The organism is Gordonia sp. NPDC127522, assembly GCF_042672305.1.
Lineage (GTDB): Bacteria > Actinomycetota > Actinomycetes > Mycobacteriales > Mycobacteriaceae > Gordonia > Gordonia hongkongensis.
Genome location: NZ_JBHXVK010000003.1, coordinates 459,392 through 517,062 on the forward strand (window position 1 = coordinate 459,392; position 57,671 = coordinate 517,062).

The 57,671-nt window shown below is 67.7% G+C and carries 50 protein-coding genes (2 of these 50 running past the window's edge); 27 read left to right on the top strand and 23 right to left on the bottom strand.

Features of this window, described 5'->3' with window-relative positions; translation table 11 throughout:
* The 3 genes from tpiA to ppc all read left to right on the top strand — a co-directional run.
* Nucleotides 1-792 carry the 3' portion of a triose-phosphate isomerase gene (gene tpiA / locus ACFVHY_RS09670; RefSeq protein ID WP_390271289.1) on the top strand. 33 nt of this gene lie to the left of the window's left edge, so only the last 792 of its 825 coding nucleotides appear in the window; the start codon falls outside the window, past its left edge; the stop codon is at nt 790-792.
* A 106-nt stretch (nt 793-898) separates the two neighbouring features.
* Nucleotides 899-1,135: a preprotein translocase subunit SecG gene (secG, locus tag ACFVHY_RS09675; protein WP_010841002.1), complete on the top strand. Its 237-nt coding sequence runs from the start codon at nt 899-901 to the stop codon at nt 1,133-1,135.
* 54 nt (nt 1,136-1,189) lie between these two features.
* Nucleotides 1,190-4,021, top strand: a complete 2,832-nt coding sequence (gene ppc / locus ACFVHY_RS09680; protein WP_390271291.1) for a phosphoenolpyruvate carboxylase — start codon at nt 1,190-1,192, stop codon at nt 4,019-4,021.
* 7 nt (nt 4,022-4,028) lie between these two features.
* Here ppc and pgl read toward each other — a convergent pair whose 3' ends face one another.
* Genes pgl through tkt form a run of 5 tightly spaced genes read right to left on the bottom strand, consistent with a single transcriptional unit; the run spans nt 4,029 to nt 10,532 of the window.
* Nucleotides 4,029-4,766 carry a 6-phosphogluconolactonase gene (gene pgl, locus ACFVHY_RS09685; RefSeq protein ID WP_390271294.1) on the bottom strand — a complete coding sequence of 246 codons (738 nt, stop codon included), beginning with the start codon at nt 4,764-4,766 and terminating at the stop codon, nt 4,029-4,031.
* Nucleotides 4,763-5,695, bottom strand: a complete 933-nt coding sequence (locus tag ACFVHY_RS09690; RefSeq protein WP_390271297.1) for a glucose-6-phosphate dehydrogenase assembly protein OpcA — start codon at nt 5,693-5,695, stop codon at nt 4,763-4,765. Before ACFVHY_RS09690 ends, pgl begins: the two co-directional genes overlap by 4 nt.
* A gap of 49 nt (nt 5,696-5,744) precedes the next feature.
* Entirely contained in the window at nt 5,745-7,298 is a 1,554-nt protein-coding gene (zwf, locus tag ACFVHY_RS09695; RefSeq protein WP_390271300.1) for a glucose-6-phosphate dehydrogenase, read from the bottom strand.
* A 6-nt stretch (nt 7,299-7,304) separates the two neighbouring features.
* A complete protein-coding gene (gene tal / locus ACFVHY_RS09700; protein WP_226513239.1) occupies nt 7,305-8,426 on the bottom strand; it encodes a transaldolase in 1,122 nt (373 codons plus the stop codon).
* Nucleotides 8,427-8,453: 27 nt separating this feature from the next.
* Nucleotides 8,454-10,532 (bottom strand): transketolase, encoded by a 2,079-nt coding sequence (gene tkt, locus ACFVHY_RS09705; protein ID WP_390271514.1) that lies wholly within the window; start codon nt 10,530-10,532, stop codon nt 8,454-8,456.
* 371 nt (nt 10,533-10,903) lie between these two features.
* Between tkt and ACFVHY_RS09710 the strand changes: the two genes are divergently transcribed.
* Nucleotides 10,904-11,899, top strand: coding sequence for a heme o synthase (locus tag ACFVHY_RS09710; RefSeq protein ID WP_065632157.1), 996 nt, complete (start codon nt 10,904-10,906; stop codon nt 11,897-11,899).
* Nucleotides 11,900-11,906: 7 nt separating this feature from the next.
* Here ACFVHY_RS09710 and ACFVHY_RS09715 read toward each other — a convergent pair whose 3' ends face one another.
* The gene (locus ACFVHY_RS09715; RefSeq protein ID WP_390271305.1) at nt 11,907-12,881 is read right to left on the bottom strand and encodes a quinone oxidoreductase family protein; all 975 of its coding nucleotides are present in this window, start codon (nt 12,879-12,881) and stop codon (nt 11,907-11,909) included.
* A gap of 32 nt (nt 12,882-12,913) precedes the next feature.
* On the opposite strand from ACFVHY_RS09715, the gene ACFVHY_RS09720 reads away from it, so the two are divergent.
* A complete protein-coding gene (locus ACFVHY_RS09720) occupies nt 12,914-13,300 on the top strand; it encodes a hypothetical protein (RefSeq protein WP_065632159.1) in 387 nt (128 codons plus the stop codon).
* Between the two features lie 13 nt (nt 13,301-13,313).
* Here the strand turns inward: ACFVHY_RS09720 and ACFVHY_RS09725 are convergent, their stop codons facing one another.
* The 4 genes from ACFVHY_RS09725 to mptB all read right to left on the bottom strand — a co-directional run bounded on the left by ACFVHY_RS09725 (nt 13,314) and on the right by mptB (nt 18,105).
* On the bottom strand, nt 13,314-14,372 hold the full coding sequence (locus ACFVHY_RS09725) for a heme A synthase (RefSeq protein WP_390271309.1): 1,059 nt from the start codon (nt 14,370-14,372) through the stop codon (nt 13,314-13,316).
* Complete coding sequence (locus tag ACFVHY_RS09730) at nt 14,369-15,199, bottom strand: ABC transporter permease (protein WP_058250375.1); 831 nt, start codon at nt 15,197-15,199, stop codon at nt 14,369-14,371. The genes ACFVHY_RS09725 and ACFVHY_RS09730 overlap by 4 nt, the downstream gene beginning before the upstream one ends.
* Nucleotides 15,196-16,176 (bottom strand): ABC transporter ATP-binding protein, encoded by a 981-nt coding sequence (locus ACFVHY_RS09735; RefSeq protein ID WP_388030687.1) that lies wholly within the window; start codon nt 16,174-16,176, stop codon nt 15,196-15,198. Before ACFVHY_RS09735 ends, ACFVHY_RS09730 begins: the two co-directional genes overlap by 4 nt.
* A gap of 108 nt (nt 16,177-16,284) precedes the next feature.
* Nucleotides 16,285-18,105, bottom strand: a complete 1,821-nt coding sequence (mptB, locus tag ACFVHY_RS09740; protein WP_165630850.1) for a polyprenol phosphomannose-dependent alpha 1,6 mannosyltransferase MptB — start codon at nt 18,103-18,105, stop codon at nt 16,285-16,287.
* A 133-nt stretch (nt 18,106-18,238) separates the two neighbouring features.
* Between mptB and ACFVHY_RS09745 the strand changes: the two genes are divergently transcribed.
* From ACFVHY_RS09745 to ACFVHY_RS09780, 8 genes are all read left to right on the top strand, one after another.
* Entirely contained in the window at nt 18,239-19,081 is an 843-nt protein-coding gene (locus ACFVHY_RS09745) for a helix-turn-helix transcriptional regulator (protein WP_390271516.1), read from the top strand.
* Nucleotides 19,078-20,526: a Fe-S cluster assembly protein SufB gene (gene sufB / locus ACFVHY_RS09750; protein WP_058250379.1), complete on the top strand. Its 1,449-nt coding sequence runs from the start codon at nt 19,078-19,080 to the stop codon at nt 20,524-20,526. Before ACFVHY_RS09745 ends, sufB begins: the two co-directional genes overlap by 4 nt.
* Nucleotides 20,526-21,713: a Fe-S cluster assembly protein SufD gene (gene sufD, locus ACFVHY_RS09755; protein WP_390271314.1), complete on the top strand. Its 1,188-nt coding sequence runs from the start codon at nt 20,526-20,528 to the stop codon at nt 21,711-21,713. The genes sufB and sufD overlap by 1 nt, the downstream gene beginning before the upstream one ends.
* Before the next feature lie 56 nt (nt 21,714-21,769).
* On the top strand, nt 21,770-22,543 hold the full coding sequence (gene sufC / locus ACFVHY_RS09760; RefSeq protein ID WP_058250381.1) for a Fe-S cluster assembly ATPase SufC: 774 nt from the start codon (nt 21,770-21,772) through the stop codon (nt 22,541-22,543).
* Between the two features lie 45 nt (nt 22,544-22,588).
* Nucleotides 22,589-23,866: a cysteine desulfurase gene (locus ACFVHY_RS09765; RefSeq protein ID WP_390271317.1), complete on the top strand. Its 1,278-nt coding sequence runs from the start codon at nt 22,589-22,591 to the stop codon at nt 23,864-23,866.
* Between the two features lie 3 nt (nt 23,867-23,869).
* The gene (sufU, locus tag ACFVHY_RS09770; protein ID WP_058250382.1) at nt 23,870-24,337 is read left to right on the top strand and encodes a Fe-S cluster assembly sulfur transfer protein SufU; all 468 of its coding nucleotides are present in this window, start codon (nt 23,870-23,872) and stop codon (nt 24,335-24,337) included.
* Nucleotides 24,334-24,738 carry a metal-sulfur cluster assembly factor gene (locus ACFVHY_RS09775; RefSeq protein ID WP_082652858.1) on the top strand — a complete coding sequence of 135 codons (405 nt, stop codon included), beginning with the start codon at nt 24,334-24,336 and terminating at the stop codon, nt 24,736-24,738. The genes sufU and ACFVHY_RS09775 overlap by 4 nt, the downstream gene beginning before the upstream one ends.
* Before the next feature lie 101 nt (nt 24,739-24,839).
* Nucleotides 24,840-25,232 carry a DUF1992 domain-containing protein gene (locus ACFVHY_RS09780; RefSeq protein WP_390271321.1) on the top strand — a complete coding sequence of 131 codons (393 nt, stop codon included), beginning with the start codon at nt 24,840-24,842 and terminating at the stop codon, nt 25,230-25,232.
* Nucleotides 25,233-25,383: 151 nt separating this feature from the next.
* Here ACFVHY_RS09780 and ACFVHY_RS09785 read toward each other — a convergent pair whose 3' ends face one another.
* From ACFVHY_RS09785 to ACFVHY_RS09800, 4 genes are all read right to left on the bottom strand, one after another.
* Nucleotides 25,384-27,633, bottom strand: a complete 2,250-nt coding sequence (locus ACFVHY_RS09785; protein ID WP_390271324.1) for a hypothetical protein — start codon at nt 27,631-27,633, stop codon at nt 25,384-25,386.
* Entirely contained in the window at nt 27,620-28,213 is a 594-nt protein-coding gene (locus ACFVHY_RS09790; protein ID WP_390271327.1) for a hypothetical protein, read from the bottom strand. Before ACFVHY_RS09790 ends, ACFVHY_RS09785 begins: the two co-directional genes overlap by 14 nt.
* A gap of 387 nt (nt 28,214-28,600) precedes the next feature.
* Nucleotides 28,601-29,710, bottom strand: coding sequence for a lycopene cyclase family protein (locus tag ACFVHY_RS09795; protein WP_390271330.1), 1,110 nt, complete (start codon nt 29,708-29,710; stop codon nt 28,601-28,603).
* 58 nt (nt 29,711-29,768) lie between these two features.
* On the bottom strand, nt 29,769-30,581 hold the full coding sequence (locus tag ACFVHY_RS09800; protein WP_390271332.1) for an SDR family oxidoreductase: 813 nt from the start codon (nt 30,579-30,581) through the stop codon (nt 29,769-29,771).
* 100 nt (nt 30,582-30,681) lie between these two features.
* On the opposite strand from ACFVHY_RS09800, the gene ACFVHY_RS09805 reads away from it, so the two are divergent.
* On the top strand, nt 30,682-32,310 hold the full coding sequence (locus ACFVHY_RS09805) for an ABC-F family ATP-binding cassette domain-containing protein (protein WP_065632168.1): 1,629 nt from the start codon (nt 30,682-30,684) through the stop codon (nt 32,308-32,310).
* Here the strand turns inward: ACFVHY_RS09805 and ACFVHY_RS09810 are convergent.
* The 6 genes from ACFVHY_RS09810 to ACFVHY_RS09835 all read right to left on the bottom strand — a co-directional run bounded on the left by ACFVHY_RS09810 (nt 32,294) and on the right by ACFVHY_RS09835 (nt 40,184).
* Nucleotides 32,294-33,355, bottom strand: a complete 1,062-nt coding sequence (locus ACFVHY_RS09810; RefSeq protein ID WP_390271336.1) for a pyridoxal phosphate-dependent aminotransferase — start codon at nt 33,353-33,355, stop codon at nt 32,294-32,296. The genes ACFVHY_RS09805 and ACFVHY_RS09810 overlap by 17 nt on opposite strands.
* Nucleotides 33,352-34,380: a 3-oxoacyl-ACP synthase III family protein gene (locus ACFVHY_RS09815; protein WP_390271338.1), complete on the bottom strand. Its 1,029-nt coding sequence runs from the start codon at nt 34,378-34,380 to the stop codon at nt 33,352-33,354. The genes ACFVHY_RS09810 and ACFVHY_RS09815 overlap by 4 nt, the downstream gene beginning before the upstream one ends.
* The gene (locus ACFVHY_RS09820; RefSeq protein ID WP_390271340.1) at nt 34,377-35,042 is read right to left on the bottom strand and encodes an SRPBCC family protein; all 666 of its coding nucleotides are present in this window, start codon (nt 35,040-35,042) and stop codon (nt 34,377-34,379) included. Before ACFVHY_RS09820 ends, ACFVHY_RS09815 begins: the two co-directional genes overlap by 4 nt.
* Nucleotides 35,039-36,724, bottom strand: a complete 1,686-nt coding sequence (locus ACFVHY_RS09825; RefSeq protein WP_390271343.1) for a thiamine pyrophosphate-binding protein — start codon at nt 36,722-36,724, stop codon at nt 35,039-35,041. Before ACFVHY_RS09825 ends, ACFVHY_RS09820 begins: the two co-directional genes overlap by 4 nt.
* Nucleotides 36,725-36,942: 218 nt before the next feature.
* Nucleotides 36,943-38,505, bottom strand: a complete 1,563-nt coding sequence (locus tag ACFVHY_RS09830) for an AMP-binding protein (protein WP_390271345.1) — start codon at nt 38,503-38,505, stop codon at nt 36,943-36,945.
* Nucleotides 38,506-38,618: 113 nt separating this feature from the next.
* On the bottom strand, nt 38,619-40,184 hold the full coding sequence (locus ACFVHY_RS09835) for a GMC oxidoreductase (RefSeq protein ID WP_390271518.1): 1,566 nt from the start codon (nt 40,182-40,184) through the stop codon (nt 38,619-38,621).
* Nucleotides 40,185-40,379: 195 nt separating this feature from the next.
* Here ACFVHY_RS09835 and ACFVHY_RS09840 point away from each other — a divergent pair, with 195 nt between their 5' ends.
* Nucleotides 40,380-41,243, top strand: coding sequence for a hypothetical protein (locus ACFVHY_RS09840; protein WP_390271347.1), 864 nt, complete (start codon nt 40,380-40,382; stop codon nt 41,241-41,243).
* 2 nt (nt 41,244-41,245) lie between these two features.
* Here the strand turns inward: ACFVHY_RS09840 and ACFVHY_RS09845 are convergent, their stop codons facing one another.
* Nucleotides 41,246-41,812 carry a TetR/AcrR family transcriptional regulator gene (locus ACFVHY_RS09845; RefSeq protein ID WP_058250388.1) on the bottom strand — a complete coding sequence of 189 codons (567 nt, stop codon included), beginning with the start codon at nt 41,810-41,812 and terminating at the stop codon, nt 41,246-41,248.
* Nucleotides 41,813-41,827: 15 nt separating this feature from the next.
* The gene (locus ACFVHY_RS09850; RefSeq protein ID WP_058250389.1) at nt 41,828-44,629 is read right to left on the bottom strand and encodes an aconitate hydratase; all 2,802 of its coding nucleotides are present in this window, start codon (nt 44,627-44,629) and stop codon (nt 41,828-41,830) included.
* Between the two features lie 382 nt (nt 44,630-45,011).
* On the opposite strand from ACFVHY_RS09850, the gene ACFVHY_RS09855 reads away from it, so the two are divergent.
* The 9 genes from ACFVHY_RS09855 to ACFVHY_RS09895 all read left to right on the top strand — a co-directional run bounded on the left by ACFVHY_RS09855 (nt 45,012) and on the right by ACFVHY_RS09895 (nt 54,643).
* Nucleotides 45,012-45,623: a DUF6676 family protein gene (locus ACFVHY_RS09855; protein ID WP_390271350.1), complete on the top strand. Its 612-nt coding sequence runs from the start codon at nt 45,012-45,014 to the stop codon at nt 45,621-45,623.
* A gap of 372 nt (nt 45,624-45,995) precedes the next feature.
* Nucleotides 45,996-47,507: an NlpC/P60 family protein gene (locus ACFVHY_RS09860; protein WP_390271353.1), complete on the top strand. Its 1,512-nt coding sequence runs from the start codon at nt 45,996-45,998 to the stop codon at nt 47,505-47,507.
* Nucleotides 47,508-47,691: 184 nt separating this feature from the next.
* Nucleotides 47,692-48,891 (top strand): AAA family ATPase, encoded by a 1,200-nt coding sequence (locus ACFVHY_RS09865; protein ID WP_390271356.1) that lies wholly within the window; start codon nt 47,692-47,694, stop codon nt 48,889-48,891.
* Entirely contained in the window at nt 48,881-49,819 is a 939-nt protein-coding gene (locus ACFVHY_RS09870) for a DUF58 domain-containing protein (protein ID WP_338857577.1), read from the top strand. Before ACFVHY_RS09865 ends, ACFVHY_RS09870 begins: the two co-directional genes overlap by 11 nt.
* 4 nt (nt 49,820-49,823) lie before the next feature.
* Nucleotides 49,824-50,792: a VWA domain-containing protein gene (locus tag ACFVHY_RS09875; protein WP_137810557.1), complete on the top strand. Its 969-nt coding sequence runs from the start codon at nt 49,824-49,826 to the stop codon at nt 50,790-50,792.
* An 87-nt stretch (nt 50,793-50,879) separates the two neighbouring features.
* Nucleotides 50,880-51,614, top strand: coding sequence for a 3-oxoacyl-ACP reductase FabG1 (gene fabG1, locus ACFVHY_RS09880; protein ID WP_065632177.1), 735 nt, complete (start codon nt 50,880-50,882; stop codon nt 51,612-51,614).
* An 88-nt stretch (nt 51,615-51,702) separates the two neighbouring features.
* Nucleotides 51,703-52,542: an NADH-dependent enoyl-ACP reductase InhA gene (gene inhA, locus ACFVHY_RS09885; protein WP_137810558.1), complete on the top strand. Its 840-nt coding sequence runs from the start codon at nt 51,703-51,705 to the stop codon at nt 52,540-52,542.
* Nucleotides 52,539-53,708: a ferrochelatase gene (locus ACFVHY_RS09890; protein WP_390271359.1), complete on the top strand. Its 1,170-nt coding sequence runs from the start codon at nt 52,539-52,541 to the stop codon at nt 53,706-53,708. Before inhA ends, ACFVHY_RS09890 begins: the two co-directional genes overlap by 4 nt.
* Nucleotides 53,709-54,106: 398 nt before the next feature.
* Nucleotides 54,107-54,643 carry a hypothetical protein gene (locus tag ACFVHY_RS09895; RefSeq protein WP_390271361.1) on the top strand — a complete coding sequence of 179 codons (537 nt, stop codon included), beginning with the start codon at nt 54,107-54,109 and terminating at the stop codon, nt 54,641-54,643.
* Between the two features lie 25 nt (nt 54,644-54,668).
* Here ACFVHY_RS09895 and ACFVHY_RS09900 read toward each other — a convergent pair whose 3' ends face one another.
* On the bottom strand, nt 54,669-55,523 hold the full coding sequence (locus ACFVHY_RS09900; RefSeq protein ID WP_390271363.1) for a serine/threonine protein kinase: 855 nt from the start codon (nt 55,521-55,523) through the stop codon (nt 54,669-54,671).
* Nucleotides 55,524-55,672: 149 nt separating this feature from the next.
* On the opposite strand from ACFVHY_RS09900, the gene ACFVHY_RS09905 reads away from it, so the two are divergent.
* The 3 genes from ACFVHY_RS09905 to ACFVHY_RS09915 form a co-directional block, all read left to right on the top strand.
* The gene (locus ACFVHY_RS09905) at nt 55,673-56,500 is read left to right on the top strand and encodes a DUF3097 domain-containing protein (protein WP_390271365.1); all 828 of its coding nucleotides are present in this window, start codon (nt 55,673-55,675) and stop codon (nt 56,498-56,500) included.
* A gap of 82 nt (nt 56,501-56,582) precedes the next feature.
* On the top strand, nt 56,583-57,011 hold the full coding sequence (locus tag ACFVHY_RS09910; RefSeq protein ID WP_058250399.1) for an NfeD family protein: 429 nt from the start codon (nt 56,583-56,585) through the stop codon (nt 57,009-57,011).
* Nucleotides 57,012-57,057: 46 nt separating this feature from the next.
* On the top strand, nt 57,058-57,671 hold the 5' portion of the coding sequence (locus tag ACFVHY_RS09915; RefSeq protein WP_269553678.1) for an SPFH domain-containing protein. Its footprint extends 619 nt past the window's final position; only the first 614 of its 1,233 coding nucleotides appear in the window; the start codon lies at nt 57,058-57,060; its stop codon lies beyond the right edge, outside the window.

Here is a 57,671-nt window from a genome sequence, read left to right on the forward strand (position 1 = left end):
GCTCCCGGCGCCCGCAAACCGCTCATCGCGGGCAACTGGAAGATGAACCTGAACCACCTCGAGGCCATCGCGCTGGTTCAGAAGATCGCCTTCGCCCTGCCGGCGAAGTACTTCGACAAGGTCGATGTGACGGTCATTCCGCCGTTCACCGACATCCGCAGCGTGCAGACGGTCGTCGACGGCGACAAGCTCCTGCTCACCTACGGTGCGCAAGACCTGTCGGCGCACGACTCGGGCGCCTACACCGGCGAGATCAGCGGTGCGTTCCTCGCCAAACTCGGCTGCACCTTCGTGGTGGTCGGGCACTCCGAGCGTCGCACCCTGCACAACGAGACCGATGAGGTCGTACTGGCCAAGACGAAGGCGGCGCTCAAGCACGAGCTCACCCCGATCGTGTGCATCGGTGAGGGGCTCGACGTCCGTGAGGCCGGAGAGCACGTGGCGTACAACATCGCGCAGCTCAAGGGCTCCCTCGCCGGCCTGACGGCCGCCGAGATCGCCGAGACCGTGATCGCCTACGAGCCCGTGTGGGCCATCGGTACCGGTCGGGTGGCCGGCGCCGACGACGCACAGGAGGTCTGCAAGGCCATCCGCGAGACCCTGGCGGAGATCGCCGACGCCGAGACCGCGGCATCGGTGCGAATCCTCTACGGCGGATCGGTCAACGCCAAGAACGTCGGCGACATCGTCGGACGTCCCGACGTCGACGGCGCCCTGGTCGGCGGCGCATCGCTGAAGTCCGACGAGTTCGCGACGCTGTCGGCGATCGCCGCGGGTGGCCCCTTGCCCTGACGGGTCACACCCACGCGTACACTGTGGCAGGTTGGCCTCTTTTCGGGGGTTGACCTGCCACAGCTGTATGTAGGGGCTTTACGGAAGGGCGTTGCGACTCGTGACTGTGCAAGGTGCACTCGACATCGGATTGATCGTGACCAGCGTGTTGCTGATCGTGCTCATCCTGCTGCACCGCGGCAAGGGTGGCGGTCTGTCGTCGCTGTTCGGCGGCGGTGTCCAGTCCAGCCTCTCGGGCTCGAGCGTCGTCGAACGCAACCTGGACCGGTTGACGATCTTCGTCGGACTCATCTGGGTGATCTTCATCGTCGGCGTGGGCGTCGACATCAAACTGTCCGGCTAGCCACCGTTCGCGCCTCGGGATGCCGCGCCCGGATGTTGCCGGGATACTTGACGCATGAGTGAAACCGTTCCCGCGCGGGGAGTCCCGGACTGGCGCCCATCGATCTCCATCGTCGACCACATCGTCGTCGACGACGAGGGCCGAGCACTCACCGAACCCCTACGGGAGGACATCCGCCTTCTCGGCGGGATCCTGGGTGACGTCGTCCGTGAGCACTCCGGCAGCGACGTCTTCGATCTGGTCGAAGCCGCTCGCGTGGCCGCGTTCCGCGTGCGCCGCAACGAGATCGACCGCACCGAGCTCGCCGACATGTTCGTCGATCTGGACATCTCCACCGCGGTCCCGGTCATCCGCGCGTTCAGCCACTTCGCCCTGCTGGCGAACCTGGCCGAGGACATCCACCGTGAGCGGCGCCGCGCCATCCACGTCCGGGCCGGAGACCCGCCCCAGGACAGCAGCCTCGCCGCCACCTACCGCAAGCTCGCCGAGGCGGGACTCGGCGACGACGAGGTCGGCCGGGCGCTGGCCGATGCCGCCGTGGTGCCGGTCATCACCGCTCACCCCACCGAGACCCGCCGACGCACCGTCTTCGAGGCCCAGAACCGCATCACCGAGCTGATGCGGTTCCGCGGCCGGACCGAGCTGATGCCGGACGAGGACGCGGCGGTCACCGAGTCGATCCGGCGGCAGATCCTGACCCTCTGGCAGACCGCCCTCATCCGGCTCGAACGTCTCACCATCCAGGACGAGATCCGTTCCGGGCTCCGCTATTACGACGCCTCGTTCTTCGAGGTCGTGCCCGCCATCAACACCGCGGTGCGCGCCGCGCTGCGCTCGACGTACCCCGACGCCGGACTCGCCGACGAGCCGATGATCCGGATGGGGTCGTGGATCGGCGGCGACCGCGACGGCAATCCGTTCGTGAACTCCGAGGTGGTGGCCCTGGCCACCACGCTCGCCGCGCAGACCGCCGTCGGACATCACCTGGCCGAACTCGAGAGTCTCGCACAGGAACTCAGCATGTCGGCCCGGCTCATCGACGCCAGCGACACCCTGTTCGACCTCGCCGGGGCCGACGCCGACGACCCGGGGGCCGACGAACCCTTCCGGCTCGCCCTGCGCTCCATCCGGTCCCGTCTGGTGGCGACCGCCCGGGAGATGTTCGACGACGACTTCCTCACCTCGAGCGACCTCTTCCTCATCGACGGGAAACAGCCGTACGGCGACGCCGCCGAACTCCTCGCCGACCTCGATGTGATCGACGGCGCGCTGCGCGCGAACAACGACGACACGATCGCCGACGACCGGTTGCTCGCCCTGCGAGAAGCCGTGCGCACCTTCGGCTTCCACCTGTCCGGACTGGACATGCGGCAGAACTCCGACATGCATGAGGAAGTGGTCGCCGAGCTGCTCGCGTGGGCGGGAGTGCATCCGGACTATGCGTCGCTCGACGAGTCCGAGCGCGTCGAGATCCTCTCCGCGGAACTGCGTGCGCGTCGACCGCTGACCAGTCCCGACGCCGAGCTGAGCGAGCTGGCCACCAAGGAACTCGGGATCGTCCGGGCGGCTGCCAAGGCGGTCGCGACCTTCGGCCCCGCGGCCGTGCCCAACTACGTGATCAGCATGTGCACCTCGGTGAGCGACATGCTCGAGGCGCTGATCCTGCTCAAGGAGGCCGGCCTCTACGACGCGAATGACGGTTCCCCGCGGTGTAGCGTCCGCGTGGTTCCGCTGTTCGAGACGATCGAGGACCTCCAGCAGGGCGCAGCAACTCTCCGCGCCGTCCTCGACGTCCCGTTCTATCGGGCGATGGTGGACTCCCAGAACGGGATTCAGGAGATCATGCTCGGCTACTCGGACTCCAACAAGGACGGCGGCTACATGGCCGCGAACTGGGCGCTCTACCGTGCCGAGCTCGATCTGGTCGACGTCGCGTCGCGGTCGGGCATCAGATTGCGCCTGTTCCATGGGCGCGGCGGGACCGTCGGGCGCGGCGGCGGTCCCAGTTACGACGCCATCCTGGCCCAGCCGCCCGGTGCCGTCCAGGGCTCGCTGCGCATCACCGAGCAGGGCGAGATCATCGCCGCGAAGTACGCCGAACCGGTCACTGCGCGGCGCAACCTGGAGACGCTGCTCGCCGCGACCATCGAGTCCTCACTCCTGGACACCGAAGGCCTCGGCGACGAATCCGACTCGGCCTACGAGATCATGGACGACATCGCGGCGAAGGCGCGAGCCGCGTACAGCCGGCTGGTCCACGAGACACCGGGATTCGTCGAGTACTTCACCACCTCGACGCCCCTGTCGGAGATCGGTGCCCTCAACATCGGCAGCCGCCCGGCGTCGCGCAAGCAGACCGAGAAGATCTCCGATCTCCGCGCGATCCCGTGGGTGCTCTCGTGGACGCAGTCGCGCGTGATGCTGCCCGGCTGGTATGGCACGGGCTCGGCGTTCGAGGAATGGGTCGGGGACGATCCGCAGCGGCTGGAGACGTTGCGGCGGTACTACGCCAAATGGCCGTTCTTCCGCACCGTGATGTCGAACATGGCTCAGGTGCTGGCGAAGTCGGACATGGGCCTGGCCCACCGGTACGCACAGCTCGTGCCCGACGAGGAGCTGCGCGAGCGGGTCTTCGGCATGATCGTCGACGAACACGAGCGGACGATCGCGATGTGCGCGAAGATCACCGGCACCGACGACCTGCTCCACGACAACGCCGCCCTGAAGCGTTCGGTCTACAACCGCTTCCCGTATCTCGAGCCGCTCAACCTGCTGCAGGTCGAACTGCTCCGGCGCTTCCGCGCGGGGGAGGACACCCCGATCGTTCGACGCGGGATCCAGCTGACCATGAACGGCCTGGCCACCGCGCTGCGGAACTCGGGCTAGCGGACGGTCACCGGATGTCGGCGGCGGCCGCGTCGTCGAGAAACCAGATGGTCTCCTCGGTGCCGTGCGCCCCGGCGGCGGGCCAGTCGGCCGGGTCCGCGCCACCGTGTGCGGCGCCGACTGCCTCGGCCTTGTCGGCGCCGGCGACCAGGAACCACACCTGCCGGGAACGGTTGACGACGGGCAGGGTCAGGGTGATCCGGCGCGGCGGCGGCTTCGGCGAATCCTCGACGGCGACCACCGACTTCGTGGTCTCCGCGGTGGCCGCAGTGTGCGGGAACAACGAGTTGATGTGTCCCTCACCGCCCATGCCGAGCAGATGGAGATCGAATTCCGGCGCCACGCCGTCGCTCGACCGGCCGGCGAGGATCGCGGCGTAATCCGCGGCGGCGGCCTCGATGTCGTCGCCGAGCGGTCCGTCCGACGGTGCCATCGGGAACACCCGCGACGGGTCGACGGGCACCTTGTCGAGCAGCGCCTCGCGCGCCTGACCCGAATTGCGCTCCGGATCGTCGGCGGGGACGAAACGGTCGTCGCCCCAGTAGATGTCGACCTTGGACCAGTCGATGGTGCCGCTGTTGGCGGCGAGCGCCGACAGGAGGCCGATCCCGTTGCTGCCGCCGGTCAGCACCACACTCGCGACGCCGCGTTCGGCTTGGGCTCGGGTCACGAGGTCCACGAACCGGGTCGCGGCGGTCTCGACGAGTTCCTGCTTGGAGTCGAAGACGAGGGTCTCGGTGGTCATCGGGCGGCAACTCCTTCGGTGTCATCTGTGAACTCGACCTCGGGCACACCCTTGAGTGCTTCGATGTACACCTCGTCGGTGTCGAGTCGTCGTAGCTCCTCCGCGATACACGCGGGAAGTTCACGCCGGCCCATGGCGACGCGTCCATCGGGTTTGCCGGGCATCGTCAGCACGGCGTTGTTCTCCTCGTCGACGGCGAGGATGGTCGGACCCTCGTCGCGGTGAAGACGGATCTCGAAACTGCCGCGGCGGCGTCGCGTCGGGACGTTCAAGGTGGACCGAAGCCAACCGGCGATCAGGTCCACCGAGGGTGAGTTCTGCGACCCGGTGACCACGACCTCGGTGATCGGGGTGTGCGGCGGTCGGTCGACCGCGGACGCGAGGATCGCGCGCCAGTGGGTGATGTGGGTCCAGGCGAGGTCGGTGTCGCCGGGGGAGTAGGTCTCGAGGCGCTGCGCCAGCACCGTGAGCGAGTCGCCCGCCTTGCTCGCGTCGACGATGCGCCGGTGCCCGAGTTTGCCGAGCGGATCGTCGGCGGGTCGTCGTGGCCCCTTGCCCGGCCACCAGGTGACGACCGGGGTGTCGGGGAGGAGGAAGGGGGTCACCACGCTGTCCGGATGGTCGGCGAGTTCGCCCTGCAGCGACAGCACGACCACCTCGGAGGCGCCGGCATCGCCGCCCACGCGGATCTGCGCATCGAGTCGTGAGTCGCCTTCGCGCACACCGCGATACACGACGATGACGCGGCTGGGGTGCTCGCGGCTCGCGCCGACCGCCGCCTCGATGGCCCCCTCCATCGGCTCACCGAGTTCGACGCACACGACCAGGGTGAGCACGCGACCCAGACTCAGCGCGCCGCCCGCGGCGCGCACCTCGATGATCTTCTTGGCGACCTTTCCGGTCGACGTGTCGGGCAGTTCGACGATCATCGGGGGGCCTCCTGAACGGATCGGTCGGTGCGGGCGTACGGACGTCTCGTCACGGCCGGCGCCACGCGCGACCGGTGCGGACCATCATCTCCTCGGCCGAACGCGGCCCCCACGTCCCGGACTCGTAGGTGTCGGGCGACCCCGACTCGGCCCAGTGGTCGAGCACCGGATCGAGGATGCGCCAGGACAGTTCGACTTCCTCGTTGACGGGGAACAGCGAGGGTTCACCCAGCAGGACGTCGAGGATCAGACGCTCGTACGCCTCCGGCGAGGCCTCGGTGAAGGCGGTGCCGTAGCTGAAGTCCATGTTGACGTCCCGGACCTCCATGCTCGACCCGGGGACCTTCGACCCGAATCGCAGGGTGATGCCCTCGTCCGGCTGGACCCTGATCACCAAGGCGTTCTGGCTCAGTTCCTCGGTCATGGTCTGGTCGAACGGCAGGTGCGGAGCGCGCTTGAAGACCAGTGCGATCTCGGTGACGCGACGGCCCAGGCGCTTTCCGGTGCGCAGATAGAACGGGACCCCTGCCCAGCGGCGGGAGTCGACCTCGAGGGCGATGGCGGCGAAGGTCTCGGTTTTCGAGTCCTTCGCGAAACCCTCCTCCTCCTTGAGGCCCGGCACCTTCTCGCTGCCCTGCCAACCCGGTCCGTACTGACCACGGGCAGTGTTCTCGTCGATCGGCAGGACGTTGCGCGTCGCGGCGAGGACCTTGATCTTCTCGGCCTGTAACTGCTTGGGCTCGAAGGAGATCGGCTCTTCCATCGCGACCAGGGCCATGAGCTGCAGCAGGTGGTTCTGGATGACGTCGCGTGCCGCGCCGATCCCGTCGTAGTAGCCCGCCCGGCCGCCGAGTCCGATGTCCTCGGCCATGGTGATCTGGACGTGGTCGACGTAATGCGAACTCCACAGCGGATCGAACAACTGATTGGCGAACCGCAGGGCCAGGATGTTCTGGACGGTCTCCTTGCCCAGATAGTGGTCGATGCGGAACACCGACGACTCGGGGAAGACGTTGTTGACGATCGCGTTGAGTTCGCGTGCGGACTCGAGATCGTGACCGAACGGCTTCTCGATCACCACCCGTCGCCAGCTGTCGCCCGTCGGCGTGGCGAGACCGCTGCGCTCGAGCTGCTCGCAGACCGTCGGGAAGGCCCCCGGCGGAATCGACAGGTAGAACGCGTGATTGCCGTCGGTCCCGCGTTCGACATCGAGCGACTTGAGCGTGTCGCGCAGCCTGTCGAAGGCGGCGTCGTCGTCGAATGCGCCCTGCACGAACCGGAATCCCTCGGCGAGGCGTTCCCACACCTCTTCGCGGAATCCGGTCCGTGCGTGTTCACGGACGGCGTCGTGGACGATGGCGCCGAAGTCCTCGTCGGTCCAGTCGCGCCGCGCGAAGCCGACGAGGGCGAACGACGGTGGCAGGAGGCCGCGGTTGGCGAGGTCGTAGACCGCCGGCATCAACTTCTTGCGGGCGAGGTCGCCGGTGACCCCGAAGATGACCAGGCTGCACGGTCCCGCGATGCGCGGCAGCCGTTTGTCCTGCGGGTCACGGAGCGGATTGGTCCACGAACCGGTCCCGGTTGACTCCTCGCCTCCCGCCACCTGGGGTCAGCCCTTGTTCGCCGCGGACAGTTGCTCGGCGGTCGCGCTGAGCAGGTCGTTCCATGCGTCCTCGAACTTGCTGACGCCCTCGTTCTCCAGGACCAGGAAGACGTCGGTCAGGTCGACGCCCACCGCGACGAGCTTGTCGAAGATCTCCTGCGACTCGGCGGCGAGACCGATGATGGACTCGGTGTTCACCCAGCCGTGGTCGGCGAAGGCGTCCATCGTCTTGCCCGGCATCGTGTTGACCGTGTTGGGCGCGACCAGCTCGCTCACGTACAGCGTGTCCGGGTAGTCGGGGTTCTTGACGCCCGTCGACGCCCAGAGTGCGCGCTGCGGGCGAGCGCCCTTGGCCAGCAGCTCGGGGAAGCGGGACTCGACCTCGAAGACCTGCTGGTAGGCCGAGTAGGCGAGACGTGCATTGGCCAGTGCGGCCTTGCCCTTGAGCTCGGTGGCCTCCGGGGTGCCGATGGCGTCGAGTCGCTTGTCGATCTCGGTGTCCACCCGCGACACGAAGAACGAGGCGACGGAGTGGATCCGGGAGAGGTCGTGGCCGGCCTGGGCGGCGGCGTCGAGGCCGTCGAGGTAGGCGGCGATGACCTTCTCGTAGCGCTCGACCGAGAAGATCAGCGTCACGTTCACGCTGATGCCCTCGGCGATGACCTTGCTGATCGCGGGGAGCCCGGCCTCGGTGGCCGGGATCTTGATGAGCAGGTTCGGCCGGTCGACGATCTTCCACAGCTCGACGGCCTGTGCCACCGTGGCGTCGGTGTCATGGGCCAGGCGCGGATCAACCTCGATCGACACGCGTCCGTCGACGCCGTCGGTCGACTCGAAGGTCGAGGCGAGCACGTCACAGGCGTTGCGTACGTCGTCGGTGGTGACCGTCCGGATGGTGGCGTCGACGTCGGCGCCCCGTGCGGCCAGCTCGTTGACCTGGTCGTCGTAGGCATGGCCCGACGACAGCGCGGCCTGGAAGATCGACGGGTTGGTGGTCACCCCGACGACCGACTTGGTGCTGATGAGTTCGGCGAGGTCACCTGAGCTGATCAGGTCCCGGGACAGGTCGTCCAGCCACACCGACACTCCGGCGGCGGACAGTTCGGCGAGCTTCTCGTTCTGGGTCACGATTCTCTCCTTGTGGGTTGTTGGCGCTCAGCCCGCGACGACGCGCTCGGCGGCCGCGGTCACGGCCTCGGCGGTGATGCCGAACTTGGTGAACAGCACCTTGTAGTCGGCGGAGGCCCCGAAGTGTTCGATCGACACGATCTCGCCGCCGGCGCCGACGATGCGGTACCACGGCATGGCGATACCGGCTTCGACGGCGACGCGCGGAACCGACGGCGGCAGCACGTGGTCGCGGTACCCCTGCGGTTGTTCGTCGAACCACTCGACACAGGGCATCGAGACGACTCGCGCCTTGATTCCCTTCTCCGCCAGCGCCTTCTGTGCGTCGACGGCCAGGTACACCTCGGAGCCGGTGCCGATGAGCACGACGTGGGGATCACCCTCGGAGTCGCTCAGGACGTATCCGCCGTTGGCGACGCCCTGCGCCGAGGTGCCCTCCAGGATCGGGATGTTCTGGCGGGTGAGCGCCAGGCCGACCGGATGGTTCCGGCGGGTGAGCAGGTGCTGCCAGGCGTACGCGGTCTCGTTGGCGTCGGCCGGCCGGACGACGTCGAGGTTCGGGATCGCGCGCAGCGCGGCCAGGTGCTCGATCGGCTGATGGGTCGGGCCGTCCTCACCCAGACCGATCGAGTCGTGGGTCCAGACGTAGATCGGATCGATCTCCATCAGCGCCGCGAGGCGGACCGCGGGACGCATGTAGTCGGCGAACTGCAGGAAGGTACCGCCGTAGGCGCGGGTCGGCCCGTGCAGGGCGATGCCCGACAGGATCGATCCCATGGCGTGCTCACGGACACCGAAGTGCAGGGTGCGGCCGTAGGGGTTGGCCGACCACTTCTTGGTGCTGATCGAGGTCGGTCCGAACGACGGCTCGCCGTCCATGGTGGTGTTGTTGGAGCCGGCCAGGTCGGCCGAACCGCCCCACAGCTCGGGCAGCACGGGCGCGAGCGCGCCGAGCACCTTGCCCGATGCGCTGCGGGTCGCGACATCCTTGTCGCCGACGTTCCAGCTGGGCAGCACGTCGGTCCAGCCCTCGGGCAGTTCGTGGGCGGTGAGCCGGTCGAACAGCTTCTTGGCGTCGGGGTTCTTCTCCGCCCAGGCATCGAACGACGACGTCCACGCCTTGCGCTCCTCGGCACCGCGGTCGATGAGCTTGCGGGTGTGGCCGATCACCTCGTCGGTGACCTCGAAGTTCTTCTCCGGGTCGAAACCGAGGACCTTCTTCGTCGCCGCGACCTCGTCTTCGCCGAGCGCCGCGCCGTGTGCCATGCCGGTGTTCATCATGTTGGGCGCGGGGTAGCCGATGATCGTGCGCAGGCAGATGATCGACGGCCGGTCGATGACCTGCTGGGCCGCCTCGATCGCCGCCTCGATGGCGACGATGTCCTCGCCGCCCTCCACGGTCTGCACGTGCCAGCCGTAGGCCTCGTAGCGCTTCGCAACATCCTCCGACAGCGCGATGTCGGTGTCGTCCTCGATCGAGATCTGATTCTGGTCGTAGAACACGATCAGGTTGCCGAGCTGTTGGGTACCGGCCAGTGAGCTGGCCTCGGAGGTCACACCCTCTTCGATGTCGCCGTCGGAGGCGACGACGTAGATGTAGTGGTCGAACGGGCTCTGTCCGGGCGCCGCATCGGGGTCGAACAGGCCGCGTTCGCGTCGGGCGGCCATCGCCATGCCGACCGACGAGGCCAGCCCCTGACCCAACGGGCCGGTGGTGATCTCCACGCCGCGGGTGTGGCGGAACTCGGGGTGGCCCGGCGTGAGGGAGTCCCAGGTCCGCAGCGCCTCGATATCGGACAGTTCGAGACCGAACCCGCCGAGGTAGAGCTGGATGTAGAGCGTCAGGCTCGAGTGCCCGCACGAGAGCACGAAGCGGTCGCGCCCGGCCCAGTCGGTGTCGGTCGGGTCGTGACGCATGACTCGCTGAAACAAGGTGTAGGCGAGCGGAGCGAGGCTCATCGCGGTACCGGGGTGTCCGCTTCCGCACTTCTGCACTGCGTCGGCCGCCAGGATCCGGGCCGTGTCGACGGCGCGGGTGTCGAGGTCGGTCCAGTCGTCCGGGTGGCGGGGGGTGGTCAAAGCGCGGATCTCGTCTGTGTCGGCCACGATGCTGAAGGTCTCCTGTGCCTGCTCGGTGCGATTCGTACTCGGTCGGAGGTCGTAGAAGGGGCGATGGGTACCAGGGCGACCGGTACCAGCGTGATCGGTGTAGGCGTTGATCGGTATCGGCGCTGACCGGTGTCGGCCACCGACGATCGTCGGCGCGTACGCGTCCAGAGTAATCGGCGCCGGCCGCGCGTTGCGCGCCGACCGATGGTTACCGGCGAGTTCTGGCGTCATCGCCGGTCGAGAGCTCGCGCATGGCGGTGCCATGCCTCGATTCACGGTTCGCAGAGGCAAACGTCTACCATGCTCCGTAGTAGCCCGCGGGCGTCTGTGCGGGCGGACGAGGAGTGTTCGTGAGGATAGGGGAGCGTGTGAGCGGGAACAGTTCCGCCGCATCTCACTCGACCGACACCGCATCGAATCCGCAGGTATCGACCGAAACGGTCGCACCGGCCGATCAATCGTGGGCCGGGCGTGTGCGTGCGACGGTGCTCGCCTACATCGCGCTGACCAAGCCGCGTGTCATCGAGTTGCTTCTCGTCGCCACGATCCCGGTCATGCTGCAGGCCGACCGCGGCCACGTCGACATCGCGGTCATCGCCTTCACCCTGATCGGTGGCTGGCTCGGCGCAGGCAGCGCCAACACCCTCAACATGGTGGCCGACGCCGACATCGACAAGAAGATGAAGCGCACGGCCCGGCGTCCGCTGGCCCGCCGCGCGGTCGCGCCGCGGAGCGCGCTCATCTTCGGTCTCGCGTTGTGGGCGGCGTCCTTCGCGGTTCTGTACTTCGCCGCCAACCTCCTCTCGGCGCTGCTCGTCTCGGCGACGATCCTCTTCTACGTCGGTGTCTACACGCTGATCCTCAAGCGTCGGACCTGGCAGAACGTGGTCTGGGGCGGCGCCGCGGGCTGTATGCCCACCCTTGTGGGATGGGCCGCGGTCACCGGGTCGCTGAGCTGGCAGCCGATCGTCCTCTTCGCGGTCATCTTCTTCTGGACGCCGCCGCACACCTGGGCGCTGGCGATGCGCTACAAGGAGGACTACAAGGCGGCGGGTGTGCCGATGCTCCCGGTGATCGCGACCGAAGAACGCGTCACCCGCCAGATGCTGATCTACACGGTCCTCACCGTGGTGACCTCACTGCTGCTGATCCCAGCGACGAGCTGGATCTACACCGTGATCGCGCTGACCGCCGGCGGCTGGTTCCTGGAGCGTGTGACCAAGCTGTACCGCGACACCAAGCGCGGCGCCGAGGTGGCACCGCTGAAGGTGTTCCTGCAGTCCAACGAGTATCTCGCCATCGTGTTCTGCGGACTCGCGATCGACGCGGTCGTCGGACTGCAGACCATCTCGTCCTACTTCTGAGCGCGGCTCACGTCCCGGCCGGCAACAGCACAGTCGAACCCGTGGTGACACGTGCCTCCAGGTCGGTGTGTGCGGCAGCCGCATCGGCCAATCGGTAACGCTGGCCGACGCGCACCTCGACACTGCCGTCGACGATCGCCTCGAAGTACTCACCGGCCCGGCGGTTCAGTTCCTCGGCCGTGTCGGTGAAGTGCGCCAGTGTCGGCCGCGTCACCGACAGCGACCCCGCCGCGTTCAGACGTTGGAGGTCGAACGGCGGAACCGGCCCGCTCGCCGCCCCGAAGAGCACGATGATCCCCCGGACCGCGGCCGACGCCAGCGACTGCTCGAAGGTGTCGGCGCCGACGCCGTCGTAGACCACCGGCACGCCGCGTCCGTCGGTGAGGTCACGGACGCGGGAACTCAGGTCCTCCCCGTAGCGCAGGACGTGATCCGCCCCGGCGGCGCGCGAGAGTTCCTCCTTCTCATCGGACGAGACCGTCGTGATGACCGTCAGTCCGCGGCGCTTGGCGAGCTGGGTGAGGATCAGGCCGACACCACCGCCACCGGCGTGCACCAGGATCGGATCGCCGGCCCGGGGATGAGCACTCCCGTCGAGGAGATAGTGCGCGGTGAGACCGCGGAGCAACGACGAACCGGCCACCGCGTCGTCGACCGCGTCGGGTACCGGGACCGCCTTCGAGGCCGGGACCGCGACAAGTTCCGCATACGAACCGGGGGCCGCACACCAGGCGACTCGCTGACCTTCCTGCAGCGACGTCACATCCGAGCCGGTCGCGACGACGATGCCCGCGCCCTCGGTGCCGGGGATGTAGGGCGGTGTGGAGGGATACAGACCCCGCCGCAGATAGGTGTCGATGAAGTTCACGCCCACCGCTGCGGTCCGGACGATCACCTCGTCGGAGGCGGGGATGGGATCGTCGACGCTGCCGAAGGTCAGGACGTCGGGTCCGCCGTGGCGGGTCACCTGGATAGCTCGCACGACACCGTTCTACACGCCGGAATCGCCCCGGTATGCTGACCCCCATGACGAACACCACCGACGGCGAGAACTCGGGCACGCAGCAGAAGGTCGAGGCACCCACCGAGGTCGTCGCCTCGGTACGCAAGTTCGTCGAGCGCGAAGGTGGCAGCGCGAAGGTCGTCCTCCAGGCGATCGGGGACGCCGGTGTGCGGATCACGCTCGTCGGCGACGCCAACGGCATCCTCGGGGACCGGGTCGTGCCCGACCTCGCGACCGCGCAGGCCGTGGTCGACGCCGTCGACGGTCTCGAGATCGCCGAATGGGACCGTGACCTCACCTCGGAGACCACGGTGTCGACGTCGCACTACCGCAAGATGGCGGGTTGGGTCGCGCGGCAGAAGCGCTTCCCGCGTGCGCGCAACCGCGCCATCCTCTGAGGCCGGAGTTCGATCAGGCAGGCTCGCGCAGCGGGTCTGCCTTTTTCGTCGCCGGATCCTTGACGATCGGGTTCCGCGCGATCAGGAGCTGCCAGGTGGCGCCGATGAGCAGGACCGCACTGCCGAACATGTGCGCGATGACGAGGGCGATGGGCAGATCGGTGGCGAACTGCACGAACCCGATCAGGCCCTGGAGCAGCAGGAGCAGCATGAACACCACTGCCGAGCGCTGTTGCGGCCGCGCGAAGACCCGTGCGTAGACGAGGGCCGCGATCGCGAGCCCGACGAGGGTGAAGACGGCGTCGGCGTGCAGCTGTGTCGCGTTGCCGGGGTCGAGACCGTTCCGCGGGGCGTCCACATCGCCGGCGTGCGGGCCGGAGCCGGTCACGACCGTGCCGAGGTAGATCGTGCCCCAGGTGACGAGATAGACCAGCCAGGCGAGGTAGATGCCGAGTCGGCGCGTGGCGGTCGAGGGAGCGTCGGCGTCGGGCGATCCGGGCGCGGTCGGCGTCGGATACGGACGCATCCGGTAGACGAGCACGGTGGATGCGGAGACCAATGCCATGGACAGCAAGAAATGCAGCGCGACGACCCACGGGTTGAGCTGGGTCAGGACCGTGATCCCGCCGATCACCCCCTGGAACGGGATGCCGAGCGCGATGAGGGTGACCAGCCACTTGTCCCGGCGCGCCGCTCCGGCTGACCGCAGGACGGCGACCCAGGTCGCGATGGCGATGACGATCAGCACGAAGGTGAGCAGACGGTTGCCGAACTCGATCGCGCCGTGCATGCCCAGTTCGCCGTGCGGCACGAACGACTCGTCGGTGCACCGCGGCCAGGTCGGGCAACCGAGGCCCGAGGCGGTCACGCGCACGGCGCCGCCGGTGGCCACGATGCCCACGTTCGAGACGAGCAGGGCGATGGCCCAGCGATGCACGAATCGTGCGGTCGGCCGGCCGAAGCCGGGGACGAACCGCCACGGACCGGTCAGCGGCCGGCGCGCGTCGCCGGCGGCCGCGGCATGATCGCCCGACCGGGCCGTCGCCGGGGCGTTCGAAGTATCGGATGTCATCGGAATCGGAACCACCTCACCGCCAAGGTGCCGGCCACCGCGGCCCACACCAGCAAGACACCCACCCCGAAGGCGTCGAACGAACCCTCCGAGGCCATCTCGAGCGCCTCGCTCAATGCCCCCGACGGGATGCACCGCGCGATCCAGTGCACGGCGTCGGGGATGTTGGAGTCGACGACGACCAGACTGCCGAGGCCGATGAACGCGAACCACAGCAGGTTCGCCAGTGCCAGCACGACCTCGGCCTTCAAGGTGCCGCCGAGCAGCAGCCCGAGAGCCGCGAAGCACGCGGTGCCGACCGCGAGGACCACCGCACCGATGAGCAGACCGACGGGGCTCGGTCGCCAGCCGAACGCGGCGCCGATCCCACCGAGGATCACCGACTGCAGCGCGACCACCACGAGGACCGCGATCGACTTGCCGGCGATGATGCCCCAGCGCGGTATCGGCGTCGCGCCGAGGCGTTTCAGCGCGCCGTAGCGACGGTCGAACCCGACGGCGATCGCCTGTCCGGTGAACGCCGTCGACATCACCGCGACGGTCAGGATCGCCGGGACGAACAGCGCCGCCCGCTCGGCGGGGCCGTCGCCGAACCCGGTGTCGATCGGCAGCAGGCACAGACCGACGAGCAGCGTGATCGGGATGAACATCGTGAGGAGCAACTGCTCGCCGTTGCGCAGCAGGAGCTTGAGTTCGAGGCCGCTCTGCGCGGCGATCATCGCCGGCAGCGACGCCGCCCGGGGAGCGGGGCGGAACAGACCGTCGGGGAACGTTCCGGCAGCACGGTCGGCGGGGCGGGGGAGCCCGGTGGGTGCGGATGAGGTCACGGTCGAAGGGTCCGTCCGGTGAGATCGAGGAAGACGTCTTCGAGGCTGCGGGTCTCCACGCGCAGATCGGTCGCGAGGACGTTGATCTTGGCGCACCAGGCGGTCACCGTGGCCAGCACCTGCGGCGTCATCGGACCGATGACCAGATACGAGCCGGGGGTGGCCTCCGTGCAGTGGTAGTCCTCGGGCAGGGCCAGCACCAGCATCGACAGGTCGAGTCCACGTGGTGCGGTGAAGCGCAGTTCGTTCTCGGCGCCGGTGCTGGTGAGGTCGGCGGGTGTCCCGTCGGCGACGACGCGGCCGTGATCGATGATCGCGACGTGGTCGGCGAGTTCCTCGGCCTCGTCCATCAGATGGGTCGTGAGCAGGACGGATGCTCCGTCGGCCCGGAGCCGGTCGATGAGTTCCCACACGACGAGGCGGGCGTGGGCATCGAGTCCGGCGGTCGGTTCGTCGAGGAAGACCAGTTCGGGGCGGCTGACGACCGCGCAGGCGAGGGCTAGGCGCTGCTGCTGGCCACCGGACAGACGTCGGTAGGACGTACGACGCACCTCGGTCAGCCCGAGTGCGTCGAGCAGGAACTCGGGATCGATGGGATCGGCCGAATACGCGGCCACCAGGCGCAGCATCTCCTCGGCCCGGGCTCCCGGGTAGGCGCCACCGCCTTGCAGCATGACGCCGATGCGGCGCCGGAGCGCGTCGTTGTCGGCGATGGGATCGAGACCCAGGACGCGGACGCTGCCGGCGTCGGGCGCGGTGAAGCCCTCGCAGATCTCGACGGTTGTGGTCTTGCCCGCGCCGTTGGGACCGAGCAGGGCGAGGATCTCGCCGCGTTCGAGGGTGAGATCGAGCCGATCGACCGCGGTGCGATCACCGAAGCGCTTGACCAGACCGCGGACCTCGACGGCCGCCGCAGAGGCGGCCGGGGTGCCGGCGGAGGCGGCTGACCCGGGATCGCGGAGCCGACGATCGTTCACCCGATCGTCGTCGTTGATCTGCCGAGAGGTCGTGCTGCGCACACTGGTCAGACTAGGCGCTCGGAGCCCAGGGACGAAAAGCGGTGACCGGGCACACGGCGCATGCGCTCATCGTCGTGCCGACGCCGACCCGGCCGTGGCCTCGTCGTCGTCCGACACGGGCCCGCGGCGGCGTCGACGACGGGGCGCGCGGTCCTCGAAGAACAGGGCGGTGAGAACCGCAACCATGATCACGCCGGCCAGAAGTCCTTGTGCCAGAACCACTCCGCTCGTGTTGGAACTCGTGGGCATCACCACGATGGCGATGATCGCCGACGCGGCGATGGTGGAGATCCGGAACCAGGCGCCGGTGGCCCACGCGGCCAGCGGGATCACGGCCCACAGGAGGTACCAGGCCTGCACGAACGGGAAGAACAGCACGACTGTGGCCATCGACACACCGAGTGCGCCGAGTGGGTGGAGCCGGCCGCCGAGGGTGGCGAGCATCCACCGGACGATGAACAGGGCGGCGACGAGCTGGCCGATGGGCCGGGCCACCTCGAGGATCGCCTGCGTGTGCTCACCGAGGCCGAGGGTGACGCCGATCCGGCCGGTGGTCACCGACAACAGGGTCGGCATCGACATCCACGAGCGGACGATCTCGCCCGTCGACAACGTGCCCGTCCAGCCGAAGCCGAGCCCGGTGCCGAGGGAGATCCCCATCATCACGATGCCCAGGACCACCACGTAGAAGGCCGCCGACGCGCTCAGCATGTACACCGACCACCGGGAGCGACCCCACCATTCCCGGATCGGCGTGTGGCGGAGCACGGGCAGGGTGGCGCCCCACCGCATGGCCAGCGCGATGCCGACGAAGCCCAGGGCGAGCATCGAGGTGACCTTGATCATGGCCGACGCCGCGAGCACTGCACCGCCGCCGATGAGCAACCAGCCCGCTCGGGTGGGGACGAGGGTCCCGGGTCGGCGGAGTCGTTCGGCGCCGTAGATGGCGCGGAAACTCAACTCGAGACCGACGAGCATCAGGCCGAGCATGAGGGCCTCGTTGTGGATGCCCCCGACGAGATGCAGGATGACCAGCGGGTTCATCGCGCCCAGCCAGAGTGCGGCCACCGACGAGACCCCGCAGCGGCGGGCCAGGCGGGGGAGTGCCCAGACGATGAGTGCGACGCCGATCAGTGCGACGACACGGTGCAGGAAGATCGCGGCGGTGATGTTGTCGCCGGTGACCTTGGTGATGCCCTCGCCGATCCACAGGAAGAAGGGTCCGTAGGGCGCGGGGGTGTCGCGCCAGAGGTTGGGCACCGACCTGGTCAGGATGTGGTCCACGCCGAGTCCGCGGACCGGACTGACCGAGTACGGATCCATGCCCCGGAAGGCGATGGCGCTCTGCGCGAGATACGAGTAGATGTCCTTGCTCAGCAGCGGCGGCGCCACGATGATCGGGGCGATCCACAGCATGAGGGTCCGGTCGGCCTGGCGGCGGCTCATGCGGCGCTCCGGGCTCCGGCCGTGGCGGACCTCGACGCTGAACCGGCCGACCGCGAACCGGCCGAGCAACAACCACGCGACGACCAGGGTGATCGCGCCGCCGATGGAGAGCGCGAGGGCGGTGCCGAACATGCGTGACGGCAACGACAGGACGCGCATCCCGGCAACTGGGTTCTGCAGTACGGGTACCGCACCGGTCCCGAGGGCGCCGATGAGGATCAGTACCGAGCCGGTGGCGCCGAAGAGCTTGATCCGGCGGAGCCGGCGGGTCTCCTCGGCGTTGAGCGGGCCGACCTCGCGCTCGTCGTCGTGTAGGCGGGCCACGGTCTTGCCGTAGTCGCCGGGTTCGGCGCCGGCAGCGGCAGGGCGCTGTTTGCGCAGTCCGAGATAGTCGAGCAGGGCGACCAACCGGGTCCAGACGAGTCCGAAGTAGTCCGGCACGCGGCGCGGAGCTGTGGTTTCGGGCACACGACGACTGTAATCGCCGGGCGTGGTGGCCTCTCGACCCCCTGCGATAAGGGCACCCTTGCTGGCAGCAGGGAAGTAATTACGTCACACTCGTGTTGTGAAAACCATGCGGAACGATGTTGTGCTGCCTTCTGGCAGTGCCGGCGCCGTGCCCTCCGCTGGTACGGGTGCCGGAGTGACCGGCGGTGTCGACGCGCACCATGACGGTCAGACCCGGGAGGCCGTGGTCACCCTGCTCGTCGAAGACGGCCCGCTCACCGCCGGCGATATCGGCGAGCGCCTCGGCATCTCGGCGGCCGGCGTGCGTCGCCATCTCGACGCCCTGACCGGCGCCGGGGACATCGAGGTCGCCTCGCCGGGGTTCGGCCAACGCGGCCGGGGCCGACCCGCCAAGTACTTCCAGCTCACCGCTTCCGGACGCGGCAAGATGCGCCACGCGTACGACGACCTGGCTGGTGCGGCGATGCGTAAGCTGCGTGATCTCGGCGGCACCGACGCGGTCGCCGAGTTCGCCCGCGAGCGCGTCGAACGCATCGTGGCCGGCGTCCGTCCCAGCACCGGTCCGGTGACCGTCGCCGACACGGTCGACGAGATCGCCGACGCGCTCACCAGCGCGGGGTACTCGACCAACACGCGTCGGGTCGGGACCGGCATGCAGATCTGCCAGCACCATTGCCCGGTGGCGCACGTCGCCACCGAGTTCCCGGAGCTGTGTGAGGCGGAGACCGCGGTCTTCACCGAACTCCTCGGCACGCACGTGCAGCGACTGGCGACCATCGCCAACGGTGACTGCGCCTGCACCACCCATGTGCCGATCCACCCACCGCCGGGTGGGACCACCGAAGACCGACCCGGGGCCGTCGCGGACCCCGATACGCAGCCCGTATCGTCCCGCGCCACCCCGAATCAGACACCGACCGCCCCGACAACCCGAAAGGCCACGCGATGACTGTCACCGATCCGGCCACCCCGACCCCAGCGGCGCCCCTCACCCAAGAGGAGACGATCGCCGCCCTCGGCAAGTACGGCTACGGCTGGGCCGATTCCGACGTCGCGGGCGCGAGCGCCAAGCGCGGACTGTCTCCGGCGGTCGTCGCCGACATCTCGGCGAAGAAGAGCGAGCCCGAGTGGATGCTCGAGCAGCGCCTCAAGGCCCTGAAGATCTTCGACAAGAAGCCCATGCCCGGCTGGGGTGCGGGGCTCGAGGGCATCGACTTCGACAACATCAAGTACTTCGTGCGCTCCAGCGAGAAGCAGGCCGCCACGTGGGACGACCTGCCCGAGGACATCAAGAACACCTACGACAAGCTCGGCATCCCCGAGGCGGAGAAGCAGCGTCTCGTCTCCGGTGTCGCGGCGCAGTACGAGTCCGAGGTCGTCTACCACTCGATCCGTGAGGACCTCGAGAAGCAGGGCGTGATCTTCCTCGACACCGACACCGCGCTCAAGGAGCACCCGGAGATCTTCCAGCAGTACTTCGGGACCGTCATCCCGGCGGGCGACAACAAGTTCTCGGCGCTCAACACCGCGGTGTGGTCGGGTGGGTCGTTCATCTACGTGCCGCCGGGCGTCCACGTCGACATCCCGCTGCAGGCCTACTTCCGGATCAACACCGAGAACATGGGCCAGTTCGAACGCACGCTGATCATCGTCGACGAGGGTGCCTATGTGCACTACGTCGAGGGTTGTACCGCGCCGATCTACAAGACTGACTCGCTGCACTCCGCGGTCGTCGAGATCATCGTGAAGAAGGGCGGCCGCTGCCGCTACACGACCATCCAGAACTGGTCGAACAACGTCTACAACCTGGTGACCAAGCGCGCGAAGGCCGAGGCCGGCGCGACCATGGAGTGGATCGACGGCAACATCGGTTCCAAGGTCACCATGAAGTACCCGGCGGTCTGGCTGACCGGCGAGCACGCCAAGGGCGAGGTCCTCTCGGTCGCGTTCGCGGGTGAGGGCCAGCACCAGGACACCGGCTCCAAGATGGTCCACCTCGCGCCGAACACCTCGAGCAACATCGTCTCCAAGTCGGTGGCCCGAGGCGGTGGCCGGGCGTCGTACCGCGGTCTGATCAAGATCAACAACGGTGCGCACGGCAGCCGGTCGACGGTGAAATGCGATGCGCTGCTGGTGGACACCATCTCGCGCAGCGACACCTACCCGTACGTCGACATCCGCGAGGACGACGTGACGATGGGCCACGAGGCGACCGTCTCGAAGGTCAGCGACGATCAGCTCTTCTACCTCATGAGCCGCGGTCTGACCGAGGACGAGGCGATGGCCATGGTGGTCCGCGGCTTCGTCGAGCCGATCGCCAAGGAACTCCCAATGGAATACGCGCTCGAGCTCAACCGCCTCATCGAGCTCCAGATGGAAGGAGCTGTCGGCTGATGGCCGATCCCACATTGCCCGTGACCACTCCCGGCTCGGCGGCGCCCGTCGTCAACAAGGGCGAGATGTTCACCTCGTTCGACGTCGACGCCTTCGAGGTGCCGAGTCCCCGCGAGGAGGCGTGGCGGTTCACCCCGTTCCGTCGCCTCCGCGGGTTGCACGACGGATCCGCGCAGCGGACCGGCGAGGCCGGCGTAGAGGTTGCCGGGGCCGTCGAGGGTGTGACCGTCGAGACCGTCGGTCGCGACGACAAGCGGCTCGGCGAGGGCGGCGTGCCGTTCGACCGTGTTGCCGCGCAGGCGTATTCGTCGTTCACGCAGTCGACCGTGGTGACCGTCGGCCGCGAGGTAGAGCTCGCCGAGCCGGTCACCGTCACGGTCACCGGTCCCGGCGAGGGCGAGACCGCCTTCGGCCACACCCAGATCCGGCTCGAGGCGTTCGCGCGCGCCGTCGTCGTCCTCGATCAGAAGGGCAGCGGCACGTTCGCGGAGAACGTCGAATTCGTCGTCGGCGACAGTGCCGCACTGACCGTCGTGAACATCCACGACTGGGAGGACGACGCCGTCCACGTCGCGACGCATCACGTGCGTGCCGGCCGTGACTCCGTGGTCCGCCACTTCGCGATCAGCTTCGGCGGCAACCTGGTTCGGCTGTCGCCGATCGTCCACTACGACGCGCCCGGTGGCGACGTCGAGATGTGGGGTCTGTACTTCGCCGACGCCGGCCAGCATCTCGAGCAGCGACTCCTCGTCGACCACAGCCAGCCGCACTGCCGCTCGAACGTCGTCTACAAGGGCGCGCTGCAGGGCGACGTCTCCGGCGATCGCAGCCGTGAGGCCCACACCGTGTGGGTCGGCGACGTGCTGATCCGAGCCGAGGCCGAGGGCACCGACACCTTCGAGCTCAACCGCAACCTGGTGCTCACCGACAACGCGCGTGCCGACTCGGTGCCGAACCTCGAGATCGAGACCGGCGAGATCGTTGGTGCCGGACACGCCAGCGCCACCGGTCGTTTCGACGACGAGCAACTGTTCTACCTGCAGGCCCGCGGCATCCCCGAGGACCAGGCCCGACGCCTCGTCATCCGCGGCTTCTTCGGCGAGGTGATCGCCAAGATCGGTGTGCCCGAGCTGCGCGAGCGTCTCTCGGCCGCGGTCGAGCAGGAACTCGAACTCGCCGGCGCCTGACCGCCGATCACCTCGCCATCCGAACTTCCCAGCCCGGAGAAAGAAATCCTGAGACTATGACCACACTGGAAATCCGTGACCTGCACGTCGATGTCGCGCAGACCGACGCCGACGCCGAGCCCATCCACATCCTCAAGGGTGTCGACCTGACCGTGAAGTCGGGGGAAACCCACGCGATCATGGGCCCCAACGGTTCCGGCAAGTCGACGCTGTCGTACGCCATCGCCGGTCACCCCAAGTACGAGGTGACCTCGGGGTCGATCACCCTCGACGGTGAGGACGTCCTGGAGATGAGCGTCGACGAGCGCGCCCGCGCCGGACTGTTCCTCGCCATGCAGTACCCCGTCGAGGTGCCCGGCGTCTCGATGTCGAACTTCTTGCGGACCGCCGCCACCGCCGTACGCGGTGAGGCGCCGAAGCTGCGGCACTGGGTCAAGGAGACCAAGGAGGCGATGACCTCGCTCGACATCGATCCGTCGTTCTCCGAGCGCAGCGTCAACGAAGGTTTCTCCGGCGGTGAGAAGAAGCGTCACGAGATCCTCCAGCTCGATCTGCTCAAGCCGCGGATCGCGATCCTCGACGAGACCGACTCGGGACTCGACGTCGACGCCCTGCGGGTGGTCAGCGAGGGCGTGAACCGCTACAAGGAGCGCGACAACGGCGGGATCCTGCTGATCACGCACTACACGCGCATCCTCCGCTACATCAAGCCGGAGTTCGTGCACGTGTTCGTCAACGGCCGCGTCGTCGAATCCGCCGGTCCCGAACTCGCCGATGAGCTCGAGGAGAAGGGTTACGAGCGTTTCACCTCGGCTGCCAAGGCCGGCTGAGACCGCCCGACCGATCCGAGCCGACCAGCACAGGAGGTGTACCAGGTGACACTCTCGACAGAGGTTTCCACCGCCCTGGACGTCGATTCGCTGCGTGCCGACTTCCCGATCCTCTCGCGCACCGTGCGCGACGGAAAGCCGCTGGTGTATCTGGATTCCGGGGCGACGTCGCAGCGTCCGGTCCAGGTGCTCGACGCCGAACGGTACTTCCTCACGCACCACAACGCGGCGGTGCATCGCGGCGCGCATCAGCTCGCCGAAGAGGCGACCGATGCGTATGAGGACGCCCGGGAGGTCATCGCGGCGTTCGTGGGGGCGTCCGCCGACGAGCTCGTGTTCACCAAGAACGCGACCGAGGCACTCAACCTCGTGACCTACACCCTCGGCGACCCGCGGTCCGCGGACGTCCTCGGGGGTTCGGCGCTCGGGCCCGGCGACACCGTCGTCATCACCGAGCTGGAGCATCACGCCAATCTCGTTCCGTGGCAGGAGCTCTGCGGCCGCACGGGCGCGACGCTCCGCTGGTTCGGGGTCACCGACGAGGGCCGGATCGACCTGGATTCGCTGACCCTCGACGAGTCGGTGAAGGTCGTCTCGTTCACCCATCAATCGAATGTGACCGGTGCGGTCGCTGATGTGGCCGAGCTGGTCTCGCGCGCACGCGCGGTCGGCGCACTCGTCGTGCTCGACGCCTGCCAGTCGGTGCCGCACATGCCGGTCGACTTCCGTGCACTCGACGTCGACTTCGCCGCCTTCTCCGGACACAAGATGTTCGGGCCCAGTGGCGTCGGAGCGCTCTACGGCAAGTCCGATCTGCTGAATGCGTTGCCGCCGTTCATCACCGGCGGATCGATGATCGAGACCGTGACCATGGAGGGGTCGACCTACGCCCCGCCGCCGCAACGGTTCGAGGCGGGCGTGCCGATGACCTCGCAGGTCGTCGGACTCGGTGCCGCGGTCCGTTACCTGACCGATCTCGGCATGGACGCCGTCGCCGCGCATGAGCATGCGCTGACCGTGCGGGCGCTGGAGGAACTCGGCGACATCGAGGGCGTGCGGATCATCGGGCCGTCGACCCCGGAGAACCGCGGCGGCGCCGTGGCCTTCCTCGTCGACGGCATCCACGCCCACGATCTCGGGCAGATCCTCGACGACGAAGGCGTGGCCATCCGGGTGGGTCACCACTGCACGTGGCCGCTGCACCGGCGCTTCGGCGTCGCCGCCACCGCGCGTGCGTCGTTCGCCGCGTACAACACGTTCGCCGAGGTCGACGCGCTCGGTGCCGCGATCGTCACGGCGCAGAAGTTCTTCGGGACGGTCTGAGCCATGCGGATGGAACAGATGTACCAGGAAGTGATCCTGGACCACTACAAACACCCGCACGGGCGCGGACTCCGTGAACCGTTCGGTGCCGAGGTCCACCACGTCAACCCGACCTGTGGTGACGAGGTCACCCTGCGCGTGGCGGTCTCCGACGACGGTTCGAGCATCGACGACGTGTCCTACGACGGGCAGGGATGCTCGATCTCGCAGGCGTCGACGTCGGTGTTGCACGACCTCATCGTCGGCCGGCCGGTCGGGGAAGCACTGGCCACCGTCGAGTCGTTCAACGCGATGATGACCTCCCGCGGCAAGGACGCCGGTGACGAGGACGTCATCGGCGACGGGATCGCCTTCGCCGGGGTGAGCAAATACCCGGCACGCGTCAAATGCGCGCTCCTGGGCTGGATGGCCTTCAAGGACGCACTCGCGCAGACGATGGACAGCCACGAGACACGAGCGGAGACAGCATGAGTGACGACACAGCCACCACGGACACACCGACGACCGCGGCCACCGACACCGGCGTGACGGGGACACCCGCCGCGCCCGCGACGTCGCTGCCGGCCATCGAGGACGTCGAGGAGGCGATGCGCGACGTGGTCGACCCCGAACTGGGGATCAACGTCGTCGACCTCGGCTTGGTCTACGGCATCGAGGTGACCGACGACGCGGTCGCGAAGATCGACATGACCCTCACCTCGGCGGCCTGTCCGCTGACCGACGTGATCGAGGACCAGTCGCGCGGTGCGCTGGTCTCCAGCGGTCTGTGCACCGACATGGAGATCAACTGGGTCTGGCTGCCGCCATGGGGCCCCGACAAGATCACCGACGACGGTCGCGAGCAGCTCCGCGCCCTCGGCTTCACCGTCTGACCGACGATCGGACACACCACAGCGCCGGCCCCAGTCATGATCGACGACCGGGTCCGGCGCTTGTTCGTCGACAGGGCACTTTCGTGCGGGGAGTTGATCTCATGAGGCGTTTCGAGTCGCGTGTCGAACGGATGATCCGCGAGGCCGCCGAACGCGGCGAGTTCGACAACCTACCGGGCGCGGGGAAACCGTTGGATCTGACCGACAGCGACGATCCCGACTGGTGGGTCAAACGCAAGATCCGCGAGGAGAACCTCGACTCGTCGGCGTTGCTCCCCGCGCCGCTGCTGTTGCGCCGGGAGGCACAGGAATTCCCGGAGTCGCTGCGCCACATCGCCGACGAGGACGCGGTCCGCGACATCCTCGTCGACTTCAATCGCCGTGTGCGCGAGGCACATCTCGCCGCCCGCCAGATGACGTTGCCGCACAGCGTCGTCGCGCACACCGTCGACGTCGACGACATGATCCGACGCTGGCGACAGTCACGTTGCTAGCGAGCTGTGGCAATCGTCGAGAACCCAGTTATGAATTCCCTACCGACTTCGCTAAAGCGCGCACCAAGAAACGGGCGGTAGCAGGTTCGGAGGGGGCCATCTTGTTTGAACTGAGCACGATAGAGTTCGAGGTCGTCCTCTGGCCAACGTGCTAGCCGCTCACCACTCTCCTGACTACAACGGAAACATCCGCCTTTGCAAGATCAGTTAACTGTCGCCGAAGACCGGAACTATCTATTTGCGTCGCAATGGCTGCTGCCGAGACACGTACGCGAGAGTGTAGTTTGCTCCACTCGCTGATGATCCGTGACAACGCGAGTTCGCGGATCGTCATGTCGGCAATTCTTGGTATCAATCTCACCCCACTAGCTTGTACGCGGCTGTCAGGGTCGAACACGGCGCCCAGGGCGATAGAGTCGAACACGGAGCGTGTAGTTGCAGAGAGAATTTCACTAAGACTTCCATCAACGGCTAGCGTTTCGATCGCCGCCAGGCGTACGGTTATTTCGGAGTCCCGTGCAGCAAAGGCCAGGCGCGTAAGCGGTTCATGAGGCTCTTGCTCGGTCCTCAATCTGATACCGGCGATGTGGGCGTTTGCGGCTCTTACTCCGTTGCCGCCGCTCCACATCGTCACTGATGGCATATCAGAATCGCGATATGGAGTCGTCGACAGCCAAGCCCTGTCCGCGACCTCCAAAAGTCCATCGTCTAGCAACCACTGAAGTGCTTTCAGAGCATCGATCAATTCGTCCGTCGATGTCGCTGGGGACTCGATCGACTCTCTGAGCACTGTTAGAGCCTCCGAATTGGCTTTCCTGAGAGCAAGCATTGTTTGGGCAAGTTCAAGAGCCAGACTTGTGCCGTGACTTGTCCACCTTCCCTTCAAATTCTCAAGCCGTTCCTTCGTGAGTTTCCGAATAAGTGTGCCTTGGCGTTCCTTAATAAGTTCGGACTGCGTCAAACTGGGATAGTTTAAGGCTACAACCGCACTAAGCCGTTCCGGCATGAGTTCGAGGAACGCCCGGGAATCGATTCCGAGCTCCGGATACTGGTTGAGAACGTACGCAATGTTCAGTGCCATTTGCGCAGTCATTTCTGACCCGTTCTGTGCGATTCCGAGCGCAAGGTTAGCTATCTGTCGGCAGAGTTCGGGCGGAAGAATCTCGAGTGCGGAAGTGGGGAGGGCGGCCGCAATTGTCTGGCGGGAATCCCTATCTAAGGAACTGAACCGGTCCTGCCACGTCTGAGGGGCATGGAGAACTAGGCGGGCGAAGAGTCGAACGGATCTATCCGCTTGTGCGCTCAATTCGCCGTCTGTATGGCTTATCTGAATCGGGATCGACGAGATGAGTTTGGTCGCGATATTTTGAGGAAGCAGGCTGTGTAAGTAGCTGCATAGTTCAATCCATGTGTGATGTTGGAGTCGCTCGCCGTCAAGAAGCCGGTCATGCAGTAGGCGGTCGAGGCGCTCGGCAGAGAGGTGACTTTCTACCGTGTCGACCAGGGACCCGAGATTGATCTCGCCACTGAGAACCCAGTCGCAGACCGAGTCTGTGAGTTCGTCCGGGTCGCTACTGGCGCCTACGATGATGTGTGCTTTTGCTCGCCATACTGACTTCAACACCCAGTATGCGCCGCACCATTCGGCTTGTATCTCGGCAGCGGTGATATCGTCAGGGAGCGTTCCAGGGCTGCGCCCGAAATGGCGTACGAAAGGCCCTTCTATTCGCTGGCGGGCTATGTTCTTGGTGGCCGAACGTGCGCCACTCAGGACTCGATCTTGGATCGACTCGTAGCGGACAGTTCGCGACCTAAAAGGCGCAAAAAAGATTGCGCCGTCTCGATCGAAGTCGGCGCCGACCGTTTGGATCGCCTTCCTGAGTTCACCTCGAGAGTCGCGTAGTGCTGAGTCGTAGAATTGCTTGGCGTCGTTTAAACCAGCGGTCGCTCGAGTCCATGTCATTAGTTGCAATGCGATCCGGGCGCGGATATCTGGAGGAAGCTGCTCGGCGTACGACCTTCGAAGTTGTTCGGCCTCTTGCATGGTGATGCGATTTGAGGTGAGCCACGCCTGCATTAGCTTTGCGAGTAACCGTTCAGTGTTGCTCTCGAGCCCGTTGTCAAGGGCGGATGCGGCTGCTCGCCCTTCATCGTGTTGGCCGGTGAGCGTGAGCCGTAAGGATTCGCCACAACGGAAAAGGATTGAATCGTCGACCTGAATTTTCTCTCCCGTACCGAAAGAATTCGACAATCGCGATCCATAGTTGATGTGCGATGGGTGAAGTTCTAATACTCTCGCAAAATGAATAGATCCGGGATGATTCGACCGCAAGAGAGTTCTAAGGTCGAGTCGGATGGCGGCGTAGATGAGCTGGTCGATGTCGAAATCAGCGGGATTCACTGTAGGACTCCTCTGGGCTGTCCGGGCGTGCCGATATATCAACAAGGACCCTCGCGAGTATTGCGGCCATTTTGAGCGCGATCGCGTGTCTCTCTGCGCTACTTACTGACTCCCACCGAACTTCGTCTCGAAGTTCGTCGAGCGCAAGGTATAGTTTCTTCGCTTCTCTTTTCCGGGTCTTGCTGCGATCGGGGGCATCAATCCATAATATGGCCACCTGCGTTTCGGAAGCCGAGACCGCAGCTTCGAGTTCTTCTTTCGTGCCGTTTCTAAGGTCTTTATGCAACAACACGACAACGAGATGAGCGTGCCTGGCGTCGTGGCGGAACTCGCGGTTTCCATCTCCGTCCGTTTTCCGAGATATCGCAGACTCCCATCGACGTACGTGAATGCGATAACGTACGCCTCCATCTGCGGCTTGTTCGGAAAATGTGCGAGCCATTTGCTCAAATAGGTCGCGGTATTCGATTAAGTCGCTACCTGAAGAAAGGAATATTTCATACTCGATTGTACGAGTGCCGGGTTTTCTAAGGTATCTGCTCGTGCGCGGCTCTGGCGACATCAGCGAGGGGGTCGTCACCGGGCATCACCCCCGACCTTTCTTTCGCGCGGTGTGTGTGAGCATCCCCACTCAAACGATCGACTTCTGTGTGGTTGTCGCTGCACACTGTAGCGCGTCGGCTCGGCTACTCGGGGCCGCAGCAGCGGCGTACGTGACAGATGCTGCGTTCGTTCTGGAAGCGTGCCATGGCCCGTCGAGTCTGGCAGTAAATTCCCGAAACCGCCCCCTGCGGCGAGTCGAACCGTGGGAAAGGTGGGGTTCCGGGTGAGCGATTGGGTCACCGCGGACTGGGGAACCGCGACTGTGAACTTTGGCATTTTGCGCTGGTCTAACTAATGGGATCAGAGTCTCCGTGCAACGAGAAAACTGATCGACCGAATTGATCAGCAGGGGCGAGTCGCCGGTTCACGCCGGGGTGGACATCGCACCCCGCGCCACCACGACGCGAGTACGCATGTCGACTGCAGCGATGACCCTGGTCATCGCGCTCATCGTGCCGGTGAGATCGTCCCGTTTGCTCAGGTAACTGCGTTGTGCGGCAAGGGGCATCGTGAAGAACGCCTCGAAGAAGGCGACCGTCTGCGACCGACTGAGCCCCAGCAGCGCGCTGAGCCCACGGAGACGCAGGTTGTGTACCGCACGGGTGGACGGCGGCCACAGATCCGCGGCGGGTTCTCGACCCGCGGCGAGAGCGGCCACCACGGCGTCGGTGCACATCAACGATGTCGCGACGCTGTAGCCGGTCGTCGGGTTCTTGAAACCGCCCGCGGCGCCGAACCGGAAAACCGGATCGCGCCAGGGGTGTGGTGACGAACCGGTCAGCGGGAAGTCGACGTGCTCGACCCGCCGGATCCCCGACGGCATCCCACCGAGCCGCGCGGCCAGGCGGCGTTCGAGTTCGTCGAGACCGAGGGCTGGATGCCCGGCGAGGCAGGTCTCCTCGAGGAGGTACTCGCCCCCGCCGAGCGGCACGACATACAGAAAGGACGGCAGCGCCCGGCGGTCTGTCGCGCCACCCCGCCAGTCCATGAGCAGTGCCTCGTGCCCGTCCAGCACGGGTGCGGCCACCTCCGCGTCGACGACGATCCCGTACGCGGTCTGGCGCGGTGCGTCGTGGGGGAGCGCACCGCGACAGTCGACCACGGCATCGCCGGTCAGGACCGAACCGTCATCGAGATGCACACGCGCGCCGTCGATCTCGACCACCCGAGCGGAACGGGTCGGAACCCCGTCGAGGGTCAGTGACCGTTGCAGGCCGGGGGTGTCGAAGACGGTGTACCCGCGGGCCACCTCATCGAGTTCGCGGCCCGCGATCCCGATGCGCGCGGTCCGGGCGGCGACGGCGGACTGCTCGACCCACTCGGGCAACTCGTCGGACCAGCAGGCGAACGTGGACCGCCAGACCCGGTCGGGGGACGGATCGACCAGGGTGACCGATACGCCGGCACGGGCCAGGCGGTGGACGAGGGCGCGGCCGGCCGGCCCGGCCCCCGCGACGATGACTCCGGAACTCACATCCTGTCCTTCGGCGCGGGCGACGATCTGGACGGTGACGCGTCGTCGGGCTGGGACGTCACGAACCGCCGGTGGCGAGCATGCCACCGTCGACGGCCAGGGTCTCGCCGGTGATCCACGCCGACTCGTCGCTCGCCAGGAACGCGACCGCCCGGGCGACGTCCTCCGGTTCCCCGATCCGCTTCAGTGGGTACGAGTTCGCCGCGCGGGCCTCGTTGTCGCCCTCGGTGAACACCGAGGCGAACTTGGTCCGGACGATCGAGGGGGCGATCGCGTTGACCCGGATGTTCGGTCCGAGTTCCCAGGCGAGTTCGGCGGTGAGACGGATCAGGGCCGCCTTCGACGTGCCGTACGCCGCGATCACGCCCGTCGACCGCAGACCCGCGACCGACGAGATGTTGACGACCGACCCGCCGGTGTCCTTCATGCCCGCCCGGTAGGCCTCCTGGACGAACCCGAGCGCGGCGACGACATTGGTGTCGAACGTCTTGCGGTACGCGGCGAGGTCGGCCCCCATCAGCGGGCCGGCCAGCGGCGCGATCCCGGTGTTGTTGACCAGGATGTGGATTCCGCCGCCCTGTGCGACGGCCGCGGCCACGGCGGCCGCCCGGTCGTCGGCGTCGCCGGTGTTGCCCGCACACGCCGAGACCGTCGCTCCGGGCACCGCCGTCCGGATCCGGCCGGCCGCCTCCTCGAGTGGCTCGGCCTTCCGGCTCGTGATGACGACCGAGGCACCGCGTCGGGCCAGTTCCGTCGCGATCGCCTCACCGATGCCGCGACTGGCACCGGTGACGAGCGCGGACCGGCCGGTCAGGTCGGAGGACTGCGGGAAGTTCTGCGGAATCGTTGTGGAGTGCGTCACGTCCCACACCGTATCGGTCCACCGTGACAGGGGTGGTCGACTCGGCCGCACGGCGCCGGGGTCCGCACGTGGGAAAAGCAGTGGCGCGGCACCGGTAGAATCGACCGTCGTGATCACCGCGACCGACCTGGAGGTACGAGCGGGCGCTCGGACCCTGTTGGCGGCGCCCGGCGACGCCTTACGCATCCAGCCCGGCGACCGGATCGGCCTCGTGGGCCGCAACGGTGCCGGCAAGACCACCACGCTGCGCATCCTGGCCGGCGAGACCGAACCCTACGCGGGATCGATCCGCCGGTCCGGTGAACTCGGTTACCTCCCGCAGGACCCCAAAGAGGGCGACCTCGACGTCCTGGCCAAGGACCGGGTGCTCTCCGCGCGCGGTCTCGACGAGATCCTGCGCGACATGGAGAAGCAGCAGGCGCAGATGGCCGAGGCCGCCGACGACAAGCTGCGGGACAAGGCCGTGGCGCGGTACGGACGCCTCGAAGAGCGCTTCGCCGCCCTCGGCGGATACGTCGCCGAATCCGAGGCCGCGCGGATCTGCAACAGCCTGGGTCTGCCCGATCGGGTTCTCGAGCAGCCCCTACGGACACTGTCCGGCGGTCAGCGCCGACGGATCGAGCTCGCACGCATCCTGTTCGCGGCGTCCGACGGTTCGGGGAAATCCGACACCACCCTCCTGCTCGACGAACCGACCAACCACCTCGACGCCGACTCGATCGCCTGGCTCCGCAGCTTCCTGCAGAACCACGAGGGGGGTCTCGTCGTGATCAGTCACGACGTCGACCTGCTGGCCGACGTGGTGAACCGGGTGTGGTTCCTCGACGCGGTGCGCGGTGAGGCCGACATCTACAACATGAGCTGGAAGCGGTACCTCGATGCCCGGGCGACCGACGAGCAGCGCCGTCGTCGCGAACGAGCCAACGCCGAGAAGAAGGCGTCCGCCCTGCGCGCGCAGGCCGCGAAGCTCGGTGCCAAGGCGACCAAGGCGACCGCCGCGCAGAACATGCTCAAGCGCGCGGAGCGGATGATCGACGCCCTCGACGAGGAGCGGGTGGCCGACCGCACCGCGCGGATCCGGTTCCCCGAACCGGCCGCATGCGGCAAGACACCGTTGATGACGTCCGGACTCTCGAAGAGCTACGGCTCGCTGGAGATCTTCACCGGGGTGGACCTCGCGATCGACAAGGGCAGTCGCGTAGTCGTCCTCGGCCTCAACGGCGCGGGCAAGACGACGCTGCTGAGAATGCTTGCCGGAGTGGAGAAGCCGGACACAGGGTCGATCGAGCCGGGATTCGGTCTGAAGATCGGCTACTTCGCGCAGGAACACGACACCCTCGACGACCGGGCGTCGGTGTGGGAGAACATCCGGCACGCGGCACCCGACGCGGGCGAGCAGGACCTCCGAGGCCTGTTGGGCGCGTTCATGTTCAGCGGCGCCCAGCTCGATCAGCCGGCCGGCACGCTGTCCGGCGGTGAGAAGACCCGGCTCACGCTGGCCGGGCTGGTGTCCTCGGCGGCGAACGTGTTGCTCCTCGACGAGCCGACCAACAACCTCGACCCGATCTCGCGCGAACAGGTCCTCGACGCCCTGCGCAGCTACACCGGGGCCGTCGTCCTGGTGACGCACGATCCGGGCGCCGCCGCCGCGCTCGATCCGCAGCGCGTGATCCTGTTGCCCGACGGCACCGAGGACCACTGGAGCGAGGAGTATCAGGAGCTCATCGAGCTCGCCTGATCGCCTCGATGAGCCGATCGGTCCCGGCGCGGTCGGGCACCGTCAGCCGGTGACCGTGTCCGGCGAACTCCCGGCCGACGACCCCCGCGTCCCGCAGTCGCCGCCCGAACTCGATGCCGTCGGGGCCCGGCACGAACACGAAATTCGCCTCGCTCGGCAGCGCCGGGTGGCCCGAGTCGCGCAGCGCGTCGGCGATTCGATCGCGTTCGCGGCGCATCGCCGTGACCCGTCCGGCCAGCTCGTCGGACGCGGCAAGTGCCACTGGCGCAGCGTGTTCGGCGGCCGCGGTGATCGAGAAGGGGACCTCGTGACGGCGGGCACCGCAGACGGACGTCGCCGACCCGATCGCATATCCGACCCGCAGTCCCGCGAGACCGTGGGCCTTGGAGAGGCTTCGCACCGCGATCAGGTTGGGGTACTCGTCGACCAGCGTCCGGACATCGGGTGCGTTCCGGCAGTACTCGACGTACGCCTGGTCGAGGATCACCGGGATCGCCGGGTCGACAGCCGTGAGCAGTTCACGAATCTCCGCGTCGGAGAGGACCGATCCGGTCGGGTTGTGCGGGCTGCAGACGATGACGGCCGCGGTGTCCGGACCCGCGGCCGCGGCGAGCGCACCGACATCGGGACGCCCGTCGTCGAACAGCGGGGTCGTGTCGATCCCGAGCCCGATCATCTCGGCGAGCAGCGCGAAACCCTCGAATGTCGGTGCGGGGGTGACGATCCGCGGTCCGGTACGACCCCTGGCCCGGGCCCGTGCAGCCGAGTCCTGCAGGATCGCGGAGAGTACGGCCGTCGCCCCGGCGCCGACGCTGATGTGCGCTGCCTCGACACCGGTGTGCTCGGCGATCGTCGCGCGCAGACCGTCGGGACGAAACGACGGGTAGCGGTGGGCCGATGCTGCCGTGTCGCGCAGCGCGGACACGACCGCGGGCAACGGGGGATAGGCGGACTCGTTCCGGTCGCATCGCACGACGACGTCGGTGCGCACGCCGGCGAGGTCCGTGGCGCGCTCGGTTGCCGGAGCCGGCAGCAGAACCGTCACGAACGCCCACTCCACCGGATCGCTCCGGCAGCGGCGAAGTCGCCGGCATGGGCGAACGCCGACATCATCACGATGTCACCGGGACGCACGCGCCCGTCGTCGATCGCCGCGTCCAGAGTCATCGGAATCCCGACCGCGAACAGGTTCCCGCAGTCGTCGAACGTGTCCGGGTGTCGCGACTCGGGCAGTTCGAGGGCCTCGCGCCAGTTGCGCAGGAAGATCCGGTTGGGCTGGTTGGTGACGAGCAGGTCCAGGTCGGACGGACGTACCCCGATTCGATGTGCAAGCGTTGCAGCCACTTCCGGGACCATCCGGTTCCCGCGGGCGAGTACTTTCGCGATCTTGGCCTCGGTGAAGCCGACATGGATCTGACCCGGGCCCGCCTCCCAGTACTTGCGTTCCGGCTGTGCGACGGCGGTCATGTCCGCCGAGAACTGGCCGAAGGACCGGCATTCGGTCCCCAGCACCGGGTTACCCGCGTCGCCGAGGGCCAGGATCGCCACGGCCGCGCCGTCACCGGGTATCGCGGCCTGCGCCTTCACCCGTACCTGCTCCTGGGTGAAGATCTGTCCGGCGCTGTTCTGCGCCAGCGCGATCAGGGCCTTGCGGCCTCCGTTCGCGCGCAGAAGCGCACCGGCGATCTCGATGAGGTGGACGAAGGCCGCACAGCCGCCGTTGTGCACGTCGAGCACGGTTCGCGGGGCGAGGCCGAGGCGGTGTGCGACCTCGCCGACACACCCGCGGACCGGGACCTCCGGCAGCTGGCTGTGGGTGAGCACGACGTCCACGTCGTCGAGATATCCGTCGCCGTGGCGCTCGACGAGACGCCGTGCGGCGGCGACGATCATGTCCGCCGACGTCTCACCGTCGGCCGCGTGGTGGCGGAAGGACGGAGCCCGGAACATGACGTTGCCGGCGAGTTCGTCGTCCTCGGCGTACTGCGCGAAGAACTCCGCCGGCACCCGGGCGGCCGGGCGGTAGGTGGCGAGGTCGGCGAGCGAGACGGCGGGGGCGTCGGCGGTCATGAGCGCATCCATTCGGGGGTCAGCGGAAGTCCGTGGCGATGGCGGTGTTCGGCGATGGCGGTGAGGTTGTCGAGTTCGATCTGATGTCCGGCACCGAACATGTCCCACAGGTCGCCAACCCACTCCTCCCGGCCGGCCGGGGCGGTATCGGGAAAGGGGTTCTCGTCGTAGAACGGGTGGTGGCAGTTGTTCCACAGGACCACCGAACCCGGACGGTCGAGAACGAGTTGCGCGTCGACGACGCGCATCAGGTAGATCATCCAGAGGTGTTTTCCCTGATCCCAGGCACAGTGGTAGTCGACGGTCATCGCGTCGGCGTTCGCCACGGTCCGGACGTAGATCTTGGTGTCCTCGTTCAGGCGGTCGTATCCGACCCACAGGTCCGGTTCCCCGGTCGGCTCGAAACCTCGTGTGCTGTAGGTCCATTCCTCGAGCGAGCGCGTGTCGGCCAGCCATTCGTACAGTTCGCGCGGCGGTGCGTCGACGTAGCCCTGCACGGGGCAGAAGTCGCCGAACACCTGGTGATGGGGATACACCGAGCGGACCTTGTCGACGACGAGTGCCGTGTTGGCGGAACGGGGGTGGGTCTCCACCCGGACCACGCCGTCGAGCGTGGCCGCGGTGTCCCCGAGATCGGACAGCGCGGAGGAGTGCGTGGTCATGGGGTACCTCTCGAGATCAGTGGGGCGAACGGGGGTTCCTCGTCGGGATCCACATCCACGACGAGGCAATTCGGTCCGGTGTGCGAGAACAGTTCGTCGCATGCCGAGCGCAGGGTGAGGAGATCGCCGGCGGTGCGCACCGGAAGGCCGGCGAACATGGCGGCCAGCCCACCCGCGATGTCGGTGTGGCGGAACCGGTTGACGCTCGGCGCGCCGGGGAAGAATCGTGCCTCCCGCGTGACGCACATGCCGTGTGCGTCGTTGTTGAGCACGATGAGGGTGATCGGCGCATCGTGTTCGATCGCGGTGTGGATCTCCATGCCGTGCATGAGGAACGAGCCGTCACCGGCGATGACGACGACCCGACCGCCCGGACGGATGTCCCGCGCGGCGATCGCGGACCCGATCCCCGCCGCGATGCCCCATCCCATCCCGCCCATGCCCAATGCGACGACGAACCGCCCGTCGCCGAACGGGAGATGGTGGATCGCCGCCGCGCCGGTGTTCCCGGCGTCGGCGAACACCGCGCACCCCGCGGGCAGGGCGGCGCCGATGGTGACAAGCACGTCGCGCATCCCGAGGGCGTGAGCCGAGGGTGCGACGGACAGGTGGTCGAGCGGGTGGACCCGGGGTGGGCGGCGTTCGGGGAGCCGGTCGGCGAGCGACCGCTGGAGCGCACCGATGGTCTCGGTGAGACGTGCCGTCCCGATGTGCTCGACGTCGGCCGGGGTGCGCGGCGGCGCGCTGCCGAGATGCGCGACCGGGATCGCCGCGAGGGCGTCGTCGAGGCCGGCGCGATCGGTCATCGACATGCGGCAGCCGATCACCAGGATCAGCTGTGATTCCCGCACGGCCCGATGGGCCGACGGGTGCCCCATCACCCCGGTGACGCCGGAGCAGGACCCGCGCCCGATGTCGCGACCGCCCGGTGAGACCACGACCCCGGCGCCGAGAAGCTCCGCGAGATCCTGTACGGCACCGTGCAATCCGAGCCGGGATGCCTCCTCGCCCGCCCAGATGCACACCGACCCGCCGTCGCGCGCCACCCCGACGAGTCGGTCGGCGAGTTCGTCGACGACCGCCGGGGGCACCGACCGGAGTTCGGTCGGTGGGCCCGAACGCGACGGTGTGGCGTACCCGGGTGAGGACTGCACGTCTTTGGGCAGGATCACCGCGGCCGGCAGACCTCGTGCGAGGGTGGCGAACGCCTCGTCGAGGACCTGATCGAGACGAGCCGGCTCGTCGACGAACCCGCAGAATCCGACGACGCCGGACACCACGGCACGCAGGTCCACGGTGTCCGGCGGGTCGAGCATGTCCTGGAAGCCACCGCGCCCCACCGCGGCGGTCGGCGCCAAACCGATCACGGCGAGCACGGGTACGCGGCTGTCATAGGCCTCGCCCAGCGCCGGAATGACGTTCAGCGCACCGCCACCCGACGTCGTCAGGACCGCGGTCGGCTCGGCGGTGAGCCGTGCGTGCCCATCGGCCATCGCGCCGGCACCGAACTCGTGTTTCGCGACGACCGGGGTGAGCAGCGGGTGCCGCACCGCCGCATCGAAGACGTCTTCGATGTTGGCGCCGTGAACGCCGAAGACGGTCCGCACCCCGGCGTCGACGAGTCGCGCGACGAGGAGGTCGGCCACCGTTCGGTGGCCGACCGGTGAGGTTGCGTCCCCCACACGTGTGTCCAAACCCTGCACTCCCAGCCCCGAACGTCGTGCGGCACCGGTCGATTGGCCGGAGTCCGACCCAACGGACAACTCAGTTCGAGTTAGCTTAGCGTAAGCTAATGTCCGGCGTCAGAGGGCTGTGGTCTGGACGAGCGGTCGGGTCACCAGGTGGCTTCGACTCGGCTCCTTGCTCCGCTCGGCGCCGGCTCAACCAGCGGTCGGGCGGCTCAGCCAGCTGACGGGCTTGGTGTCTCCGGCCAATACCGCTTGCGCAGATCGCCTTTCACGAGCTTCCCGGTGGGCGTGCGCGGCAGGTCGTCGACGAAGTCGACCGACCGGGGCGCCTTGTAGGCCGCGATGTTCTCGGTGGTGAACGCGATCAGCTGCTCGGCGAGCCGATCGGTGGGTTCGTGGCCGTCGGCCAGCTGCACGCAGGCCTTCGCGACCTCGCCGAGGTCGGGGTCGGGGACACCGATCACCGCGACGTCGAACACCGCCGGGTGATTGATGAGGACGTTCTCGGCCTCCTGCGGGTAGATGTTGACGCCGCCGGAGATGATCATGAACGCCTTGCGGTCGGTCAGATACAGATATCCCTCGTCGTCGACGTACCCGACATCCCCTGTGGTGGACCAGTTCTCGTGTTCGGGGTGCTGGGCCTTGCGGGTCTTGTCCGGGTCGTTGTGGTACTGGAACGCCACGTCCTCGCGTTCGAAGAAGACCTGGCCGACCTCACCGATCGGGAGTTCCTTGCCGTCCTCGTCGCAGATGTGGACCACGCCGAGCAGCGGCTTGCCCACCGAGCCGGGATGATCGAGCGCCTCCTGCGGGCCGATGAACGTCGCGCCGGCGGCCTCGGTCGATGCGTAGTACTCGTGGATGACCGGGCCCCACCACTCGATCATCGCCCGCTTCACCTCGACGGGGCAGGGCGCGGCCGCGTGGACGGCGATCTTCATGCTGCCGACGTCGTACTTCGAGCGGACGTCGGCGGGCAGCTTGAGCATCCGGATGAACATGGTGGGCACCCACTGGCTGTGGGTCACGCGATACTTCTCGATGGCGGCGAGGGCCGCTTCGGGATCGAACCGGTCCATCATGACCACGGTCCCGCCGACCGAGTTGGTCATCCCGCAATAGCGCAGCGGCGCTGCGTGATACAGCGGTGCGGGGGACAGGTAGACCGCGGAGTCGTCGTAGCCGTACATGGGCGCGAAGATCGCGGTGTAGGCGTCGGGCACCTCGTCGACCTGCCCTTCGGGCATCGGTGTCTTGATGCCCTTCGGACGGCCGGTGGTCCCGGAGGAGTAGAGCATGTCGGTGCCGCGCGGCTGGTCGGTGCGGGGCTCTGCCGACGCATTGGCCAGGACCTTGTCGTAACTCTCGAAGCCGTCGAGATCGCCACCCCACACGATGCGGCGACCCGGGCCGGCGAGGGCCTCGATCTCGCCGGCGGCCGACACGGCCTCGACGACCGAGGCGCCGGCGAACAGGACCTGCGCGTTGCAGTCGGAGAGAATGTAGTTGGTCTCCGCCGCGGTGAGGTGGTGGTTGACCGCGGTCACGTACAGACCGCTGCGCAGGGCCGCCCAGTACACCTCGAAGACGTGGAAGTCGTTGGCGGAGACCACGGCGATGTTGTCGCCGCGCCGGAGTCCGAGGGAGTCGAGGTAGTTGGCGAGCCGGGTCGAGTTCTCGTCCAGTTGTCGGTAGGTCAGTACCTCGCCGGTGGCGGCCCGGATGACGGCCGGCTTGTCGGGGGTGGATTTCGCGAAGACTCCAGGAAACAAGAGTGACGCTCCTCGTGACGAAGGGGATGGCCACCCCGAACGAACGTATCTAACGCTCGTTCGGGGTGTTGCGAGTCACAGTACCCTAGCGTCGTGTCCGATTTCGCAGTTCCTCAGTGCGTCGCGAGAAACCTGTCCATGGTTCGCTCCGCGAGCGCGGTGATCGTCAGCGCGGGATTCACCAGGCCGACTGCCCCGGGGACGAAGGAACCGTCGACGACCCACAGGTTGTCGTAGCCCCGGATGCCGCCGTCAGAGTCGGCCGCGGCACCCATGACGACGCCGCCGAGCCCGTGATAGGTACTCGCGGAACCGAATCCGAGCGCGCGAGACGACACGTGGGTTCCGTTGGCGGCGAAGCCGAAACGGCCCTCGGTGCGCTCGTGGAAACGTCTGATGAAGGCGTTGCTGCGGCGGTCGAGGTCGTTGCGGTCGGCGGGGTGGGGGTAGTTCAGCTGCGCCCGCCGGGTGCGATGGTCGTAGTCGATCGTGCCGCGCTCGTCGGTGTGGGCCTGAACGAGGTGGGTGGTCGCTGCCTTGCCGAGCGGTGCCGGCAGCGGGGTGGCCTGATAGACCATCGAGACCGGTCCGCCGGGCAGGTTGTCCTCGTAGATCCGTGCGTAACCCGGTCCGCCTTGGACGGCGCCGAAATCCTCGCGGGGGTTCGCCCGGATGGTGAGGAAGTCGCCGTTCACGCCGAAGCCGTCACCGATGCGCGGTGACAGTCGCGGCAGGCGCCCCTGCGCGCGCGCCTCGACGAGCAACCGGGTGGTGTGGAAGGAGCCCGCGGCCATGAAGAGGTGATCGGCCTCGGTGGTCACGGTGCGTACCGTGCGGCCCTGCTCGTCGAGAACCCGTGCGGTGACGACGAATCCGGCGCGGCGCGAGCGAGGCCGGATGTCGAAGACCTCGTGCATCGGCTTGACGGTGACGTTGCCGGTCCGTTCGGCGGCGAGGAGGTAGCTGCGATCGAGAGACTTCTTGGCGCCGCTGTTGACGCCATAGCTCAGTTCGCCCGCGGTCACCGACGGGGTGGCCCGGCCGGCCAGTTCGTCGCGGACGATGTCCCAGTCGATGGCGAAGTCGAAGAAGTGCGGTGACGCGCCGTAGCGCTGGATCACCTTCAGCCAGGACCGTGCTCCGACGTACTTGGGATGCGCGAGGATGTCCGCGGGCAGCGGCGAGACGCCGAGCCCGGCCTTCGCGCGCGGGAAGTAGGTCTGGGCGAGCTGCGCGTAGTCGGCGGCCGCCGGGAAGATGTGCTCGAAGTCCTGTCGGCGGGGGACGGGCGTGAAGGAGCCGAACACGAGCGACCCACCGCCGACGCCTGCGCCGTACACGGCCTCGACGCCGTTGCCCATCACGTGGTCGAGCACGCCGGGGTACGGCTCGACCGGGATGCCGCTCGCTGCGCTCGCGCCGGCGGGGCTGCCGAACCACGCGGCGCGCTTGTCCGGGGTGGTCGTCGTGGCGAAGGTGTTGCCGTCCGGCCGGATCGGCCACCGGCGCCCGCGCTCGAAAACCGTTGTCGTGTATCCGGCCTCGCCGAGGCGACGTGCCGCCACCGCGCCGCCGAAGCCGGTGCCGATGACGATCGCGGTCTGCCCCGGTGCCGCCTGCGCCGGGGTGACGGTCGCGCCGAGCGCGGCGAGGGCGCCGACGCCGGCCGCGGAGCGCATGAGGGTCCGGCGAGAGACGGCGGGACCGGGTTTGTCGAGTTTCACCCGGGAACCTTAGCGTGAGCTAAGTAAGGTTAGGAACTCCTTAGCGGCAGCAACTATGTGGGATGGATCACGGCCGGCTTGATCCGGCCCGGCAACCGCGGTGCGCGGTCGGCGAGTCGGCCGGCGCCGCGGGACGTTAGGCTCCGGGGTGTGACGGCTGCGCTGCAGATCGAGGTGGACCGCGACAGCGTGGCGATGGGGGATGACGTCGCTTCCCACGCACATTCACTCCTGGTGGAGCCGGGTACGGCGCTGAGTGTCGTTCTCGCCGCGGCGGCGCCCGAAATCCGTTCTCGGGGCCGGTCCTGGGTGGCCGACGTCGACGGCCGGGTCGCCGCCGTCTGGTCGGCCGACCACGGTGTGCAGATGCTCGTCGGGGACGGACCGGTGACCGCGGACGACGTACCGTGCCGGATTCATTACCGGTACTTCCTGCAGATCGACCCGGCGTGGCTGCATCGGCGCCTCGCCGAGGGGGCCGCGGCGGACCGGGGCGCCCTCGAACGCGAGTACCGCCCGATCGGTGATCGGCGACGCGAGGAGGACGAGCGTCGTCGCGAACGCGGTTCGGCGACAAGGTATCTGACCGTCCAGTGCACCGCGGCGCTGCGCGGCTTCGGTGTGGAGTTCGATCTGCACAACGACCGGATGGCACGGTTCGACCTGGTCGGCTCGATGTGGCGGGTACAGCGCGCCGACACCATGACCATGACCTTCGACGGGGCGAATCAGGTCCTGTCGTCGATCCGACCCGTCGGCGTCGCCGAGTGCTGGCTGGTCGCGGCCGTCGGACTGCGTATGCGACAGGTGCAGGGACTCACGCCGGTCCCGAACGACCCCCGTTTGCCGGTGCCGGAGCTGCGGCCGATGGGGTCAGGGGTGGCCGGATCGCCACGCTGGACGACGAGAGGCGATCCCGTCGTCCAGCTGACCGGCGATGAGGCGGTGCGGGCCTACCGGTTGTCGGCGAACCGTTCGATCGACGAGGTCGTGTCCCTGCTGGCCCCGGACTGAGGTCAGTCGTGCGCGCGCACAGACTCCTCGACGAGGTCGAGCACCGCGTGCAGATCGTCGGTGGGCTGGCCGGTGGCCAACCGCGTGATCAGGCCGTCGAGCACGAGGTCGAGGTAGTTGAGCAGAACGTCGGTCGGGACGTCGTCGCGCAGGCGCCCCGCCTGCCGACCCCGCTCCAGCCGGCTGAGTGTCGCCTGCTCGACCTCGGCCGCGTAGGACACCCACTCCGCGCGGAATCCGTTGTCCGTCCGTAGTTTCCGCGCGATCTCCAAGCGCGTGCCGAGCCAGTCGAAATCCTGGGGCCGCGTGAGCATGTCGCGCATGACCTGCACCAGGCCCTGCTCGGCCGCCACGTCGGCCATGCGCTCGGCATCTTCCCGCGCGAGCGCGAGGAACAGCGCCTCTTTGTCCCGGTAATGGTGGAAGATCGCACCCCGGGACAAGCCGGTGGACTCTTCGATCCGTTTGACGGTCGCGCCGTCGTATCCGTACTCCGCGAAGCAATGCCGCGCGCCGTCGAGAATCTCCCGACGACGCGCGGCAAGCCGGTCATCGCTGACCTTGGGCACGTCGAGTGCCTCCTGTCAGCTCTTGATCATGTTGCGCAGCACGTACTGCAGGATGCCTCCGTTGCGGTAGTAGTCGGCCTCACCCGGGGTGTCGATGCGGACCTTGGCATCGAACTCCACCGTCGAGCCGTCTTCCTTGGTGGCGGTGACGTGCACGGTCGACGGCGTCGTCCCGTTGTTGAGCTCCTCGATGCCCGCGATGTCGTAGGTCTCGGTGCCGTCGAGGCCCAGCGACTTGTGCGACTCGCCCTCGGGGAACTGCAGCGGGATGACGCCCATGCCGATGAGGTTCGAGCGGTGGATGCGCTCGAAGCTCTCGGTGATGACGGCCTTCACGCCGAGGAGGCTGGTGCCCTTGGCCGCCCAGTCACGCGACGATCCGGTGCCGTACTCCTTGCCGCCGAGCACGACGAGCGGGATGTTCTGCTCGGCGTAGTTCTGCGCGGCGTCGTAGATGAACGACTGCGGTGCACCCTCCTGGGTGAAGTCGCGGGTGTAACCGCCGGTCACACCGTCGAGCAGCTGGTTCTGCAGGCGAATGTTGCCGAAGGTCGACCGGATCATCACCTCGTGATTGCCGCGGCGGGCGCCCAGCGAGTTGTAGTCCTTGCGGGCCACCCCGTTGGCATCGAGGTACTGCGCGGCGGGGGTGCCGGGCTTGATCGTCGACGCGGGGGAGATGTGGTCGGTGGTCACCGAGTCGCCGAGCTTCGCGAGCACGCGTGCGCCCTTGATGTCGGAGACGGGCGACGGCTCACGCTGCATGCCCTCGAAGTACGGAGGCTTGCGCACGTATGTGGACTCGTCGTCCCACTCGAAGGTCTTGCCCGACGGGGTCGGCAGGTTCTGCCAGCGCTCGTCACCCTTGAAGACGTCGGCGTAGTCCGAGGCGTACTGCTCCGGCGAGATCGACGAGGCGATGGTCGCCTCGATCTCCTCGTTGGTCGGCCAGATGTCCTTGAGGAACACGTCGTTGCCGTCGGTGTCCTTGCCCAGCGCGTCGGTCTCGAAGTCGAAGTCCATCGTGCCGGCCAGGGCATAGGCGATGACCAGCGGCGGCGACGCGAGGTAGTTCATCTTCACGTCGGGGTTGATGCGACCCTCGAAGTTGCGGTTGCCCGACAGCACCGCGGTGGCGGTGAGGTCGTTGTCGTTGATCGCCTTCGAGATCTCCTCCGGCAGCGGGCCGGAATTGCCGATGCACGTGGTGCAGCCGTAGCCGACGAGGTAGAAGCCGAGCTTCTCCAGGTACGGCCAGAGACCGGACTTGTCGTAGTAGCCGGTGACGACCTGCGAGCCCGGTGCCATCGACGTCTTGACCCACGGCTTGGACGACAGGCCCTTCTCCACGGCCTTCTTGGCCAGGAGTGCCGCGCCGAGCATGACCGACGGGTTGGAGGTGTTGGTGCAGCTGGTGATCGAAGCGATCGTCACGATCCCGTGGTCGAGGATCATCGATCCTCGTTCCTCGGAATCCACCCGGACCGGATTGGTCGGCCGACCCTCGGCGCCGTTGGCGGCCGAGTGCAGCGGCTCGGCGTCGTCGTCGGCGAAGGACAGGGTCGCGGGGTCGGACGCCGGGAAGGTTTCCTCGACCGCCTCGTCCAGCTTGGTCTGCGGAGCGGAGTTGCCGTTCTCGACGTAGTTGTGGATGTCCTTGCGGAACGCGTTCTTCGCGTCCCACAGCTCGATGCGGTCCTGCGGACGCTTCGGGCCAGCGATCGACGGGACGACGTCGGCCAGGTCGAGCTCGAGGTACTCCGAGTACACGGCCTCCTCGGCGTCCTTCTCCAGCCACATGCCCTGTTCCTTGGCATAGGCCTCGACGAGCGCGAGCGTCTCCTCGCTGCGCCCGGTGAGTCGGAGGTAGTTGACGGTCTCGCCGTCGATCGGGAACATCGCGCAGGTCGAGCCAAACTCGGGGCTCATGTTGCCGATGGTGGCGCGGTTGGCGAGCGGGACCTCGCCGACACCGTTGCCGTAGAACTCGACGAACTTGCCGACCACGCCGTGCTTGCGCAGCATCTCGGTGATGGTGAGGACCACGTCGGTCGCGGTGACGCCCGGCTTGGTCGCGCCGGTGAGCTTGAAGCCGACGACGCGGGGGATGAGCATGGAGACCGGTTGACCGAGCATCGCGGCCTCGGCCTCGATGCCGCCGACGCCCCAGCCCAGGACGCCGAGGCCGTTCTCCATCGTGGTGTGCGAGTCGGTGCCGATGCAGGTGTCGGGGTAGGCGACGCCGTCACGGACCATCACCGAGCGCGCGAGGTGCTCGATGTTGACCTGGTGCACGATGCCGGTGCCCGGCGGCACGACGCGGAAGTCGTCGAAGGCACCCTGACCCCAGCGGAGGAACTTGTAGCGCTCCTCGTTGCGCTGGTACTCGATCTCGACGTTGCGCTCGAACGCCTGGGCATTGCCGAAGGCCTCGATGATGACGGAGTGGTCGATGACCATCTCGGCCGGTGCGAGCGGGTTGACCTTGTCCGGGTCGCCGCCGAGTTCCTTGACGGCGTCGCGCATGGTCGTGAGGTCGACGATGCAGGGCACGCCGGTGAAGTCCTGCATGATCACGCGGGCAGGCGTGAACTGGATCTCGACGCTCGGTTCGGCGTTCGGGTCCCAGTTCGCCAGGGCCTCGATGTGCTCCTTGGTGATGTTCGCGCCGTCCTCGGTGCGCAGGAGGTTCTCGGCGAGGACCTTCAGAGCGTAGGGGAGCTTGGCGGTGCCCTCGACGGCGTTCAGACGGTAGATCTCGTAGCTGTTGTCACCGACGTCCAGCGTGCCGCGGGCGCCGAAGGAATTGATACTCACGTCTAAATCCACTCTCCTCGTGTGCCGGCGGGCTGCGCCGGCGATTACTCGATGATCCACTTGCGGTCGGGCGGGGCTGGTCGATCCGGCGCAGTCGTGCCGCACCGGCTGACGTTCTGCACCGGCGGGCTGCGCCGGCACCATCGGATGTCCGCGAGGGCCACCCGCGACAACGTCGTCCAGTCTAACAGTACGAGCGTACTGTTACCAAGCTCGGGCCGGGACACGCCGGATCGGACCTGCCGACACCGGAATACCCAGACGAGTCCATTGTGTCGTACGGTGCAGGGCGGGGTTCGGCGAGGAGACACTCGACGCCGGCGCGATACCGCCCGTCAACGTGCACGCAACCCCGGGTGATCTCGAGAGGTAGGGGTGGCGGATGGGTCCGCAGGCGACGACGCTGGTGCTGGCAGCTCCCGCGGAGAACAACGAACTCACCGGACTCGTCGGGGTCGACATGGGTGAGCTGTCGCGGGACATCGCCGACGACGGCGTGGCGGGGGCGACGCCCGAACAGTTGCCCGGCATGCTCGAGGTCGTCGAATACGCCCAGTCGAAGGGTCATGACGTCAGCTTCGTGGTCATCGACCAGGTCCAGCCCCGGTTCACTCTCTACCGTGACGTCGCGAACCAGTTGCAGGAACAGGTCGGCGGCACCGTCATCGTGCTCGGCCCCAACTCGGTCGGCAGCTCGTCGCCGGAGTTCAGCCGGGTGGTGCAGGAACAGGCCACCGACGGCCTGACCCTCACCGACCCCGCGGGTGCGGCGCGACAGATGATCGACACGATGACCGGTCCCAACGTGGACTGGACGATCGTGGGCCTCCTGCTGATCCTGGTCGTCGCGGGCGGAGCCGTGCTCGCCCGGCTGCGGCAGGTCCGCACCCGCAAGAACCTGGCCGTCGGTCCACTGGGACCCGTGCAGGCCACTGCCGCGGAGTCGGATGACTCGTCGGCATCACGTCGCGAACCGACCGCTTCCGGCCGGTAGTACGCAGGCCAGGGCCGACTCGGCCGGCCGGCGATGCGGCGGGTGGGCCCGGCTCCTGGCACCTTGTTCTCGCGCGGCGGGGACCCTTCTCGGCGTGTCTTCCGGTCTGTTGCCAATTCGAGACCTTGACGACCGTTCGATCTTTCGCCAGTTCACGGCATTTTCGCAGGTAATCACGCCTTTGTAATTCGCGAACACGGTTTTCTCGTGTGGTTGATGTGACGTACGGTTCTGATGTCGCGTGTGATGCCTGTGTTCTCTACAGGGTCCGATGTGGCGGAAGTGCAGTGCGTGATCGCCGCGGGTTCAGACACCCCGGACGGTCGCCGGACCGGGGATCGGAAGATCCCCGCGAATCGCGAGGAGTTCCAGGTGAGGCGAGGAAGAACTGGTGCGTCATGGCCGGCGCGCGTCTCGGCGGCCCTTGCTGTCGTACTCGTCTGCGCGGTCGGCGCGGGTCATGCCGACGCGGCGCCCAAGAAGACGCCCGAGTCGCCCATCTCCGGTCTGATCAACCGGATCGCGACGGTCAACCAGGACATCGCCGACCTCGACCAGGCGCTCGCGTCCCGCCAGGAGAACGTGAACCGATCGATCGTCGACTTCCAGAACTCGCTCGCGCAGCAGCGCCTCGCCACGGTGGCCGCGCGTGGAGCACGTACCGAACTCGACCGATCGAGCAAGGCCGTCGTCGACGCGCAGAAGGAGTTCGACCGGTTCGCCCGCCTGGCGTACCAGCAGGGGCCCGAGCAGGGTTCGATGTCGAACTACGTCGCCTCCGAAGACCCGCAGGGCGTCCTCGACCGCATGAAGCTGATCGATCAGGTCGGCAAGAAGCAGCAGGAGATGATCCGGCGGTTGCAGGTGGCCCGCAACCAGAAGGCCAACCGACTCGCCGCCGTCGAGGCCACCCGCCGGCAGGCGTCGTTCGCGGCCAAGAGCGCCGAACAGCGCAAGACCGACGCCATGGCAGCGGTCACCGAGGCGAAGGCCGCCATCGCTTCGCAGCAGAAGCGCAAGGCCACGCTGATCGGGGAACGCGACCGGGTCCAGAAGCGCCTCAACACGATTCGCGGATACGTGCCGAAGAAGACGGTCGAGGGGCCGTCGGCGAGCGATCTGCTCTCGAACCTTTTCCCGACGGACCCGTCGGCCGAAGGGGCGCTCAAGGCGCTGCCGGCCACGCCCGCCACCGACAACCAGGCACTGGCCGTCGCGGCGGAGGCCGCCGCGCGCCTCGCCATCGACGTCGGTTCGTCGATCCTCGCCGGCCTGGTCGGGCAGCAGCAGTTGCCCCAGTCCGAGTTGCTGAACGAGCTCGGCATCGGCGGTGCGGACATCACCGGCAGCAGCGGTGGCGACACCCTCAGTGCGCGACTGGGTTCGGGAAGCCTCGGCTCTCTGTTCGGCAGTTCCTCCGGCGGCGGGGGCGGGGGCGGCGTCGTCCGACCCGGGCTGCGCGGTCCGCAAGCCGTCGAGATCGCCGTCAACCGTGCGCTCTCGCAGCTGAACGTGCCCTACGCCTGGGGCGGTGGCGACGCGAACGGCCCGACGCAGGGAATCCGCGACGGCGGTGTGGCCGACAGCTACGGCGACTACAACAAGATCGGTTTCGACTGCTCCGGCCTGATGATCTACGCGTTCGCCGGCGTCGGAATCGAACTGCCGCACTACACCGGTTACCAGTACACCTCGGGGCCGCAGTTCCCGCTGTCACAGATGCGACGCGGCGACATGATCTTCTACGGCCCCAACGCGAGTGCGCACGTCGCGCTGTACCTCGGCGACAACAAGATGGTCGAGGCACCGCAGTCGGGTGACGTGGTCAAGGTGTCCCCGCTGCGCACCAACGGTGCGATGCCGAACGTGGTCCGTCTGCTCTGAGGCGTGGTGGTTCCGGCGGCGCTGTGAACGACCGACACCCGCCGAGTCTTCTTGGCACCTTTTCAGCCGGCACGGCTAGGCTGGCACAGACACGCGGGGTCGACGCCTGCGCGCTGCGCGTTCGCGCCGCCCGTGGGCCCTCGCGGTTCGACGGAACAGCAGTTCAGAGGAACAGGAGCACGGGTTGACCGAATCGCACTCCCTCGGCAAGGCGGCCACGGGGGATCCCGCGGCGGCAGGAGCGGACGGCTCGGTGCTGAGCGAGGCCGACGTCGCCCTGCTCGAGCGGGCCATCTACGAGGTCAAGCGCGTCATCGTCGGCCAGGATCAGCTCGTCGAGCGCATTCTCGTCGGTCTCCTCGCGCGCGGACACATCTTGCTCGAGGGCGTGCCGGGTGTCGCGAAGACGCTCGCTGTCGAGACGTTCGCCCGCGTCGTCGGCGGGTCGTTCTCGCGAGTGCAGTTCACCCCTGACCTCGTGCCCACCGACCTGATCGGTACGCGTATCTACCGTCAGGGCCGCGAGGAGTTCGACACCGAGCTCGGCCCGGTGGTCGCGAACTTCCTTCTCGCCGACGAGATCAACCGCGCACCCGCGAAGGTGCAGTCGGCGCTGCTCGAGGTGATGGCCGAGCGGCACGTCTCGATCGGCGGCAAGACGTACTCGATGCCGGATCCGTTCCTGGTCATGGCGACGCAGAACCCGATCGAGAACGAGGGTGTCTACCCGCTGCCCGAGGCGCAGCGGGACCGCTTCCTGTTCAAGGTCCTCGTCGACTACCCGTCGGTGGAGGAGGAGCGCGAGATCGTCTATCGGATGGGCAACGTCCCGCCGACCGCCTCCCAGGTCCTCGACCCCGCCGCGATGCTGCGCCTGCAGCGGACCGCGGCGAACGTCTTCGTCCACCACGCGCTCGTCGACTACGTCGTACGGGTCATCAACGCCACCCGCCGGCCGGCCGAGCTGGGCCTGAACGACGTCGCGTCGTGGCTGTCCTACGGCGCGTCGCCTCGTGCGACGCTGGGCATCGTGGCCGCGGCCCGCGCCCTGGCGCTGGTCCGCGGACGCGACTACGTGATCCCGCAGGACGTCGTCGAGATCATGCCCGACGTGCTGCGGCACCGCCTCGTGCTGTCCTACGACGCACTGGCCGACGAGATCGATGCCGACCAGGTCATCGCCCGCGTCCTGCAGACCGTCGGACTGCCGCAGGTCGGCGCGCAGCCGGTGCCGCAGGGGCAGTACCCGGCCGGACAGCAGCAGGCGCCCAATCCCGGACACGGGCCGAATGGGTATGCGGGACAGCAGGTCCCGCAGTCCGCCGGTCCGATGGACCCGAATTCGGCCCCGGCGAACCGGAATTCACCTCAGTATGGCGGCTAATCGGGACCTACCGCGTCTCGGCGCCGGGCTGCTCGACGAGGCGCAGCTGACAGCGGCGCTGAAGATGCTCGAGCTCACCGTGCGGCGCAAACTCGACGGCGTGCTCCAGGGCGAGCACCTGGGTCTGATCCCAGGGCCGGGTTCGGAGCCGGGGGAGGCGCGGGCCTATCAGCCGGGCGACGACGTCCGGCGGATGGAGTGGTCGGTCACCGCACGCACGACCCAGCCGCATGTCCGGCAGATGATCGCCGACCGGGAACTCGAGACCTGGCTCGTCGTCGACGCCTCGGCCAGCCTCGACTTCGGCACCGTCGACTGCACCAAGCGCGACCTGGCCGTCGCCGCGGCCGCGGCTCTGGTCCACCTCACGACCGGCGGTGGCAACCGGCACGGCGCGCTGGTGGTGACCGGTGACGACGTGGTGCGGGTACCGGCCCGTGCCGGGCGCGCGCACGCCCAGAACCTCCTCAAGACCATCGCCACCACGCGACGCAGCTCGCCCGGCGTCCGGGGTGACCTGAAGGCGGGGATCGAGGCGCTCCGACGGCCCCAGCGCCGTCGCGGCCTCGCCGTCGTCATCAGTGACTTCCTCGGCCCCATCGACTGGGAGCGCTCGCTGCGCGCCATCGGCGCACACCACGAACTCCTCGCGGTCGAGGTCCTCGACCCGCGCGATCTCGACCTCCCGGCGATCGGGGAGGTCACCCTGGCCGACGCGGAGTCCGGGGAGACCCACGACGTGACGATCACCGACGACCTCCGGCGCGACTTCGCGGCCGCGGCGCGCGCACACCAGCAGCGGGTCCACCGCACCCTGCGCAGCTGTGGCGGCGCGATCCTGACGTTGCGCACGGATCGGGAGTGGATCGCCGACACCGTCAAGTTCGTCGCACAACGCCGCCGCGGCCTCGCGGCGGGGGTGGGGTAGGTCGATGCTGTCCAGTCCCTGGTGGTTGCTCCTGCTCCTGGTCGTGGCGCTGCTCGGCGCCGCGTACGTCTACATGCTGCGCCGGCGGCGGCAGCGTGCGCTGACCTTCGCGAACCTGGACCTGCTGAAGTCGGTCGCGCCGGCAGACCGGAGTCGTCTGCGGCACCTGCCGATCGCGTTGCTGATCGTCTCGTTGATCCTGTTGACGGTCGCGCTGTCCGGGCCGCAGGCCGATCGCAAGGTGCCGCGCAACAAGGCGACCGTCGTCCTGGTGATGGACGTGTCGCGGTCGATGAACGCCACCGACGTGTCGCCGTCGCGGATCCGCGCGGCGCAGGAGGCGGCGAAGAAGTTCGCCGACGAGCTGACCGAGGGGATCAATCTCGGACTGATCTCCTTCGCCGGTACCGCCGCCAGCCTCGTGTCGCCGACGCCGGATCACAACGCCACCAAGGTCGCGGTGGACAAACTGCGGCTCGACGACAAGACGGCAACCGGGGAGGGAATCTTCGCGGCCCTGCAGCAGATCAGCACGTTGAACGCGGTGCTCGGCGGGACCGAGGGCGCACCACCTGCGCGGATCGTACTGCTCTCCGATGGTAAGGAGACCGTCCCGGACGACCCCGACGACCCGCGGGGTGCCTTCACCGCGGCCCGGAAGGCCAAGGAGGAGAAGATCCCGGTCTCCACGATCTCCTTCGGTACCCGGACCGGCACCGTCGAACTCGAGGGCGACCGGGTGCCGGTGCCGGTCGACGACGACTCGCTGCGCAAGATCGCCAACCTGTCCGGTGGCGACTTCTTCACCGCGGCCAGCCTCGACGAGTTGAACAAGGTCTACGAGCAGCTCCAGGACGAGATCGGTTACGAGACCCGTCGAGGGGACAATTCGAAGCCGTGGCTGATCGCCGGTACGTTGTTCGCGCTGGTGTCGGCGTTCGCCGCGCTGGCCATCAACCGCCGGCTGCCCTGACGCGGACGTGTCCGGGGTGTGCCGCCGTGCGCCCCGCCCACCGACCGCGTGTCACCCCCGCAACGAGAACGGATAAGTTGAACACCCATGACGGCAGCTAGCAACGAAGCGCAGAATCCCTCCCGCTCGGTCCTGGTGACCGGCGGCAACCGCGGAATCGGCCTGGCCGTGGCCCAGCGACTGGCAGCCGACGGTCACCGGGTGGCGGTGACGCACCGCGGTTCCGGAGCCCCGGACGGACTGTTCGGCGTCAAGTGCGATGTCACCGACTCGGAGTCGGTCGACCGCGCCTTCGCCGAGGTCGAGGCGCATCAGGGTCCCGTGGAGATCCTCGTCGCCAACGCGGGGATCACCGAGAACATGCTCCTCATGCGACTGTCCGAGGAATCTTTCGAAAAGGTCCTCGACGCGAACCTCACCGGCGCGTTCCGGTGCGCCAAACGCGCCACCAAGGGGATGCAGCGCGCCAAGTGGGGCCGGATGATCTTCCTCGGCTCGGTGGTCGCGATGTCCGGCATCCCCGGCCAGGTGAACTACGCGGCCTCGAAGGCGGGCCTGATCGGGATGGCGCGCTCGATCGCGCGTGAGATCGGCTCGCGCAACATCACCGCCAACGTGGTGGCGCCCGGGTTCATCGAGACGGACATGACCGCGTCGATGGAGGACCGCTACATCGAGATGGCCAAGCAGGCGATCCCGCTCGGCCGAACCGGCAAACCCGAGGACGTCGCGGCGGCCATCAGCTTCCTCGCCTCCGACGAGGGCGGCTACATCTCCGGCGCGGTCCTGCCCGTCGACGGCGGAATGGGCATGGGGCACTGAAACCGCCGAGCGCGGTCGCACGGCTACTGACCCGCACAGCGCAGTCGTAAGGCACTTCAATCAACGTCGAACTCAGGAGCACATCTTCGTGAGCGGAATCCTGGACGGGAAGACCGTCCTCATCACGGGCATCATCACCGATGCGTCGATCGCCTTCCACGCCGCCGCCATGGCGCAGGAGCAGGGCGCCACGGTCCTCATCACCGGCATCCCGGAACGGCTCCGGTTGATCGACCGGATCGCCAAGCGGTTGCCGAAGGAGGTGCCGCCGGCCATCGGGCTCGACGTCACCAACGAGGACGATCTCGGCGCGCTCGCCGGGAAGCTCGCCGAGCTGGCGCCGCAGGGCATCGACGGCGTCATGCACTCGATCGCCTTCGCGCCGCGCACCCTGATGGGTCCGGAGGCCAAGCCGTTCCTGGAGGGGCCGGGCCCCGACGCCGCCAAGGCCTTCGAGATCTCGGCGTGGAGCTACGCCTCGCTCGCCCGCGCCGTGCTCCCCGCCATGAACGAGGGCGGCTCCATCGTGGGCATGGACTTCGATCCCCGCACCGCGATGCCGTACTACAACTGGATGGGTGTGGCGAAGGCCGCGCTCGAGTCGGTGAACCGGTACGTGGCGCGCGAAGTGGGCAACGCGAAGAACATCCGGTCGAACCTGGTGGCCGCCGGCCCGATCAAGACCCTGGCCGCGAAGGCGATCGCGGGTACCGCGACCGATGACGCCAAGCAGCTCAACATGCTCAACGAATACTGGGACGGCGCGTCCCCGATCGGCTGGGACGTCGACGATCCCACTGTCGTCGCGAAGTCGGTGTGTGCGCTGCTCAGCGACTGGCTGCCGGCGACCACCGGTTCCATCGTCTACGTCGACGGCGGCGCCAGCCACAACACCTGGTTCCCGGAGGGCATGACCACCGGCTCATGAGTTCGCCAGCACCGGGGGACACCGCGCCCGTCGATCGCGCGCCCGTCGATCCCGCCCCGTTCGATCCCGCCCCGTTCGATCCCGCCCCGTTCGATGCCGTCCTGTTCCTGTCGTTCGGCGGACCCGACGGGCCCGAGGACGTGATGCCGTTCCTGGAGAACGTCACTCGCGGCCGGGGGATCCCGCGCGAACGGCTCGAGTCGGTGGCCGAGCACTACCTGCACTTCGGCGGCGTCTCACCGATCAACCGGCTCAACCTCGAGATGATCGATGCCCTGCGCGCCGAGCTCGACCGACGTGGTGTCGACCTCCCGGTGTATTTCGGCAACCGCAACTGGCACCCGATGGTCGAGGACGCCCTGGCCGAGATGTACCGCGCCGGTCATCGCCGGATCCTCGTGTTCCCGACCTCGGCGTGGGGCGGTTACTCGGGATGCCGGCAGTATCACGAGGACATCGACCGGGCGGTGACGGCGCTCGCCGACCGTGAACCGACGAGCGGTGAACCCGACGGCGCGGTGGTGCTCCGCAAACTCCCGCAGTACTGGTCGCATCCGGCGTTCGTCGCGGCCGGGGCCGACGCGGTGCGCCGGGCTCTGGACGCCCTCGGGCCCGGTGAGGAGACGCCGCGGTTGGTCTTCACCGCCCATTCGGTCCCGACCTCGGCCGATGAGGCGTCGGGTCCGGCGGCCGACGGCGGGACGCTGTACTCGCGCCAGGTGCTGGCGGCGTCGCAGGCGGTCGCTGACGAGCTCGGCATCGCCGACTTCGATCAGGTCTGGCAGTCACGGTCGGGTCCACCGCAGATCCCGTGGCTGGAGCCGGACATCTGCGACCATCTGGAGAGCCTGGCCGCGGAGGGTGTTCGACGGGTGGTCGTCTATCCGGTCGGATTCATCTCCGACCATCTCGAGGTGATCTGGGATCTCGACAACGAGGCCGCGGAGGTCGCCGAGCGTCTCGGCATGGACTATGTCCGCGCCGACACCGTGGGTCCCGATCCGCGGTTCATCTCGATGATCGGCGAATTCGTGGAGGCCTACGCCGGGGGCTTCGGCGACCTGTCGGCGATGGGATGCGGAGACAACGGCAGCACCTGTCGGGACCGGTGCTGTGTGCCCGCGGCGCGGCCGAGATCTGCGGCGAGGCCATCTGACCGCGCGTAGATTCGCCGGCTTTGTTTGCCTATATAACGATTTGATATAGGAACGGTCCATAATGTGATCTGCGCCTCAATCGAAATGAAACTCTCGTGGTACGCGCATCTGAATCGGGGTGCGAACGTGAGAGAGGAATTTCCATGGCAGAAGGACCACTGAGGCTCGAGATCGATTTCCTCGGACCGATTCTGGAGACACTTTCCACCGGCTCCGCGGACGGCAGCAGCGAGCCCGTCGACTGAGATCCGTTCCCGCTGTGGGCTGCGTTGACGACGTAGCCCACAGCGGTGTGATCTCTCCTTTGTGCGCGCGTATCAACAGTGTTGACCGCAGAACGACTACTCATCCCAGTTGATCTCCGACCTGCTACGCAGCTTCTCGCACGAGCGGTCGAGGACATTCCGTTGTATCGGTGGGTATTGGGTGACCACCTCCCGGATCTCACGCTGCGGGAATGGTTGGCCGAGATCCTGGTGCGGCCTTATCTCAAAGCCGGCTGCGTATTCGGTTCCTTCCAGAACGAGCATCTCGTCGGAATTCTGATCTGGCATCCCCACGACGTCGAATTGTCGCCCGACGGCGAACCGCCGCTCGTCCCGGCTGATTTCGTCCGGGTCGCGGCCATTCCCGGACTCCGCGAGCGGCTGATCGAGTTCCTCACCAGCCCACAATTGCCCTCCCCGGCATCGGATGCCGTCGATGTGCGGATCGCGGCGATTGTTCCCGAAGCTCGTGGTGGCGACGCTCTCGTTCGCATGATGCGCGAAGTGGAACGGTTCTGTGTCGCTGCGGCCCGGCCGTACTACGCCTGGACCGGCTCCGCTCGGCTGCGGGACTGGTTCGTCCACGAATGGGGGGCGACGTTGTTCGCCACCGAACAGCGGAACGGACTCGATCTGTACGGCGTGGTGTCCGAACGTCCGCCGCGGCTTCGGGTGTGATTTTCCGGGAATGATGCCCGGGGACTCAGCGGCCCAGCAGTTCGATGATCGTGTGGTTGACCGCGGCCGCGCGTGCCGTCCGTGTGAGCACCTGTAGTCCGCGGAGGGTCGCGTCGCCGGAATCCCATTGTCCGGCACTGTCTCCGATCTCCACGTTGCGCGCTCCGGCGAGGTCGACGATCGCCTCGACCTGCGCCGCCGTGTCGATCAGGCGGGTCGCCCGAGCGTCGAGGACGTGCGGGGGCAGGGCCACGCGGTGACGTGCGGTGAGCGCTGCGAGTTGCGTAAGGAGGTCGCTCGCGTCGGCCGACCGGCGTCCGCCGAGCCCACCGATGATCGTGGTCGCCTCTCGAACTGCTTGCCGCAGTTCGTATTCCAGATCGCCGGCACTGGGTCCCGCGGATACGAGATGACCGAGGTCGAGGGTCGCGTCGTAGCGGTGGGCCGACCACGTGCACGTGACGAACGGTGGATCGGCGGTGTCGGCGGCGAACTCCGGTACGAGCGCGAGCGTGCCGGCGCCCGCCGCGTCGTCGACGAGCAGCACCTCGCCCACGGCGAGTGCAGCCGACGTCGCGACATGCGGTGGGAGTCCCTGCGGATCACCCGTGGAGGGCAGGCGGACGACGAGGCGTCGAGCGGGTCGCAGCAGCGCGAGCAGATCGAGCACCCCGTTCGCCGAACCCGTTGCGGGCACTGCCTGTTCGGCCCCGGCGACGCCGCCGTCGGGCCAGTGCAGGAGGTGCCGGTCGGCGGATTCCGCCAAAGCTTCGATCACGTCGTCGGGGGAGCACCGGCCGGTGAGCCAGGCGGCCGACCAGGCGCCGAGGGCGCACGTCGGCCACGCGACGGTGGCGGAGAGCAGGCGGCTGCGTTTCATCAAGAAGCCAGGATACCGGCGAGGCCGGGGGGAGCCGGGCGTGGCAACCCCGCGGGCGGGCCCGCGGGGCATACGGTGTGTGCGCCGCCCGACCTGTCCATCGCGGCGGCGTGATCACGAGATGACCGATCGAGAGATGGTGGTGTGCGATGGATGACCGCTACGGACGCGATGTGCTCTCCCAGCCCCGTCGGGCGAAGCCGCGTCCCGCGGAGGTCGCTGCGGAGCGCGATCTGGTCGTCGAGGACGCCGCCACCGGCTTCTGCGGTGCGGTCGTCGGGCTCGAGAAGAGCTACGCCGGCGATCTCGTCCGGCTGGAGGACCGGCGAGGTCAGACGCGGGTGTTCCTGATGCACCCCGGCGCGTTCCTCATCGACGGTCGGCCGGTGACGCTCGTGCGGCCGCGCACCAGAGGCCCCCAGCAGCCAGCCATGACGGCGTCGGGATCGCGAGCCGCCCCTCGCGCCCGCGCGCGGACCGCGCGCGCCAGCCGGATCTTCGTCGAGGGCGTGCACGACGCGACACTCCTTGAGCGCGTATGGGGTGACGACCTCCGCGCGGAGGGCGTGGTCGTCGTCAGCCTCGACGGCCTCGACAACCTCGAGGCGGCACTCGATGAATTCCAGCCGGCACCGCATCGCCGGGCCGGTGTCCTCGTCGACCATCTGGTGGCGGGTTCCAAAGAAGCACATCTCACCGCCGAGGTCGGGGAGCACGTCCTCGTGTGCGGGCATCCCTACATCGACGTCTGGGAGGCGGTGAAGCCGGCGTCGGTGAAGATCCCGGCGTGGCCGCACATCCCGCGAGGCACCGACTGGAAGACCGGGGTGTGTGCCGAGCTCGGCTGGGGGGACCCTCGTGACGGCTGGCGCCGGGTGCTGGGCGGGGTGAGCAGTTTCCGGGATCTCGAGGTCGATCTGCTGCGGTCGGTGGAAGAACTCATCGACTTCGTGACCGCGGCCGAAGAGCCCAGGTGACGCACACGGCCTGACGCCGACCGGGGGCCACCAGCGTCGTGAGCGCCGAAGGCGGTTCGGACATCTCTGGCAGACTGGACCCATGAGCGCCCTGCTGTGGTTGGCGGCCGCGATCGTCCTGGTGGTCGCGGAGATGTTCGGTGGCGAACTCGTCCTGCTCATGCTCGCCGGGGGCGCATTCGCGGCCGCCGGCGTCGATTTCGCGTTCGAGACGCCGCTGTGGGTCGAGGGGCTGGTCTTCGCGCTCGTCTCGGTGCTGCTGCTGGTCGCGGTCCGTCCGATCGCCCGTAAGCACATGCTGAACCGTCCGGCGGTCCTGATGAACACCGAGGCGCTCGAGGGTCGGCCGGCGGTGGTGACCGAACAGGTCGACGCCCATGACGGACGCGTCAAGATCGGCGGCGACGTGTGGTCGGCCCGCACGATGGACCCGACCCAGGTGCTCGAACCCGGAACCCACGTGACCGTCGTGGAGATCGACGGCGCGACCGCGGTGGTGTGGCGCGCCTGAATGCGGCCGCCGCGACACCACCGAACGACAACGCTGGAAGGTGACCATGGAGTACGAGATCTTCGGCCTGACCGTCATCGTTTTGCTCGTGTTGCTCGTGGTGGTGATGCTGGTCAAGTCCGTCGCGCTCATCCCGCAGGCGGAGGCCGCGGTCATCGAGCGACTGGGCCGCTACACCCGCACCGTGTCCGGCCAACTCACCCTGCTGTTGCCGTTCATCGACCGCATCCGCGCCCGCGTCGACGTCCGTGAACGAGTGGTGTCGTTCCCGCCGCAGCCGGTCATCACCGAGGACAACCTGACGCTGTCCATCGACACCGTCGTCTACTTCCAGGTCACCAATCCCCGGGCCGCCGTGTACGAGATCGACGACTACATCGCCGGCGTCGAGCAGCTGACGATCACGACGCTGCGCAACGTAGTCGGCGGGATGACGCTCGAGGAGACCCTGACCTCCCGCGATTCCATCAACGGCCAGCTGCGCGGAGTCCTCGACGAGGCGACCGGCCGCTGGGGCCTCCGGGTCGCGCGCGTCGAGCTGAAGTCGATCATGCCGCCGCCGTCGATCCAGGAGTCGATGGAGAAGCAGATGAAGGCCGACCGTGAGAAGCGGGCGACGATCCTCTCGGCCGAGGGCCAGCGCGAGTCGGCGATCAAGAC

Bases quoted from the DNA above. Each gene is read 5' to 3' on its own strand.
- sufC (WP_058250381.1), top strand. From the start codon at position 21,770: ATGACCACACTGGAAATCCGTGACCTGCACGTCGATGTCGCGCAGACC.
- ACFVHY_RS09835 (WP_390271518.1), bottom strand. From the start codon at position 40,184: ATGCGCTCCGCGGCCGGCGTCGGCGCCCTCGCCGCGCTCGGCGCGACC.
- ACFVHY_RS09910 (WP_058250399.1), top strand. From the start codon at position 56,583: ATGAGCGCCCTGCTGTGGTTGGCGGCCGCGATCGTCCTGGTGGTCGCG.
- ACFVHY_RS09780 (WP_390271321.1), top strand. From the start codon at position 24,840: ATGAGGCGTTTCGAGTCGCGTGTCGAACGGATGATCCGCGAGGCCGCC.
- ACFVHY_RS09725 (WP_390271309.1), bottom strand. From the start codon at position 14,372: ATGACATCCGATACTTCGAACGCCCCGGCGACGGCCCGGTCGGGCGAT.
- sufD (WP_390271314.1), top strand. From the start codon at position 20,526: ATGGCCGATCCCACATTGCCCGTGACCACTCCCGGCTCGGCGGCGCCC.
- ACFVHY_RS09905 (WP_390271365.1), top strand. From the start codon at position 55,673: ATGGATGACCGCTACGGACGCGATGTGCTCTCCCAGCCCCGTCGGGCG.
- sufU (WP_058250382.1), top strand. From the start codon at position 23,870: ATGCGGATGGAACAGATGTACCAGGAAGTGATCCTGGACCACTACAAA.
- sufB (WP_058250379.1), top strand. From the start codon at position 19,078: ATGACTGTCACCGATCCGGCCACCCCGACCCCAGCGGCGCCCCTCACC.
- pgl (WP_390271294.1), bottom strand. From the start codon at position 4,766: ATGACCACCGAGACCCTCGTCTTCGACTCCAAGCAGGAACTCGTCGAG.
- ACFVHY_RS09690 (WP_390271297.1), bottom strand. From the start codon at position 5,695: ATGATCGTCGAACTGCCCGACACGTCGACCGGAAAGGTCGCCAAGAAG.
- ACFVHY_RS09775 (WP_082652858.1), top strand. From the start codon at position 24,334: ATGAGTGACGACACAGCCACCACGGACACACCGACGACCGCGGCCACC.
- ACFVHY_RS09870 (WP_338857577.1), top strand. From the start codon at position 48,881: ATGGCGGCTAATCGGGACCTACCGCGTCTCGGCGCCGGGCTGCTCGAC.
- ACFVHY_RS09745 (WP_390271516.1), top strand. From the start codon at position 18,239: ATGCGGAACGATGTTGTGCTGCCTTCTGGCAGTGCCGGCGCCGTGCCC.
- ACFVHY_RS09900 (WP_390271363.1), bottom strand. From the start codon at position 55,523: ATGAAACGCAGCCGCCTGCTCTCCGCCACCGTCGCGTGGCCGACGTGC.
- ACFVHY_RS09720 (WP_065632159.1), top strand. From the start codon at position 12,914: ATGCTGACCCCCATGACGAACACCACCGACGGCGAGAACTCGGGCACG.
- ACFVHY_RS09875 (WP_137810557.1), top strand. From the start codon at position 49,824: ATGCTGTCCAGTCCCTGGTGGTTGCTCCTGCTCCTGGTCGTGGCGCTG.
- ppc (WP_390271291.1), top strand. From the start codon at position 1,190: ATGAGTGAAACCGTTCCCGCGCGGGGAGTCCCGGACTGGCGCCCATCG.
- ACFVHY_RS09890 (WP_390271359.1), top strand. From the start codon at position 52,539: ATGAGTTCGCCAGCACCGGGGGACACCGCGCCCGTCGATCGCGCGCCC.
- ACFVHY_RS09855 (WP_390271350.1), top strand. From the start codon at position 45,012: ATGGGTCCGCAGGCGACGACGCTGGTGCTGGCAGCTCCCGCGGAGAAC.
- ACFVHY_RS09820 (WP_390271340.1), bottom strand. From the start codon at position 35,042: ATGACCACGCACTCCTCCGCGCTGTCCGATCTCGGGGACACCGCGGCC.
- fabG1 (WP_065632177.1), top strand. From the start codon at position 50,880: ATGACGGCAGCTAGCAACGAAGCGCAGAATCCCTCCCGCTCGGTCCTG.
- ACFVHY_RS09815 (WP_390271338.1), bottom strand. From the start codon at position 34,380: ATGACCGCCGACGCCCCCGCCGTCTCGCTCGCCGACCTCGCCACCTAC.